This window comes from Alteribacillus sp. JSM 102045 (assembly GCF_041949975.1).
GTDB lineage: Bacteria > Bacillota > Bacilli > Bacillales > Marinococcaceae > Alteribacillus.
This window is the reverse complement of sequence record NZ_JBHFQG010000011.1, coordinates 1-57,671: the sequence shown is the minus strand read 5'-3', so window position 1 is coordinate 57,671 and position 57,671 is coordinate 1. Positions and strand designations below refer to the sequence as shown.

Genomic DNA, 57,671 nt, shown 5'->3' with positions numbered 1-57,671 from the left:
TGCTTTCATAATAACCTCCCTGATATTTTTTTAATCCTTCAGACCATTTGCTTTTCATACATATAACGTTCTGATTTCAAGAGCCGCCGTATTATGTACGATACCTTTACCATGACATTCAATAACATATATCGCAATTCCTGCAAAAAAACCATGTGCAGACATATTCAGCACACGGTTTTTATTTTAATTGGATGAATCTTTCCATTCGTTATGAGAAATCCTATCTTTTAAAGATTGTCTTTTCTCCCAATTTACAGATTCTAAAATAGGTTTCTCTGGATATTTATCCGTATACCCAATGGAAAGGAGCGCAACAGGCTCAATATGCGGCGGTATTTTCAATATATTACGTATATCTTCTTTTTTATAAAAACTAACCCAGCCCAGGGCCAGTCCTTCAGCAAAAGAGGCTAACCACATATTTTGAATAGCGCATGCTGTAGAGAGCATATCCGTTTCGGGGATGGAATTGCGGCCTAACACATGAGCCCCGCCTTTTGTCGGATCACACGTGACGCAAATCGTTAATGGAGCTTCTTTTAATCCTTCAACTTTTAAACGGAGAAACTTTGTCTCTTTTTCTCCTTCATAGTGTATTGCTAAAGCTTTTCTCTCTTTTTCAGCCGCCCATGCTAATCGCTCTTTGACTTCATACGAAGAGACTAGAATAAAATTCCAAGGCTGCATAAATCCAACAGAAGGGGCATGGTGGGCAGCCTCCAATATCCTGTCAATGGCGTCAGATGGGACAGGTTTTGGAAGAAAGCTTCTAACATCTCTTCTATTCAATATCGTTTTGTAAACAGTTTGTTTTTCTTTCTCGTTTAAAAATGTCATTTTTTCACTCCTTAAGGTCCTTACAGCAGCTCTACAGCCATCCACATCCCTAAACTAATGCTATAAATTCCCGTTACAGAACCAAGAATAATATATATTTTTTTCTTAAGAGATGCTTTTATAAAACCCCACGAAAGCAGAAAAGTAATCAGAATAGTCGAGATGAGAAGACCTGATACAAAAAGGGTAAGCTGCAGTAAAGCAGCTGTTAAATTATTAATCCCAGCAGCATTCGTAATAATGGCTAATTGAGTGGGACTCTCCACTCCAATTCCATGAATAATCCCTATGACAAAAGCTCCCACAATACCAGCACCAATGGGGGTTACATTCAAATTAGCATCCTTACTTTTATTAATATACTTTAATGCAAATTCAGACACCATTTTTATTCTGCTTTTATATTCAAAGTCTTTTTTCTGTTGGAAGATGGAATACAGGATCATGCCACCTAAAAGAATAAGCGTAAAACTTACCATCATTTCTATAAACATTTGAGCTTTGGAAGGAAGGTTTGCTCCAAAAATAATTGTTACTAAACCGATAAAAAGTACAATTAATCCATGGCCAAAAGCATACATTACCCCTAATGATACCTGTTTCTTTCGTTTATTCTCTGTTCCAACCATATCTGCAATAGCTGCAACATGGTCACCATCCATTCCGTGTTTCATTCCTATAAAAACGGCTAGAAAGGCAAATGAAATGAACTCCAACAATACTCTCTCCTTATTTATATTATACAATACACAAAATATTTTTTGAGTTAGTAAATACCGTCTACAATCTTTTCCAACGCATCGGGTGCTCGAATCCCTTCCGATGCTTCAGACAGCGGAATTACCGTAAACTGCTCATTTTGCACAGCTTTTAGTTCTTTCATCACCGAATGACTTTTAAGAAATGATATTTTATCTTCAGCGCTTGTGTCTCCGTAATCGATAATTATAATTTCGTCAGGATCTGCTTCGGCGACTTCTTCCCAGCTCACTGTGCCCCAACCTTTTTCCAAATCACCAAAAATATTATCGGCTCTTCCCATTTCAATTATTGTGTTCAAGAAATTCTGCCCCGCTGTGGTAGGGGAGGAATCTCCGCTGTCGTATACAAACACTCGTTTTGTTTCTTCCTGTTTTGGAATGTTATCCTGTATATCTTGTATCTCCGAATGTATTTTTTCTGTTAGTTCTTCAGCCGCTTCTTCTTCTTGAAATATTTCACCTATGTTTTTGATATCTTGAAAAACATCCTGAAGCTGCGGATTTACCATATTTGATGACTCATGGAGATAGGAGTCAATTCCATATTCTTCAAGCCTTTCTCTGCTGCCTGCTGCTTCATCCTGAAATGCGCTTTCCCATCCTCCATAAATAAAGTCGGGTTCTTCTGCAAATATAATTTCTTGAGAAGGATATTGGTCAGAAAGAACCGGTATACTTTCATATGCCGTTTTTAGATCGGGATGAATGGAGTCATCCAAATAAGCAGTACCAACCATCCGATCCTCTAACCCCAAGGCCAGCATTATTTCTGTTACATGCTGATTGAGTGAAATGGCACGATCCGGCGGCTCCTCCAGGATAATTTCTTTCTCCCCATTTAATACTTTTATCTCTTCATTATCGCTTGCTGTTGGTTTTTCCCCTTCCGCCTGACAGGATGCCAAGATAAACAATGTAAGTAAAAATCCAGCTTTTCTCAATAATTCCCCTCCTAGACTACATAATTACTTCTACGCAGCAGCCATATAAAAAATGGTCCCCCGCAAATAGCTGTCACTATACCAACGGGAAGCTCTTCTGGTGCCACGGCTAAACGGGCGGTAATATCTGCGAATACCATAAATACTGCACCGAGCATTGCACTTACCGGCAGCAGCACACGATGATTTGCGCCAACAATCATGCGTGCCATATGAGGTATCATCAAACCAACGAAACCAATCGCACCGCTGAACGCCACCAATACTCCAGTAATCAAAGCTGTAATGATTATGATCAGCGTTTTAAACGTTTCTATTGTTAATCCTAATGACTGCGCCGTTTCGTCACCTGTTACAAGTACATTTAACGATCGAAAGGAGTAATGCAGACAGAAGTAGCCGAAAACTACAATTCCTACTGGCATCCATACATGATTAAAATTGGCACCTGCTAAGCTGCCAAGCATCCAGTAAAGCGCCGTTTGAATCCCTTCTTCCCGCGGATTCATCATAACGAGAAAGCTCGTTAAAGCGCTCAGCATCATCGAAACAGCTACTCCAGACAACAAAAGTCTTGAAACAGACAATCGAAAACGACTTTGAGCTAAAACATAAACGGTTATAACCGTAAGAAGAGCTCCTAAAAAGGCAGCAGCAGAAACAGCGTACGTTCCAAAAAAGGAAAAGGCTCCAGCTAATATAACGAGCGTCGCTCCAACCGAAGCTCCGGAAGATACACCTAATATGTAAGGGTCGGCGAGCGGATTTTTCACAAGAGCCTGAATAGCTACACCAACTATTGCAAGCCCTGCTCCTACAGTTAGAGCTAATATAGTTCTAGGAACACGTAAACTCCAGATAATATGATCATACGCTGACATATCAGCTGAACCATATCCCTGTGCTGCCCTCCATAACACATCAAGCACATCTCTTGCCGGAATGGAAGCCGAACCTAGCATCAATGATGAAATAATAGAAAGTAGCAATAACGCTATCAATCCTGCAAATAAAAAAGGTTTGGATAATTTATTTTTATTTTTATACTTCATCGTTCACAAAAGCAGACAGAGCAGAAACGCTCCCTGCTTCTCCTGTAAACCAGTTTATATTATCGCGAAGACGTACCACTTCTCCCACAATAATAATAGCTGGGTTGCTGAGTTTTGCTTTGTTTACTTCGAAGGGAAGAGACTTTAGAGAAGCTGTCACCGTGCGCTGTCTGCTTGTTGTTCCCCATTCCACTGCTGCAGCAGGAGTATCGGCTGATTTTCCTCCCTCTATTAACCGGAAAGAAATCGTTTCAAGCTGATTCATGCCCATGTAAAATACGAGCGTGTCTATTCCTAATGCAAGAGCACTCCATTGCTCTGTTTCTCTTTCGTTAGGTAAATGGCCGGTCACCATGGCTAATGTGCCGCCAAAAGCACGATGAGTCACTGGAATACCGGCATAAGCTGGTACTGCTATACCCGAACTGATGCCGGGAATGACTTCAAAAGGAATATTTAAAGATGCCAAATAAACTGCCTCTTCTCCTCCACGCCCATATACAAAAGGATCTCCTCCTTTTAAACGGGTGACTACTTTTCCTTCTAAAGCTTTTTCACTTAGTACAGTATTGATTTGCTCTTGGCGCAGTGTATGGTTTTTTGGCAGTTTGCCGCAATAAATCAGCTCCGCTTCTGGTTTAACCTCTTTCAAAGTTTCCTGGTTTACTAGTCTGTCATACACCACAACATCAGCTGCACGAAGGGTTTCTACTGCTTTTATGGTAAGCAGCTTAGGATCGCCAGGTCCAGCTCCTGTTAAATAAACGTATCCTCTGCTCATTTCACTTCCTCCTGAGCCTCTTTCCATTCTGCTGCACACTCGACAAAACGTTTAGTAATGGAAGGATTAGACCCAAAGTGAATGTGCGTATATCCTGCTGTAATGTTGTTTTGAATGAAACCTTCCTGGGCGGATTTTCTCAGTGCTTTAATGCGGTAAGCATCCTCCCACTTACCCTGGGGGGTTGATACCGAATAATGAAATTCATGTCCTTTAGCTGTATCTCCAGCTTTTAAAATGGTCGTGTTTTTTAAAGCAGTAACCTCCCTGTACCCTAACGATGCTAGCTTATTTTTCATTTCAACAATCGCGGGAATCATGCCCAGCATGGGATGTTTGTTTCCATCTGTTGTAATAAGTTCTTCTGACAAATACATGTATCCCCCGCACTCCGCATAGATTGGCAGGCCCTCGTTACCAGCATTTCGAATCGATTCTTTGACACCTTCGCGGGAAGCCAGCTGTTTGGCAAACTCTTCAGGAAAACCACCGCCAATATAGAGTGCATGACTGTTTTCAGGCAATGGTTCTCCGGCTAATGGGCTGAAGTATAATAGATCCGCCCCGTTAGCTTCCAACAGCTCCAGGTTTTCTGGGTAATAAAAGTTAAACGCTGCATCATACGCAACTGCAATGTTTGCTTTTTTATCCGCTTTTTCTTGCTGGATTGGACAAGTCGATAACTCTGGTGCCAAGCCTGCAATTTCCTGTATTTTGTTTAAATCAACCTGTGTTTCCACTATTTTTCCAAGTTGTTCAAAAAAGTGATCCAGTTCTCCGCGCTCAATTGCAGGGATCAGTCCAAGGTGACGCTCTGGAATTGCGGGCACATCTCCCTTTTTTAAATAGCCTACCACTGGAATACCGCATTCTTTTTCAATTGCTTTTTGACAAAGCCTGGCGTGCCCCTCACTTCCTGCTTGATTGACAATAACACCGCCAATATTTACTTCCGGTGATAACAGCTGAAATCCCTTTACAATAGCCGCAGCGCTGCGGGCCATAGCTCCAATGTTGACAACTAAAATAACGGGAGCTTGCAGCAATTTACTAATTTCGGCGGTGCTTCCCATATCAGATTCCGGACTTTTACCGTCATACATTCCCATGACTCCTTCAATCACCGAAATGTCTGCGTCCTTGCTGCCCTGTTGAAAAACACTCTTCATCATTTCTTTTTCTAGCATCCAGCTGTCTAGGTTTCGTGAAGGTCTATTTGTAACAGCAGTATGATAGCTTGGATCAATGTAATCCGGTCCGCACTTAAACCCTTGAACACATAGTCCCAGCTTTTTTAACGCTGCCATTAACCCAATAGAAATGGTTGTCTTCCCCGCACCGCTTCCTGTGCCGGCAATCACAATTCTTGGTTTCACGTTGGTTTGTCTCCCTTCTAGTCAAATTGTTCCTGAACAGCTACTGAAATCGTTACATTTCCAGACTTTTCTTTTTCTAGCAGCAGGGTTTCATTACCAGATGAGAGCACTGCTGCAGGCTCACTAACGCCATAGGCTCCTGTATACTTATATACGACATCAGAAGGATTCTGCATAGGCGCTGTATTTAATATTTCTGGAGAATAATAATCAAAAAACCAGTTATTTTTTTCACATACGTCTAAAAGTCCTTCTTCATCTTTTTTTAAATCAATCGTAATCACTTTTTTAATAGACGATTTACTTAGCTGCAGTTTTCGAAGAGTCCTTGTAATAACTTCTTCTATCTCAGCGGCCTCTGTTCCACGGTTACAGCCGATCCCTATATGTATCACTTTCGGGCGGTAAATAACATGTGTGTCTGGCAGTTTTGCTTTGTCCTTTTCAGAAAGCTCTCTATGAGTGATAACAAGAGCTGCGTTTCCTGTTTCATTCTCAGCTTCATTGATAGAAGGTATAACCTTCATTTGAGAAGGAAGCGGTTTAGAGGATGGCCACCAATTTTTTTCACCTGCTTCCTGTACAATCAAAAGAGGTTCTTCATTTACAACAGCTGCACTTGCCGGAGTAACATGGGTAAAATCCTCAATCGTCCATCCAAACGTCTGGCCGAATATATCAACTGGTATCGTCCCCTGCACATCTGAGGCTGTTGTAATGACTGGCTCGGCATGAAGCTGAGAAGCTAATTGCCTGGTTAAACTATTAGCTCCCCCCAAGTGACCGGAAAGAACACTAATCACAAAATCTCCTTTATCATCAATAACAACTACAGCGGGGTCGATTTTTTTATCTTTTAAAAGCGGGCTGATCATCCGGACAACAGCCCCAAGAGATATAATCATCACAATCCCGTCATACTTTTCGAACCAAGCTAGCAGCTGTTTGCGGACGGAACCTTCAAAAAGAGTAATCCCCTTCTCTTCTTCATCACCCTTTTCAAACTTACTCATGTAGTACACATCCACTTGAGGTGAACCTTTTTGAATCCGGCGAGCTAGTTCAGTGCCATGCTTCGTTATAGCAGCAACAGCTATTTTATTCATGGGCGCTTACACCCTTTCGGTATCCATGGGTAAATGTTTTATCATATAATTTTGATTCATAGGAGCCGTGTTGAATAAGATTTTTATCTGCAGCCTTACTAATAATTACCATTGCTTGTTTTGTAATTCCGTTTGCACGCATATCTTCGTGAAGATTTCCAAGCGTGGTGCGTACGACTTTTTCATCAGGCCAGCTTGCTTTGTACACAACAACGGCAGCATCTTCTGGTGTCCATCCGGCCTCTAGAAACTCACGAACTACTTTTTTTATCAAGGTGGCACTTAAAAATAAAGCAATGCTGCATTGGTGGGCGGCAAGGTCGACAAGCTTCTCTTTATCCGGCATTGGCGTACGTCCTTCCGCTCTTGTTAAGATAACGGTTTGTGTTAATTCCGGTACGGTCAGCTCCAAACCAGCACTTGCTGCAGCGGCAAAAGCTGAGCTCACCCCTGGAACGATTTCAACTTCTACTCCTTCTTCAGCAAGCTTTTTCATTTGTTCTAATATAGCTCCGTAAACAGTTGGATCTCCTGTATGAACCCTTGCAACTTTTTTCCCGCTCTTTGCAGCCTCTACCATCACCTGCACGATTTCTTCTAAAGCCATTCCTGCACTTTTTTGTACAACTGCTTCCTGTTTTATGTTCTGGAATAATTTGGGGTTAACGAGAGAGTCGGTGTAGAGAATAAGATCTGCTTCTTCAATGAGACGTTTCCCTTTCAAGGTAACAAGCTCGGGATCTCCGGGCCCTGCTCCGATGATATAAACCAATGGGCTCATGTCAGCACCTCTTTCTTTTCTTTTCGAACCATCATAAGCGTTAAATATTCGAGTTCTGCTGTTTTTAGTTCCTCTACATTTTTCCAAATCCATTCTTCTTTTGAAGTAACTTTGGTAGCGACAGCAGCTGAGTCACTCAGTCCTAGTTCTTCTAGTAAACTGATCATCATTGGTAGAACCTTAGCCACTTTAATAAATACGATGCCATCGTGCTGAAGGAGAGCTTGCTTCATTTTCTCGCGGTCTTCCGTTGCCGGGACAACAGCTGTCCATTCATCTCCATCAGCCAGCGGCACCATAAGATTGGAAGAAATTGCGGTAATCGATGAAATACCGGGAATAGAAGTGATTTCAACTTCAGGATAGTTTGTTTTCACCGTTTTCCATAAATGAATAAACGTACTGTACAGCATCGGGTCTCCCTCTGTGATAAATGCCACATCTTTTCCTATCTTTACATGTTCAAACAACGTTGCAGCAATATGGTTCCATTCTCTTTCTAATATTTCTTTATCTTTTGTCATTGGAAAGACGAGGCCGATTTTTTCTTTAATAATATGTTCGTAAGGTTCAATAATTTGGTATGCATAGCTTTTCGCACCTTTTCGTTTGCGCGGATACGCTACCACATCTGCTTCTTTTAAGGCGCGGTATGCTTTGATCGTCAGCAGTTCCGGATCTCCAGGGCCAACTCCGGTGCCTATAATTTTTCCGTATTGGCTCATTTTTTCATCTCCTTTTGTTTAGCTGTAATGATATAAACCGGATTCATTCCTTCAAATCTTGTCATATGTAAAATAGGTTTACTGCGTGCCAGGTGAGCCATTGATATTTCCACCTCAAAACCAAGCCTTTTAAAAATATCCTGTGCTTCATATAACGTTTCAATCGTAGCTGCGTTCAGCACTATTCTCCCGTCCGGCTGCAGCTTTTCTGCACATAAGGTCAGCAGCTCGTTCATGCTGCCGCCTGTTCCTCCTAAAAATACTGCATCAGGAGCAGGCCAAGACTCCAGGTACTCAGGAGCTTTTCCATGATAAAAATGAATATCTGCACGGAAGGCGGCAGCATTTTCTTTCGCATACTCGATGTCTGCTTCATTTTTTTCAATCGCGTAAATTTTCCCATTTGTACTTATATGTGCTGCTTCAATTGCAACAGACCCTGTGCATGTTCCTATATCCCACACCGTGCTGTCGTTTTTTAAATTTAAAGCGGCAAGGCTTAATACCCTGACTTCTTTTTTGGTGATCAACCCTTTATTAGGCTTTCGCTGTTTGAATAGATCATCTGAAAAACCAAAAGAAGGCTTTGGCTTTGGCTTCTCTGCTTTTAAAATCACCACATTTAGAGGTTCTGCGTTGTAATGTGCTGCTTCTTCGAGGGAAAACCACTGCACTTTTTCTTTTTCTCCACCAAGATGTTCGGCAATACACATCTTGTATTCGCTCATTTCAAATGTCAGCAGGTATCGGGCAATCGCTGCTGGATTATTTTCATTATCTGTTAACAAGCAAACTTTTTTCTTACCCGCTAATTTTTGGGCCATTCCTTTTAGTGCTCGGCCGTGAACACTAAGAAATTCTGCATCCTGCCAGCTTTCTCGTATCCTTGCAAATGCAAGCTGAAGAGAGCTTAAGGCAGGATATATTGTTACATCCGAAAGCTTTTTGGATAAATAAGAGCCTATACCATAAAAAAGAGGGTCGCCGGAAGCAAGAACAACAGTGTCTTTTCTATCGTTTTCCCAGCTTTCAATTTTCTTTTTTAACCCACCTTCTAGTACTACTTTTTCTCCGTTAAAATCTGGAAAAAAAGAAAGCTGGCGGTGACCGCCTGCTAAACGCTCACAACTATGAATCCAATCATGATAGAGCGGCACAAGACCTTCCTTCCCTTCTTCTCCTACACCAATCACCTTTATTGTCATGCCTCTTTCCCTTCTTTCTCTTCATCCGGTCCTTCATATACAACTCGAGCCAGCAAATCATTTTTCATGGTCATTAAAATAACCTCAACTTCTATGCCTCCGTTTACATGCTCATAACCCGACTTGGCTGCACGTTCGCACAAAAGGTAAAAAAAGTCGTCATATCCTGCTTCTTTCATAACATTGCCAGCTTCTGTTGCTGTATTGGCATTTTCCACCTCTTGTTGTAAATTCTCATCGGCCCCTGCTTCTGCCGCAAGCTCTTTTAGAAAACCAAAGTCGACCGGGGCGCTTTTGGAATGCACCATCATTATTCCCTGGGCCACTTTTGAAAATTTCCCCATCATTCCGACTAGGGTTGCCCGTTTTCGCTTTTTTGCTTTGCACTGTTTTAAGCTGAAACCAACAAAGTCTCCCATTTCGACAAACGCTTCCTCTTTGAATTGAGGAAATAACGTAATCGCATATTTTTCACTGCGGCCGCCGGTGGAAAGAACAATATGGTCGCAATTGCTCTCAGAAGCTACGCTCACAGCTTGAGCAATGCTTGCTTTAAAAGCAGCAGTAGAAAAAGGGACGACTGTTCCGCGCGTGCCAAGAATGGAGATACCTCCTATAATGCCAAGTCTTCCATTCATTGTTTGTTCAGCAATGGTTTCGCCTTCAGGCACGGAAATAATGATCTCTGCTCCTGTGTGTTTGGTCTCTCCCAGTACTTCTTTAGCCATTTCTGTCATCATTTTTCTTGGCACTGGGTTTATCGCGGCTTCTCCCACGGGGACAGGCAGGCCGGTTTTTGTCACCCGCCCTACTCCTTTTCCGCCATCAATGACTAACTCATCACTCCACTTTACTTCTGCTGTAATTTCAGCCAGATGGGTAGCATCAGGGTCGTCGCCGGCATCTTTAATAATGCTTGCTTTCGCTGATTCCGTATCGTATTCGATATCCTTCATATGAAAGGCCACACGCTCTCCAATCGGAAGCGTAATTTCTACTTGCATGATTTTTGCTTGAGAAGCCAGGCTAAGCATTGCAGCTTTAGCTGCAGCTGTAGCATTGGCTCCTGTCGTATACCCGTGACGTAAGTCTTTCGGATCTTTTTTAGGTGCTGATTTTTTCTTCATGAGCCACCTGTTCTTCAGCGATACGGATAAGAGCATTAACAGCAGCGACGGTTACTGGACTGCCGCCCTTTCTCCCCAAATTTGTAATATGGGGAATATCCAATTTAGCAAGCTCTTCTTTTGACTCTTGCGCTGATACAAAACCAACCGGCATTCCAATGACAAGCCCCGGCTTTGCTTCTCCGTTTTTCACAAGACGAATCAGCTCTAAGAGAGCAGTTGGGGCATTTCCAATGGCAAACACGGCGCCGTCCGCTTGCTTGATTGCTTTTCTAGTGGAGACAATTGCTCTGGTCGTATTTAAACGCTTCGCTTCTTCTATTACATCCGGGTCCGATATATATACGTTTACATCTCCCCCGAACTTTTTCAACTTCGGTTTACTGATCCCTGCTTGAATCATCTGAACATCTGCTACAATGCCTTTCCCCGCACGAATCGCGGCAACGCCTGCTCGTACGGCATCAGGGTGGAACTGTACGCTTCTGCCTAATTCAAAATCAGCCGAAGCATGAATAATTCTCTGCACGACGGGATACTGCTCGGCAGTAAAAGAATGCTCTCCAATTTCCTCTGTAATGATTTCAAAGCTTTTTCCTTCAATTTCTGTCGGCTGCACCGTTAAAGGTTTAAATTCTGTAGAAAAATCCATCTACTGTTCCTCCTCGCATATTATAATAAGCCCTCTTTGAAGAGCTTATTTTCTTTTTCCTTAAGGCTGTTTTCACATACTTTGTTGTTGAATACAGCCACAGTTGAAATACACTTCGCTTTCCGCGGGCAACGCTTCAGCCTCCTCGGAATCCGGCCAGTTTACGGCAGAGGATACTTCTCTGACGCGTCAAGGTAACCAGTACTTACGGTATTATTTAGTTGAAGCCGCCAACTCTGTACGTAGGAAAGTACCGGAATACCAGGCATATTACGTGAAAAAATTCGGAGAAGTACCAAAACATCAACACAAATGAGCTCTCGTTCTAACTGCAAGAAAACTAGTGCGTCTGGTGGATGCGCTACTACGCAATCACCAACTATTTTCGCTAGAGAGGGGCGTGAATATATGACGTGAAGCCGTCATAGCATAACCTCTCGTGCCTTCCAGTAATTTACAAATTAATACTGGTCTAGTTTCTTGCGCTCTTTTTTCGCAAAAATGACCTTTGACATCTTCATTTCTCATTAATCTTTTATTGACGTATCACCGCAGGTCTTTATTAGTAAATCTTGTAGATAATGAAGTACTTCCTGGGAATGGTCTGTTACTTTTTCATAAGCCACATCAGGCCGTTTAATTAAAATCACTTCTAAACCGAGCTCTAATGCTGCTGTTACTTTTTCATCGAAAGAACCCTGTTTCCCGCTTTCTTTGGTAACGACTGTATCCACACCAAACTGCTTATACAGAGCTTGATTTAGTTCTTTAGAAAAGGGACCTTGCATAGCCACAATATCCTGCTGAGCGATCCCGAGGTTTTTACATTTTTCCATGTTTTCAGCACGCGGCAGCATTCTGCAGATCATTCTTACCCGTTCATCATTTACAAGTTTGTTCGCAAAAACAGGTAGCGTTTTGCTTCCCGTCGTCAGGAAAATAGTCCCACCTTTTTCTCTAGCTTTCATTGCAGCTTCTTCATAAGAATCAACTTTTTGTACTTTTTCATCGTAAGTATTGATGGAGCTTCTCTCGTAACGAATATATGGGATGCCTGCTTCTTTGGCAGCTTGAATCGCGTGACGGGAAGCTTCTTCTGCAAACGGATGGGAAGCATCAACGACCACGTTTGCCATGTTTTCTTGTAAAACAGCAGCCATTTGCTCTGCTGTTAATCGGCCGACCCTTGCTGAAATACCGCTGCTCTCCAGCTTTACCGCTGCTTCTTCAGTGACTACCGATGCTAACAGGGAATGGCCGTCCTGTTTTATCTTCTCAGCCAGTTCTTTTGCATCACTTGTACCTGCAAGCATAAAAATCATGACTGCTCTCCTTTCAGAGCATGCATTGCTTCTCCACTGTTTTCATCTTGTGATCCATGATGGTGATGAGCATGATCGTGGTCATGATGATGATCTATTCCCATATGTTCTACAGCAAACAACCGGTATTGGCACATATCACAATTTAACTGGGCTTTTCCTTGAAGAGCTTCTTCGGCTCTTTCCTTTAAGATTATTTTTAATCGAGTATGAAAACCAATTGGTTTGGTTATAGAAAAATCTAAATCAGGATATTCGGTTTCAAAGTTAGATAGTTTTTCATCCATTCGATCTACTAAAATACCGCTGAAGAAAAAATATGGAACCATTATTATTTTCTTTACTCCAAGCCGAAAAAGCCGGTTTACTCCCTCTTCTACTGTTGGTTTGGTGACGCCAATATATGAGATGTCCACTAACTGATGCTGTAATCTCTCAGAGAGGAGCCGGGAAAGTTTGAACAATTCACTATTGGCATCTGCATCACTGCTGCCTCTTCCAACGAGCAGTACTGCAGTATCCTCATCTCCTTCCTCTGTTAGACCGGCTTCTTCTGCTAACTTCTCTTGCAAAATATTAACCATTTCCGGATGAACTCCAATAGGTCGTCCGTATGTAAAACGAACGGCTGGATACTTTTCTTTCGCTTCATCGATTGCATGAGGAATATGAATCTTTGAATGCCCTGCTGGGAAAAACATAATAGGAACTAAGGCAACATTATCAGCTCCCCTTTTTACACAAGCATCAATTCCGTCTGATATAGTAGGTGCCGCAAATTCCAGAAAGCCTGTTTCGATGAAAGGAACATTCATGTTTTCTTTTATTTTTTCAACAAACGATAATATATTTTCGTTTCCTTCGTGCTTACGGCTACCGTGACCAATAAAAAGTACAGCGTTCATTAGCTTCCTCCCTCTATTCGCATGGATTATTCACCTTTACGGGCTCTGGTCTTTCAACATATTGGAACCCTTGAATGTTTTGAATACGTTTAAAAAACTTGTGAAAGCGTTCATTTGGCATCCCTTTTTCCCTGTATTCCTCCACCACGTTTACCATTGTCGGTACCAACTGCTCAGGAGGAAGGCCTTCCGCAACCGGCTGGCCTGTATGGGCATTTCTGCCGGTGGTTTTTGCTCCTAAAAACAAATCAAATGCTCCTTTGCGGTAGATAATGCCGATATCATCAGTTACGGCACCATAACAAGCCATTCCACATCCGTTAAACCCTATGTTCATAACCTTGGGAACTTTTAACCCGCCTAATTTTTCTTGTAATTCTTCTGCATAGGGAATGCCGTCTTTTTTCTCTCCATCACAGAAGTCACACGCCTTCACATGAATGACGTCTCCGACCGGGGAAATAAGCCATCCTTCTTGTTCGAGCTTTTTCGTAATCGTTTGAGGCTCGTCCGTTTCTAGAGATACCTGTAAATAATGGCTGGTGGTATAGGAAACTTCGCCCTTCTCTCCAATGACATCAGCTAAAAATGCGAGCTGCTTGGCATTTACTTTTTTGTTCCAAACTCCCGGTGAAACTGCAAATTCAAAAATGGCCGTTTGCTTAAACACTTCAGCATCTATTACTGGCTTTTCAGGTGATTTACCAGAGACCGCCGATAATGCTTCTTCCGCTAACTCTGCTGCATCGATTTTTTTTTGAGGTTTTTCCGATGATGAAGTCTTATCCTCTTTTCCACCATGCATAGCCCAAGGTTCGGCTTCACGCTTAAGACGCTGAGCAGGTTTTAACTCCTGTTTTTCCTCCCCTAATGTGTATTTTCGTTGATATCCGCGCGGGGTAATCATTTTTCCATCATAATAAAAGGTGGAATTATTGCCGATAATGACGGTAGTTAACATCCCAATTTCATATTCAAGCATATGTTCAAGGTCTGTCATGACAATATGCTGTCTTTCCCGAAAGGCACTTTTCACCAGGCCTACTGGAGTTTTGGGATCACGATGTTCTAATAGGATACGCTGCGTTTCTTCTATTTGCCTTGTTCGTTTGCCGCTTTTTGGATTGTAAAGAGAAATAACAAAATCCGCTTTTGCTGCAGCTTCTACTCTTTTCATAATAAGTTCCCAAGGGGTTAAATGGTCACTAAGACTGATCGTACATGCATCGTGCATAACAGGAGCACCCAGAAGGGAAGCACATGAATTTATTGCTGAAACTCCGGGTATAATTTCTACCGATATTCCCTCGTCTTCTTTCCAGCCTTTTTCTATTAATACTTCATATACCAGACCGGCCATTCCATACAAACCAGCGTCTCCACTTGAAATGACTGATACTTTCTTACCGTTTTCTGCCTGTTTAACAGCTTCCTGGGCTCGGCTCACTTCTTCGGTCATCCCCGTGCGCACCAGCTCTTTTCCTTGTATCAAGTGACGTACCAAATCCATATACGTTTTGTATCCAATGACACTATCTGAGTCTATAATTGCTTCTTTTGCCCGGTGAGTCATATGGGCTTCGTCTCCAGGGCCGAAGCCGACAACAAAGATCTTTCCGATTGCCATAGTTATCACCCTTTTCTTTATAGAATAAAAATAAAGCATCTTTAACATTCAAAGAGAATGTTAAAGATGCTTAGATTAAGGTTTCCAACCTCATGTACTAGAGCAGTGAAGACCCACGCACTTTAACACCTCCCTATCCCCCGTAGGTTGAACGGTGTTGATGAAAAAGGCAGGTCTCCTGGCTTCTGGTTTTCCATCTGCTTTACCTTCCCCCTGGTTTATGAGTCCAGGAGTGGTATTAAAAAAAGCAAATAACCCAGTTACAGTGGCGGGACCGCGCCGGTTTTTCACCGGTCTTCCCTTTTAAGAAAACAGTTCATCGGCTGTTTTCACCTTTTCCCTTTTATGCAATTTTTATTGAAGTATGTATAGTATTGTATACGCAATACGTTAGATTAAATTTAAATAATTGTCAATCTATTTTTGCGATGAATAAGCTGTTTCCTTTAATGTCATTTCAAAATATCTTTCTTTTACTTTTAAATTGGTAAATTTATAGTAAAGATCGTTCCATGCCCGATTTTACTTTGAACCGTAATTTTCCCGTTATGCTGCTCAACAATTTTAGAAGTCAGCATCAATCCCAGCCCAATCCCTTTTTCCTTATTGGAATATGCTGGTTCTCCCGAAGTTGACAAATAATCTTCAGAAATCCCAATTCCTTGATCAATCACTTCTTAATATTCATAAAAGAATGACTTTTTAAACCTGACATTTATATAAACTATATGAATGTCTAAAAAAAGGTTCCCATTTAGTATCTTGATATTATTTGTGAAAGCCTCTCTAGGGTCAACAATCCTTTGTTTAGTCCACTTTATATATTTTTACTCAAAAATAAAACCACCAAAAACTTTTTGGTGGTTTGTCGGAGTCTAGAATGGTTCACATATATGATTCGGTGTTATTTTTGTACGTTAGCTGCTTGAGGTCCGCGTTGACCGTCTACAATTTCAAAAGAAACGCTTTGTCCTTCTTCTAAAGTTTTAAACCCTTCGTCTTGAATAGCAGAGAAGTGTACGAATACATCGTCAGCACCTTCACGTTCAATAAATCCAAATCCTTTTTCTGCATTAAACCATTTCACTGTACCTTGTTCCATGTTCCATTTCCTCCTTGTGTGTCTAACACACACAACATGTATTCTTAAAACTTGTTCTACTCTGCGGCAAGACGAAATAGGTTACCCTTTTTCTAACTTAAAGAAGCATGAACAAACTTAAGTAAATTAACTTTACCATCTTTTTCAAATGAACGCAAGAACTTTCACCAAAAAAGATGTTTATCTCAGAATGTGCTGAACGTTAGTGTTATCAAACAGGGGCACTTGCCTCCACTCACCTGTTCGGGAAAGGCGAAGGAGAAGTTTAGCTGATGCATTTGATACAAACCTGATTGGCTCAATCCCTTTCAGCTCTCCTTCCAACGATAAACAAACTTCATCTATACTTAATGAAAATCAAGAAATAAGAAACGTGTGTAAAAAAACAGCAATGGATGTTGATCATTTAGTGATGTCATTATCTACATAAATAACAAAAAAACACCTCCGAGAATGTACTTAATTGATTGTACCATTTCGAAGGTGTTTTATATTGTCCCATTATTTTAGGTTAGTCCACCTATTATATAAGGAGAAACGGCTTTTTTTATGAAGTAAACAATGGTCCTTGAGGTCCAACAGGGATACCAAGCAAATACCAAACAATGATGAGAATAATCCAGAAAATCGCAAAGAAAACTGTATATGGAAATAAAGCAGCGATTAATGTTCCCAATCCTGCCTTTTTGTCGTATTGTTTAGCAAAAGATAATAACAGTACTAAGTACGGAAGCATCGGTGTTATAGGATTAGTGATAGAATCCCCTATACGATACATAACTTGGGTAAACGCCGGATCATAGCCTAAGAACATAAACATCGGTACAAATATAGGAGATAAAATTGCCCATTTAGCTGAAGCACTTCCTATCAGTACATTAATAATCCCTACAAAAAGAATGAAAAAGATAAATAAAGGAATTCCGGTAAATCCTATGTTTTGCAAAAAGTCTGCACCGACAATCGAAACCACCGGTCCGAGGTTACTGGATTCAAAGTAAGCGAGCATTTGAGCCGACACAAAGACCAGTACAATGTAGGGGCCCATAGTACTCATGGATTCTCCTAACATAGAAGCAAAATCTTTAGAGCTTTTTATAGACTTAGAGCCTATTCCATAAACGAGACCTGGTATAAAGAAAAAGATTGTAATGAGAGGAACTACTGCATCCATAAATGGAGATTCTTCTAATAGAGATCCAGTTTCATGATTACGCAGCAGACCTCCTTCAGGAATAATCATCAATAATATGGAACCAATAAATGCAGCAAGAGAAATACCGGCCCATTTTAACCCTTTTTTCTCAAGTTCCGTTATGCCTTCCTCTTTTTCCGCCTGTTCTCCGCTGTAATAGCCGAAATGAGGAATGGTGAATTTATGAGCCACCCAGGTTGAAACAACTAAAAGAAAAATTGCTGATACAGCAATAAAATAATAATTCATAGCAGGGTTCGCACTATATTCTGGATCAACAGTCTGGGCACCTGTTTCTGTAAAACCAGCTGCAAGTGTATCTGTCATGCCTATAAGCAAGTTAGCCGAAAAAGCTCCTGTAGTGGAAGCGTAAGCTACGACCAATCCGATTAACGGATTATAGCCGAACGCCATCAGAACAGTTGCTGCTATAGGTGGTAATACAACTTGTGTTGCATCGGCAGCCACATTCCCTATAATCGCTATAAAGACAATAACAGGAATAATAATTTTTTTTGGAGTAACAGACACGGATCGTTTCATTAACGTGGAAAAGAACCCGCTTCTTTCCGCAAGCCCTACTCCCAGCATCACAACTAGTACAGCTCCAAGAGGAGGGAATTCACTAAAATTCTGCACCATCCCTGTCAGTATTTCTAGAATTCCTTGTCCAGATAATAAATTTTCCACGACAACTTCTTCTTCTGTCACCGGATGAACAGCTGAAACGTTGAAAAGGGATGCGATAAAAGAAGCAAGCAATATTAAAGAAGCCATGATTATAAACAGAACAATAGGATCAGGCAGCCTGTTTCCTGTTGTTTCTATCGTGTGAAGTGTTCGTTGAAAAAATGGTTGTGCCGTTTTTTTGCTCGATTTATTTATCATCTTCTCCTCTACCTCCCTTTCTATTAAACTTCCTTGTTGTCTGTTAGAGATAATGCAGAATACACATGCAGTTTTAAACCGTGTTTCATTGCTTCTTCATTTATATCAAATTTAGGATGATGATGAGGAAAATCCTTTCCTTTATCTGCATCCCCTGCTCCAACCATGACATAACACCCTGGTTTTTCTTGAACAAATGCGGCAAAATCCTCGCCGCCTAGCATTGGATCTATCCATTCCAGGGTATTAGCAGGAAAACGTTCTTCTATAATTTTTGCCACATCATTGGTCATATTTGTATGGTTTTTTACAGAAGCGTACCCATATTCATAATGAACTTTCCCTTGCACATTATGTGCGGCACTTATTCCTTGAACAACTTCTTCGATACGTCTTTTTACTTTGTCTCTTACTATTCCATCCAGCGCCCGTACTGACCCGCCTATAGTCATTTGTGCCGGAATGACGTTATACGCATCCCCACTATGTATACGTGTTACAGAAACGACCGCGTTCTCTAAAGGAGCTACAGATCGAGAGATGATGTGCTGAAGACCACTTACAATTTGAGCTCCTGCTGTTATAGAATCAGCTGTTAGTTCAGGTGTAGAAGCGTGTCCGCCAATCCCTTTAATGGTGATATCAAAAGTATCCGAGTAAGAAGTTATGGCTCCTTCTTTAATTCCAATTTTTCCAAATGGAATGGTGGTCATAAGATGAAGTCCAAATACATTGTCCACTCCTTCTAATACATTTGCTTCCACCATTTCTCTTGCTCCTCCAGGAGGTACTTCTTCTGCATGCTGAAATAAAAAGACAATTTCCCCTTCTATCTCTTCTTTTAAACTGCACAATATCTTTGCAGCTCCTAGCAGCATGGCCGTGTGCCCATCATGAGCACAAGCATGCATTACTCCAGCATTTTTAGAAGAATAGGGAAGACCTGTTTCTTCTTGGATAGGAAGCCCGTCCATATCCGCACGTAAAGCCAGTGTTTTTCCTGGTTTGTCCCCTTTTAAACGTGCCATTACACTAGTTTTCGTTGGTCTTGTTATTTCTAGAGGACCAAATGAATGTAACGTTTCATAAACAAATTCTGAAGTCTTTACTTCCTGAAAGGATAATTCGGGGTGTTGATGTAAGTATCTCCGCCAATCGATAACTTGTTCATACATTTCTTCAATAGATGTATCTACGTCTGCCTTTGTTAACAAAAAACCAATCCTCCCTATAAACGAATAATTTGCGACATTTTCGCTAAATCAATTATAAGATATATTATAATTTTTTCAACAATTAAAATTTTACATATGAAAAAATGAAAAAAAGCCTCCTAATTTAATAGGAAGCCATGAATGAAAAGTACATTCCATCTTTTTTATGTATGGGTTTTAATCTTTTACTTCTCTTCTGAACGAATAAACTTTATTTGGACGCCCTTTACTATGGTTTTTTTTTTCTCCAATGAAATAAATTAACCCGGCTCGCTGCAATTCTGAAAGAATCCTCTGAGCGTTACGATTACTCATATCCAATTCAAGTGCAATATCTTTGGCTGTAAAGACAGACCAGTCTTTTTGAACGGCACACGATTTTACTTTTTCATACATTTGAGCACTAATATTTATTGTCTTTAATTTTTCTAACATAGAAGAATCCGTCACCAAGGAGTCATAATTGATTTCTTTTCCTTTAGGATGATATTCGATGGTTTCCCCATCTTCCATGGTTACTATAATTGTTCCCTCCTTTACTTTCTTGGAACGCTGTACAGCGATTCTTGCATTAAATTCAGCTCTCATTGCTGAGTCTCCAAATCCGATTCCGCCCACTACGGCTCGTTTCCATTCTCTTATAAGTGATTGCAAAGTTTGCTGCAGCATATTCATTTTTTGTTCTAATTCTCCGCGTGAGCTAAAAATCATATACCTCCCATTTCCTGCATTTAACAATGATCCATTAAGCTTACGGCTCAAAAAGAGAAGAGATTCGTTCATTTTCAAATCAGCAATTTGAAGGTCAAAAGACATGGCTTCTTTTCCTGGCGTGAATTCTAACTCACCTATTTCAACAAAACAGACTGCAATTTGAGCATTCTGATAATACTCTGTTTTTGCTTTTTCCACTATGGATTGAAGCGTTTGTTTTGTCTCGAGTACTGTTGTCGTAATCCAGGTAGAAGGAATGCCTTCTTTTTGCAGCAGATCTCTCACTTGAGGGTAGCAGGTTAATACTCCTTCAGTATTGTTGTCACTCCATAACTTTTTATGATAGTTATAGACCTGCTTAAAATCAGCTTCAGCTGGAAATGTTTTAATGTGAAATTTTTCAGGGGTGATGTCTAGCTGATCTATAGATGCTTTAGCGATGTTTGCTTCCTCAGGCACATCCATACTAATTTTTTTTGGCATTTCTTTTTGTTGCAGCACGAGGTTAATTAATGATTTATAAATTCCGTTTTCTAGAAAAAGGATTCCATAAATATTTTCAGCGCTTCCTAATGTCTTCTCTGCAATGGCGTATGGAATTGGCCCTGAACATAACCATGCATCAACGTTATCCTGATGTTCCCGCACAATATCAGCAGTCTCGCCATGCTGCTCATATGAAAAAGAAATGTATGCTAATTCGTCTTTAAATTCTTCTGCTACGTCCAATATTCGCCGCACTGACAAGTCAGGACCAACAATTCCAACTTTAAACATTTTTTTCCACTCTCCGTTTCTCTCTATCTCCTTCTATCATACGAAAAATGGAGGTTATTGTCATTTTTCGCTCTACATATTGAGAAAAGTTAACGACAAAGCTAACTCATTAATTTGCTGCTTACTGGCCCAAAGAATAAAGTAATTGTATGTCTCCCCTTGTATATCAACCGGAGAAGGATATCTTACTATTAATGCTGCCTGGTCAGCCATTTCAGGAGGTTGGTCTCTAGAGGGAAAGATAAAACACGCTTCTTGAGACTGAATGTTTGTCTCTAAAATTTGAGGTTGTGTGCCGTAAGGAAGTAAAGCATGAAAAGCTTCATTTCTGCAGAGTTCTTCCAAGTTGGGGCCTGCAGAAATAGCCGCAATTTGAAAAAAGCCATCTTCCCCCTCGTAACGATCCGGACTCACTTCAAGCCAATTAAATGGATATTCAAAAGTTACTTTAAATACTTCATTATAATATGTTTTTCTTGGCGGACTAATTGAAAGCGGAGACCACTGAAGAGAAGTAATCCTTATACCGGCTATTAGCTGGATAGGTACTGGGTGAGTAAGGTCCAGATACCACATTTCCCCAGCAAACATTTGCTCAGCACGACACCCGGAAAGGTAAGCTATTTTTTCACTGTCAGGGGACCAAGTTACTGGTGTTGCAAAACAATCGGAAACCGCGCAGGTACGATCGTTTTCTCCCCTTCTTCCTGCCGTTCGGATAAGAGAAAAGTTTCCTCTTTCTGAAAAAGCAGTGGCACTGTACCCTATTCTCGAAGCATCTGGAGACCATTTGGGGTAGTAATTTTTAGCTAATGGTCCTCCTCTAACTTCAAATATTTCACCAGAAGCCAAATCTATACTATAAATAATAGATATACTAACCCCAGGAGAAGTATACAACGCAAAACGTCCATCGGGTGATAACTGGACATTATGAAGCGGAAATTCCTGATTTTGCGTAATTTGTTGTTTATTTGTTCCATCCGTTCTCATGCGGAATAACTGGCTGATACCTGTTTCATCAGGAGCCTGGAAAAGAATTTCCTCCCCGCTTGGAAAAAACTGCACATCGGTTGCACCAGGTTCTGAAAAACTTTTGGCCTGATGAGATGTAACATTATATAATATAATTTGATTGAGTTTTACATAAGCAAGTCTTTGACTATCTGGAGACCAATGCAAAGTAAAAAGGGCTTCTTCTTCAAACTGATCTATCAAGGCAGCCTCTTCACTTCCCAGGTGAAGCACACAAATAATTCTATTTTGGCCCGCAAAAGCAATGCGAGTGCTATCAGGAGACCAGTTAGGTTGACTAAAAGCGGCTCCTAATCCCTTTGTTACCTGTATATGTCCGCCGTTACGTAATACATATAACCAGATATCGTAAGTGCCGCTTCGATCAGACGTATAAGCTATTAATCCATCTGTTCCTGGAGGTGCGTAAGGAATGTTTAATCGCATTCCAGGAAAAATTTCAAAAGATGGTAACTGGTTGACCTGTCTAATTATTTCAGGGCAGCTGTGCCCTGCTGTAAGTACATTAAACCTTCGAGCTATCTGGAAAAGAGTTTCTCCCGGCTGTACAACATAATAAGAAACCCCAGCCGGAATAAACAGTAATTGATCAGGAGATATAAAATAAGGTGCTTGTAATCTATTAGCTTCAATAACAACAGACATGGGCACACCGTATAATTGTGAGATTTTATATACAGAGTCACCAGCTTTCACTCTATAAGAGGTAACTCCTGGCGGAATCGACAGCTGCTGTCCTGGGAAAATCGTATAAGGCACTACTAAATTGTTTGCAGCTATAACTGATACCACGGGAAGTTCCCACCTTTTAGCAATAGTAAACAACGTATCCCCTGGGCGGACCGTATAAAAGCGCTGCAATCGTTTTTCTTCCAAAAAATCACCCCCTGCCTAAACATATTCATATAGGCAAGAGGTGATTCTTGCCTCCTCAGAACTTTTAATTCCTTATCGTATCCCTTCTTCTTATTTTTTTATCCAATTGGTAAAGTGCTTCTCATTCACTTCAATCTGTTATACTTTTATTTCCACTCTGTTATACTTTATTCCAGTTTTTTAAAAAATGTTCTATCTATTTCTATTAGTAAGGATTGTTATTGGAAAAGACTTCTATAAAGCCATTTTTCATTATTGGCAGTATTACAGTTCAATCTTAAAACTTAAAAACATAACCCTTGATTAAAAGTTAAAATTTACCTTTTATTAAAGACTTTATGCCTGTATAACCTTAAATTTATAGGTATAAAATAGCGGTTATTTAGCACCTTATTTAAAGTTTTTTGAAAAAAATGATTATACTGAACTTTATAATACCGCTTTCATCCCCTTTGTTAACTGGGTTTTCGCCACTCAAGCAAAAAAATTAACTTTTTGGGCAAGGTTTGTTAAGGTTAATAACAAGCTTTAAAACTAATACAGAAAAAAATAACTATTAGTACAGTAAGAAAAATATATTCAAGTGGAGGTTTTTATGTTAACCAATAGTGTCAAAACATTGAGTCAAAAGAACGTTTTGTTAAATGGGGAATGGAAAGAAAACAAAGATGGAAAACGTATCACCTTGTCCTCCCCATCTACAGCGGAAGAAATCGGCAGCATCCCTGCGCTTTCAGAAAATGAAGTAGATAAAGCAGTAGAATCTGCAAATACTGCACAAAAAGAGTGGAAAAATACAGCCCTTCATGAAAGAAAACAATTACTTTACCACTGGGCAGACAATCTTGTAGATAATAAAGAAGAAATTGGCTATATGATTATGCAAGAAGTAGCCAAGAAAAAATCCTCTGCTATTGATGAGGTCGTTCGCACAGCAGATCTTATTCGTCATACGGCAGAAGAAGGCTGCCGCATCACAGGCGACCTTCTTACCGGTGATAGTTATAATGGTGGATCACCTAGTAAAATAGCACAGGTAAATCGTGTACCATTAGGTGTGGTTCTTGCTATTGCTCCTTTTAATTACCCTGTAAACCTTTCTGCATCCAAAATCGCACCAGCTCTTATGATGGGCAACGGTGTAGTCTTTAAACCGGCAACCCAAGGTTCACTAAGTGGAATTATGATGATTGAACAGCTTGAAAAAGCAGGATTACCTGCAGGACTTGTTAACATTACTACAGGAAGGGGCTCTGAAATCGGTGATGCTCTTGTGACACATCCTGGCATCAATCAAATTTCCTTTACGGGGGGCTCGGAAACAGGAATAAGAATGGCTCAAAAAGCCAGCATGGTTCCGATGGTACTTGAGCTTGGCGGTAAAGATCCTGCCATTGTTCTTGAAGATGCTGACCTTGATAAAACAGCAAAAGAAATCACTGCCGGGGCGTTTTCTTATTCCGGACAGCGCTGCACAGCAATAAAAAGAGTGCTTGTAAAAGAAGAGGCTGCGGATGAACTAGTCGGGAAAATAAGAGAAAAAGCAGAAGAATTAAAGATCGGGCAGCCAGAAGAAAATGCAGATATTACTCCTCTCATCAATGAAAAAAGTGCAGATTATGTACAAGGACTGATTGATGACGCGATTGACAAAGGTGCAAAGGTTATTACTGGTGATGACAAAAATGGTAGCCTTCTTGCTCCTACTTTATTAGATGAAGTCACTTCTAAAATGCGTATCGCTTGGGAAGAACCGTTCGGTCCAGTCCTCCCGGTAATTAGGGTTAAAACAAAAGAGGAAGCTATTGAAATTGCTAACAAATCAGAATACGGTTTGCAGGCGAGCGTATTTACACAAGATATAGACTCGGCCCATCAAATTGCGGATCAATTAGAAGTGGGCAGTGTACAACTGAACGGAAAAACATCCCGAGGTCCTGATCACTTCCCATTCCTTGGGGTAAAACAATCAGGACAAGGAGTTCAGGGCGTACGCTATAGTCTTCTTTCTTTAAGTCGCGAAAAAGTTAAAGTTTTTAACGGATAATTGTTCAACTCATAAGTATAAACTAAGCCCCCGTTCCGTAATCCGGAACGGGGGCTGCTTTTAACTTTTGTTATTCAATGACACGAACGGCTAAAGTATAGTATTTCTTCCAATACTCTGTGAATCCAGTATAATCTACTCCTTTACTGCGTGTAGCATGAAGCAGTGTGTTTTCATTGATAAAAATGGCTACATGGTTAATGACTTCGTCTTCATTTGTATCAAAAAAAACTAAATCACCTGTTTCAAGCTCTTCTCTTTCTATTTTGGTACCAGTATGAAATTGACTGCGTGATGTTCTCGGCAAGGTTATGCCTATTTCCCCATAAACCCTTTGAGTAAAAGATGAACAATCAAAAAACTCTGTGCTAGAAGAATCCGCTCCAAAGAGATATTCTGCCCCCTGATACAATTCTCCATTGCTATTAAATCTCGTATTTCTTCACTTAAATCTTCAGTATGTAAAAATGTGTCTCTAGACATTATACCTTCTGAACGAGCATGAAGCTTTTTATGTGTGCGGTCGAGAACCGCTGCCATCTGAGCTCTTGTAATATTAGCAGAAGGCTGAAATTCTCCGTTGTTGTTCCCTGTCTGAGAAGATGACTAGCAGAATGGAGCCATCTAATCTATCAATCTAGCTTTTTAGCTAAATCTATTATAAAGGGTTTATAGATATAATAACCTAATGTATAGAAATATTTTCTAAAATACAGTGACAAAAGAGTGATTAATCAGGAAAAAAACAAACGGAGCATAGGAAACCCCTGCTCCGTTTGATTCATTAGTAATATATTTTTTTGTTATAAACTGGCTTTTTTCTTTAACGGAATAGCTTTTGATTTTCGTCTATTGTCTTCTGTCTTGAAACTTACTCTTTTTAAAGCCTTAGTAATTGGCAGCACAGCAGCCATGGTAAAAATCATCCCAGGAACAGCTCCTATAATCAAAGGCCACGCATTAACCTGTAATGTTTCTGCTAGCCCTATCCGAGCCGTCAAAGAACCAATTGGACCTGCTATTAACAATACTGGAGCAGATGGACCAAGAATAGAAACAATGAGACCGACCGTCAGCCGAAAAATCATTGAAATTTCTACATTAATAATCGTGTGTAATCCCAATAGGAAAAGAACAGTGCTAGACAGCATCCCTGCTATCATGTAGCGCCAAAAACCAAATACTGCCACAATAGCCACGGCTATCGGCGCCGAAAGTTGAAACTCTGAACCTGGGATTGGAGAAGGAATTTTAATCATGCCTGTAACAGCGATAAAACAGGCCAACATGCTTATTTTAGTCATCTCAAAGGTTTTGTTCTGAATCAAAAAGGCACCCTCTCGTTTTTATTTTTGATTAACGAAGAAAGTTTTACATGTTTTTTAAACAGTGCTGCCATATCATTTTTATTGAGTACGTTTTCTGTCCACGGCACCACTCCAAGTACAGGTACTCCAGCAAATTTTTCAATGAGTTCTGGATTGGTTTTAGAAGCTAAATCTTTCTCTTTTTCTCTTAATCCATTAACAATTACCCCTGCAACCTCTATACCTGCACGTCGCGCATATTCTACAGTCAGAACAGTGTGATTGACCGTCCCCAAACCAGGTTTGGCCACCACTAAAACAGGAAAGCCTATTTCTTTTGCAACGTCACTGACTAAGCAATCTTCTCCATAAGGAACAGTGATTCCGCCAGCCCCTTCTGCAATGAAAAATTGGTGATCTGCTTGAATATCTCTCCATTTTTTAGTGATGTCTTCTAACTTTATTGAAACACCTGCTCGTTTTGCTCCTAGATAAGGTGCAAGAGCCTCTTCGAAAACAAAAGGAGTGATTTTTTGAAGGGGATTGTTATCTTCGGCCATATGTTTTAAAAGAAAGGTATCGCTTTTTGGATCCTCTCTTTTTATACCGCTTAACATCGGTTTAAAGACTCCAATGTCTATTCCTTCTTGATGCAAAGCCGCTGCAATTCCTGAAGCAACAAACGTTTTACCTATGTCTGTATCATTTCCTGTAATGAAAATACCATCTGTCATTTATAACATCCCCATTTTTCTGCCTGTTGTATAAAAAGCCTGGCAAACTTGTTGAATTTGGGCTTCTGTATGAGAAGCCATTATCGTCAGTCTAATTCTGCTTTTTCCCTGAGGCACAGTTGGCGGCCGTATTGCTGGTGCAAACACACCTTCTCTTTCAAGGTGATTGGAAAACGCTGCAGCCTGTTGTGCTTCCCCTATCAACACAGGTAAGATTGGAGTAGGCTGCTCCATAATATGAAAACCAGTATCATCAAGCTGCTTTTGAAGTTTTTTTATATTGGATCTTAGAGATTCAATTAACGACTTTTCCTCTTCAATAATATCTATTGATTTTATGGTAGCTGCTATCGTTCCCGGCGGCAGAGCCGTTTGAAAAATAAAGGAACGTGCTTTATTCCGAAGCAGCTCTATGAGTGTATGAGAACCAGCAGCAAAACCACCCTCGGTACCAATTGCTTTACTAAACGTTCCAATTGTAATATCCACACGAACATTAAAGTGTTCTGTACTTCCTCTGCCGTTTTCTCCTAAAATGCCAGTAGCATGTGCATCATCTACGATAATAAAGGCGTTATATTTATCGGCTAATTCTTTGATCTCAGGCAATGGGGCAAGATTTCCATCCATGCTGAATACACTGTCTGTCACAATAAATCTCCTTTGGCTCTCTCGCGCCTGCTTCAGCTTTCTCTCCAAATCATTCATATCCACATGCCTGTAAATCATTGTTTTTGCTTTACTTAGCCGGCAGCCGTCAATAAGACTAGCATGATTTAATTCATCACTTAAAATAATATCGCCGTCCTGAGCTAAAGCAGAAATAACGCCAATATTGGCAAGATAACCACTGGAAAACACAATAGCCGCTTCTTCTTTTTTAAAGCAAGCGATGCGCTTTTCTAATTGTTCGTGCCACATGGAATTGCCAGTAGTTAGCCTTGAACCTGTGCTTCCTACTCCATACTGTTTCATCGTCTTCGATGCTTCCGTTATAAGTCGTTGATCTGCTGCTAATCCTAAATAGTTATTAGATGAAACCATCAGCATTTCTTTGCCTTCAATCTCAACGGCAGAAGAAGGAACACTTTCGCTTGTCCGTAAAGTTCGATATAGTCCTCTTTTCTTAAGTTCATTAATTTGTTGATCGGCCCAACTATACGCCGGTTTGATCAAGACGCTGCACCTCCTCCTTTGTTACCGCCTCAATTGCTTCCTTCATAATGGCAGTCATTTCCTGAAGCTCAAATGTAGTACTTACTAATGGCGGCATAAATACTGCTACATCTCCCATTGGCCTTGTTAATAAGCCTAACTCTCTCATTTTCAAAGACGATTTGTAGCCTACTCTGCTCTCAAAAGGAAAAGGTTCTTTCGTATTTTTATCCAGTACCAATTCAATACCGCACATAAACCCAAGCTGACGAACATCTCCTACATGATCGAGTTCCTTTATATTTTGGAGTAATTCCTTTAAAAAATCTGATTTATCAGCAACCTGCTCAACTATTTGATCTTTTTCAAATAATCGAAGGTTTTCTAGTGCCACAGCACAGCCAAGCTGATTACCCGTATAGGAATGGCCGTGAAAAAATGTTTTTAAATTTTCGTAGTCATCATAGAAGGCTTCATAAATTCTTTCTGTAGTAAAGGTCACTGCCACTGGCAAATACCCGCCTGTAAGTCCTTTGCCCGCTGCCATTAAATCCGGTTCCACTTCTTCATGTTCACATGCAAACATTTTTCCTGTCCGGCCGAAGCCCGTTGCCACTTCATCTACAATCATTAACACATCATATTTATTGCAAAGTTTACGAACTCCCGATAAAAACCCTTCAGGCATAACAATCATTCCGCCTGCTCCTTGCACCATTGATTCAATGGTCAGTCCTGCAATGCTTTCATGATTCTCAGCTAAAATGGATTCCAAATTTTCTAAACATTCTTCCCTGCACTGAACGGGATCTTCATTTGGATGACGGTATACATTAGGAACAGGCGTGTGAATATTTTCAAACATTAAGGGTCCGTAAATATTGTGAAATATATCGATCGATCCTACACTCACTGCTCCAATTGTATCTCCGTGATAGCCATTTTTTACTGAAATAAATTTTTGTTTTTTTGTTTTTCCAATATTCTGCCAGTATTGAAAAGCCATTTTAACAGCAATTTCTACAGCTTCGGCACCGCTGTCTGAATAAAATACTCTCGTTAAAGCGGGGGGTGCAATTGCAGCCAGCTTTTCAGCTAGCTCCGTTGCAGGAACATTGGTCATTCCTAGTAAAGTAGAGTGGGCAATTTTATCTAATTGAGAAATAATAGCATTATCTAATTCTTTTTTGCGGTGGCCATGAACATTTAACCAAACCGAAGAAAAAGCATCATAATATTCTTTTCCGTTTGTATCTTTTACCTTTATCCCGTCACCACTTTCAATAATAAGCGGATTTTCATCATAGTCTTTCATTTGTGTAAATGGCAGCCATAAGTGCTTCTTACTTTTTTCTAATAGGTTCATTTTTCTTCTCCTCCATTTCTGATCATAAAAGGTTGCTTTTCTAAATACTGAATATAGGAATCCATTGCTTGAAGAGAGTCTATAAATATGAGCCGCCCGCCATGTTCATCGCCTTTTTCTTTCATTTTGGTAATTCGTTCATATCCTCTTTTTGGGCTTGCTACATAGCCCGTTATGTAATTTGGATCATCGCTCCAGCAAATTTCGGCAATAGTTGCAGGGTGGCTGCATACTTTTGTAGCTAATGTTAATGCTTCTTTCATACGAACATTTTCAGCGGTATTATTGGCTACACACCAATTTTTATAATCTGATTGTCTCCAATCGAGCTGAGAAACACGTACACCTTTATCTTTTCTGTTATCCAGCCGCTCTCCTGTATTTGCATCAATAATTATAGCTCCGCGAACGTGGAAATTGTTAACTAATATACCCAGTGCTTTATTTATCACTTCATAAGTCAACCCGCATTGGCACAAAAGAACTTCAGCCGTTCTTTTTCCTTCTAAAGGATCCTTCACATTACAAGTTGAAACAAAAAGCGGTTCCCCGCGGCAAACAGGGAATTTTACATCTTCAATCACAAGATTAAAAAAATCTGGTTTTCCTCGTTGATGAGAAAATGCTTTTTTAAGAAGGTCCCCTGTTATTTGTTCCATCTCTGTTTCATATGCAAGGCGCTCTCCCCCGGAAATATGTTTTCCCCCTTTCTCATGAGCACCTCCAGCCGCTGCTCTCATACGAATGCTGTATAGTTTTTCATTTATCACCAGCGACCACCTTTCAACTATATTTTTATTGTTAACCATTTTTATTTTATAGTTAACATTTATTTTCGTCAAATGATTATGATATTTTTGTAAGAATTACGGTAATTGAAATTTTAAAGAGAGGGAATAAAAAGGGCCGTCCTCAACGATTGGGACAGCCTTAATTTTTTATTGCTGCAGCTTTTGTTCTACTTGTTCACAAACTTCATTTGAATTAAAACCATGGGCGTTGATTACAGATCCATCAAGAGTTGTATTTTGAATATTCATCATGTTTTGGTCCTGACCGGTAATAACACAGCAATCACAGCGATTTGCGTCAGATTCCTGCCTTAGCGTCACTACCTCATGTCCTTGTTCTTGTAATTGCTGTTGAACATCAGTAAGGGATTCTTCCACTCCAATTCGAGCCATTTCTTCCATCTACCTCCTTGTAGTGTTGTCACCCTTAATATGTTCTTATCATTTAATTTCATACGTTTTCCTTATATTCTCTTATTTACATTAAAATTATATTCTAAAAGGAGCCAATTTTGCGGAAATTCCCAGCCAAGTACCCAGTAATAAAATCCTCGTAAATTAAATTCTTTAATGAGATCAAACTTAGCTTGAATGCTTCTTGCATCTTCAAACCATACTTCGTGCTCTCGTCCTTCTTCATCGTAATACCTAAAAAATGGAGACTGAGCTTCTTCATCATATTCTATAGCTGCATTATATTTAAGGGCTAACTGAATGGCTTGTTGATGATCGATAGACTCGGCTTGTGTCTCTCCTTCTACGTAAGGCAAAGTCCAGTCATACCCGTACAACGGAATACCCATCATAATTTTATCCCTGGGCATGACAGAAACGGCATATTCAATAACTCGTCTTACTTCATTAATTGGAGCGACTGCCATAGGAGGACCTCCTGTCCATCCCCATTCATACGTCATAAGAAATACAAAGTCTGCGAATTCCCCATGAGCTGCAAAATCATGCCCTTCATATAACACGCCCGGCATGCCTGGTTCGACTTGAGGAGCAAGAGCGCTTGATAAGAAATATCCCTTTTCATCTAGTCGTTCTTTGGCTTTTCTCATTAAATTGTTATAACGCTCTTTATTTTCGGCTCCTAAATACTCCAAATCAAAGTCCAACCCTAAATATCCTTTTTCATCCATAATAGCAATCGCTTCATCGAGAAGTTTGTTCTGCAGGTCGTCACTAGCTAAAACAGTAGTAGCAAGCTCTGTACTGAACCCTCCGTCTTCAATGTTTGTAATCACCATTAACGGTACAATCTTATTTTCATAAGCAGTATTAATAATTGCTTGATCATCTATAGGAGTGAGAGTTCCATCATAGTTCATTTGATAGCTGAACACTTGTAAAAACGTTAAATGTTCACCGATATCATTGACTACTGCCGGTGAGTCTTCCCCTGTTATTTCGAGATCAATATAAGCTCCAACATCTACCGATGGTTTTTGTCTGAATTCATTTAAAATATGCAGCGGATAGCCTGTTGGAATATATTGTGGAAAAGGCAGTCTATTACTTCTCAATATATGTTCTACAGGTATTTTATAGCGTTGACTAACATGCCAAACGTTTTCTCCCGGCTGGACCCAATGAATACGCCCTTCAAGCGGAATAACAAGCGCTTGACCTACTACTAACTGGTCAGGGTTAGGAAGCTGGTTTGCCTCTGCAATCGTGTCATAAGGAACGTTATACATTTGAGCGATGACCCATAGGGATTCACCAGGTGCAACTACATGTATTTGCACAGACTCGTCCTCCAATAAATTTTTCTTCTTATATTAACCGTATTTATTTAACAGAAAATAAATAACCAGTTTTAGGAGAAAAAAATTAGAGGGCAGGTTTGTTTAAATCGTTATGAATTTTTTTATTTTATTATATGAATATTCGCCAATACCGCTTACAAGGATTAATTCTTCTTTGGTCTTAAACGGGCCGTTTTCTTCTCGAAACTCTATCACCATTTCTGCTATGACAGGGCTTACATGAGGAAGTTTTGCTAGTTCCTTTTTTGAAGCAGTATTAATGTTTATCGGTTTAGAAAGGTCATTGGTTTTCTCATCTGACATATAAACTCTTGGTACCGGAGTCGGGAAGCTTCTTCCTTTTCCATTCCATGGTTTTTTTGAAGTATAAATATTTTCCATATCTAAAGAAACTATAATATGACTGGAATTTTCAGTTGTATAAATATCGGCTCCAGTGTTTCTTAAACGATTTACTACCCCGACGTTTGGATGGCCGAATGCATTACTTTTATCATAAGGAATAATAGCTATCTCAGGATCTACTTTTTGTATAAATAAGTCCCCGGTGGAAGTGGCAGACCCATGATGAGCTACTTTAATAATGTCTGCTTCAACGTCATATTTATTCATCATTTCCTTTTCATTTACGACGGTTGCGTCGCCTGTGAGTAATACAGCGGTATCACCATAAGTGATATGAAGAACAATAGAAGAATCATTGCGCACATCATTATCTGAATAGCTATTTAGCACCTTTACTCTGTTTGCCAGGTTTGTGTTTAACATTTCTCCTTCTTCCGCTACAAAAAAGTTAATATTCTTCTCTTTAACTATATTCCTATACTTTTTATACGTTTTTGTATTGTGTTCTCTTCCGCTGTCTAATACATTTTCAACTTCTACCTTTTTTAATACTTCTACTAGACCACCTATATGGTCTATATCCGGATGTGTCGCTACAACCCATTCCAATTTTTCAATGCCTGCATTTTTTAGATAACGTACAATTTCTTTACCATGATCCGGTTGCCCTCCATCTATTAACATAGCTGCACCGGTATCAGAAACTACCAATGTACTGTCTCCCTGCCCTACGTCTAAAAAATGAAAATCAAGCGTTGCATGAGATTCTTTAAAAAGGGTAAGTTCATTGTCGTCTTCAAACCTGACCGTTTTGTTTTTTAACGCCAAAACCTGCGCTTCATCAGAAAACACTAAAGCAGTCCCAGGTAAAAGTATCGAAGACAGTATCATAAGCGATAACATATAACGGAGCCTTTTCATTCTCATCCCCCCGTCTTTTTACTATGCCTCAGTGTTAAGGGGATTATGAGAAAAAGAATAGTGTGAATTGTAAAAGGAACACATTGTCCTTTAATATAGAATTGTTGGAAAAGCTCAGGAAGGATGTTTTATATGGATAAGAAAAATATGGAAGACAAAATTATTAAAAGCTACCAACAGGATGAAAAAATGATGATTTTGGTTTTTGCCCAATGGTGTATAAATCATGATCTCGATCCGCATGATCTGTATTTCCAAGCCTATCCCGGGCAGGAAAACACTCCTGCTTTAGAGCAAGCTATTGATTTGACAGTTCCAAAAGAGGAATCTGAAGATATAGCAGATGATACTTTACTTGAAGTGCTCTCTTTATTTGGCAACGCTGAGCTTGCTCATGTTGTATCTAAGGAAATGAATAAACAATAATCATACGACTCGATTATGTATCTCACGCCACTGCTCTCTGGAATGCTTCACCGGCTAAAACGCTGACATTTGCCAGGTGGAAGAAAATGAATAGTGATGAAAGAAAAGCGGCTCTTTATGACATTACAAAGAAATATTTAGAGGATACACTTTGTGCGCTTCATTTTAATATTGCACACGAATAAAACTTTACCGTTTTTCCTCATCGATCGTTCCTCTTGCTACTCATCAGGATGTCGAATGGGATTATCTTTCCCCTTTTATCTCCATCTATAAAGAAATTGGAGACCTGGCTAAGCAGCATGGCATTCGAACAAGCTTTCACCCTAACCAATTTGCACTTTTCACAAGCGATAAGCCACATGTTACCACCAATGCCATAAAAGATATGAAGTATCATTATCGTTTGCTTGATGCCATGAATTTATCTAAAGAAGCAAGTATTAATATTTATGTCGGTGGAGCTTATGGTGACAAAAAATCTTCTGTTGACCGCTTTCATACCAACCCGCAGCAGCTTCCCCTTTATATAAAAAAACAAATGACATTAGAAATTGATGATAAAACCTATACAGGCTTCTGAGGTATTAGATATTTGTGAAAAGGAAAAGAACCCATGTATGTTTGATTACCATCACTATAAGGCAAACCGCCACCCATCAGAAAAGCTTGAAACCATTTTACCTCGCATGTTTAAGACGTGGGAACATACTCCGCATCCCCCAAAAATTCATGTTTCTTCTCCAAAATCAGAAGCGCAGAAGCGGCCTATAAAAGTCATGCGGTTTATGTGGACCTTGATTTTATTCTAGCTCAATGCGGTCAATCGGTAGATATGATGGTAGAAGCGAAACAAAAAGATAAAGCAGACAGGAGATGTTTTAGACTATCATCACTATCACAGCAATTCTCATGATTTTAGGAATTTTGAAAGGTTCAGCCCGCATTAAACTAGGCGGCAAAAAAGGTACTACTTTTGATCTGCAAGCAGGAGACGTTCTCGTTCTTCCGGCAGGTACCGGCCACAAAAAAATGAGCTCTAGCTTTGACTTTCGAATCACTGGCGCCTACCCGAACGGGATGAATTACAATCTTAAAACAGAAGATCCACAGGAAAGACCAAAAGCTTTGGAAGAGATTAAAAAAGTTCCTCTGCCTGAATATGATCCAGTATATGGGAAAGACGGACCTTTAATAAAAGAGTGGACCAACGAAAAATGAGAAGGGATGCCCCTTCTCACCACTTGTATTATAGGACTCTTTTAAATTTTTCAATAAAGCGATTTGGATATTCAGGAGACAACGTACTAATCTCATCAAGTTCTTAAAGTGCTCCTCGCTTAGCTGCCAGCCAACAGATTTCATATTTTCTTCAAATTGCTCGAAGGTTCTTGATATTGGAGAGGTAATGCCTTCTTTTATTAGAAGCCAGTTTAGTGCCACCTGAGCTGGTGTTTTTTTAATTTCATCTGCTATCTTTTTTACTTTTTCAAGTATAATGAAGTTTCTCTCCAGTGCTTTATTCTCCCAATAATATTCGCCTGGACCTGCCGTAACCAGCCGCCATTCTTCATCTGGCTTATGGGGTGAATCGTATTTTCCTGTTAAAAATCCGCCTCCAAGCGGAGCCCAAGGCAAAATTCCTATCCCTTCCTCTTTACATAAAGAGAGCATTTCCCTATCCATTTCCCGATGCAGCAAGCTGTATTGAGGCTGAATCGTAATGAATTTAGCAAAATTTTTCTTTTCACTAATAGATAAAGATTTCATTAACTACCAAGCTAAAAAATTAGAACAACCTATATATCTAACTTTTCCAGAAGTAATTAAGTCATCAAGAGTCCGCAGTGTTTCTTCAATAGGAGTGGGTGATCCCAAACATGCAGCTGATATAGATCTATGTAATCTGTTTTCAAACGCTCGAGACTTTGTTCGACGCCTTCCATAATACGTTTACGTGAATAACCGGCATCATTAGGGTTTTCCCCTACTTTCATTCGAACTTTTGGAGCCAGCACTACTTCAGAACGCCTATCTTGAATGGCCTGTCCAACTATTTCTTCTGATTTTCCCCCAACATATACATCGGCTGTGTCTATAAAATTGCCCCCGTTATCTAAAAATTGATGAATCATTCGGACTGCATCTTTTTCAGACGTTCCTTTTCCAAAAGTCATTGTTCCTAAACAAAGCTCTGAAACAATGATTCCGCTGTTTCCTAACTTTTTATACCTCAACTTTGTGTCTCCTTTTCTTAGCTGAATAACGTTTCTAATTGTAACAGCTTTTTAACCAATAACATAATACTTTTACATTTAGGAAAGGATTTCATATAGAATGCCTTAACAAGGGTTACTTAATCTCCCTTAATAGCAACGTAGCCATGTTTAAAAAATAATTTAGACAGGCAAAGTTAACTCATGTTTTTTTAATAAATGTTAGAGGTGAAAAGTATGAAAGCAGTCACATATCAAGGCATACTAGACATCAAAAGAGGCGCCTTCAGCTGGCGCCTTCATTTTATTGTAAAGTGGATTTATCCATATAACCGTCATTTTCTTTAATTATCTTTACTGCTTCCCCTATTTAATTTTCATCTATTTCAAATTGCAGTATATGATTCAGCTGACTGACTTTATGGTTAGCTGCTTCTCTTAAATGAGCTCCTTTTTCATCATCGTCATTTTGAATTTTTAACGGTTCTGGTACAATTCCTGCTGCACCACCTGTTGTCCCTGTCGTATTCAATGGGACAAGTACAGAAAAATCAGTATCCTCTGGAATCGTATCTGCCAATACATGATCTGCTTTCAATTTTTGCAGTTTAATTTTCACGCTTTCGGCATCATTTTCACTGAAAAAATAAGCCTGAATATTATTTTTGCTCACTCTCAATCACATCCTTTCTTTCTTAGCCCTTTATTTAACGTGGAACTTTTAGTAAAAGTATACCCTCTTCCACTGTTTTATTAACTAAAAAAACAGGCCACCGGACTGTTTTAAAACTGATAAAAAAAAGATGAATGACCCCCTGCCCCATCCTGCTCTTTCCTATACCGTATAACGTTTTTTTCTTAACGGCTTGCTCTTGTAAAAATAATTGAATGTCTTTTTTTGTAATTCTGCGTCCCTATTTAAGAAATTACCCATAAAAAAAGGCTGAAAATTCAAGAATCTTGAATCCCCAACCTGTTTAAAAAGCTTTGAGTATATATTTAAACTTTTTGGTCTGGCTGTTTTTCTATATTTTCCATTTTTTCTTCTGTTTGCTGCCCCATTCCTTTTAAAAAAGACAGTAATAATGTTAGGGCGCGGTTTACTTCTGGGTCCTTTAAGGAACGTGCTAATTCTAAATAGCCAGTCTTTTTCTCCGTATCAGTATTTTCTGCTACTCGGGACATTCCAGCGTTCACCTTCAATAACAAGGGTTCGAGCTGTTTAACATTAATAAGGCCAAATGTGCCCAGCATTAAAAGTAAATTCCTCATAGCATTTGTGTTTTCAGGTTTATTGACTGCTTCTACTAAAACATGAAGCACTTGATCTCCTTCACTAATTAAACCATTAAGCATAGAAAGGAGCCCTTTTTCTTCAGCATGATGGATTATGTCCACCGTTTGCAGAATGGCATCCTTGTTTTCTATTAATGCATTTTCAATTTCTTTAAGATCTTGTTCTCGTTTTTCCTCTTCACTTACTTCTACTTTTTTTATTTTTTCAATTGCTTTTGCCATTTTTAACTCTCCTTTTCACCAGATCACCTGGGAAATCATATTCTTCACGTTCCCACTTTTTATGGACTTGAACGCCTATTTGTGGCTGCGGATTTCCATAACGATGATTTATTGTAGGAAGCGGAGAGTCTCCAGTTTCCTGTAATTTTTCCATTTTTACTTTCACTTCTTTATAAGCAGGAGTATCTGTATCTTTATCTGCATAACTGCTTGTTAAACGATTCACAGCTGCTTCATTATTATCATTCAATGGTATATAAACTTCTTTTCCGCTCACCCTGTCGGTTATAAGACATTCAATTTTTACAGAGCCATAAGGAGATTGCAGCCTTACCAGCGTTCCGTCTGTGAGATCTCTTTCCTTTGCAAGCTCTGGAGAGACTTCTACAAACGCTTTGGGCACTTTGCTTTTTATTCCTTTTGATTGATAAGTCATATTTCCTTCATGGAAGTGCTCAAGTAAACGGCCATTGTTGACATGAAGATCATACTGCTCATCATAATGGACAGACTCAGTCCAATCTACGGGATAAAACTGTGCTTTTCCATCTTCAAAAGGGAAATCCTCCAGAAATAGTATTGGAGTATCTTTTCCATCGGGAGCCACCGGCCATTGCAAACTATCATATCCTTCCAGCCGTTCATACGCAACACCAGTAAAAATATCTGCTAATCCCGCAGCTTCTTCCATAATTTCACTTGGATGTGTATAATTCCAATCGGCTCCGAGAGCATTAGCTACATCTCTTATGATTTCCCAATCCGGTTTAGAATCACCAAGCGGGTCTAATGCTTTGTAAATGCGCTGGATTCTTCGTTCTGTATTTGTAAACGTACCATCTTTTTCAAGACTAGGACTAGCCGGAAGCACAACATCTGCAAATTTTGCTGTTTGGCTCAAAAACACATCTTGTACGACAAAAAACTCAAGTTTTTCAAATCCCTCCTGAACATAGTTAATATTCGAATCCACCACACCCATGTCTTCACCTTTTAAATACATGGACTTCAGCTTTCCTTCATGAATTGCATCTACCATTTCATGATTATTCATACCATCATCGGTTGGAAGCGGGACTCCCCATGCTTCTTTATACTTTTTCCGCACTTTTTCATCAGCTACAAATTCGTAGCCCGGCATTCGATCCGGCATGCTTCCAAAATCACTTGCTCCCTGGACATTATTATGACCTCTAAGCGGGTAAGCCCCTGCTCCTGGACGTCGATAATTTCCAGTAGCAAGCAGTAAATTTGAAATCGCAGTGCTTGTATCACTTCCGCCAACATGCTGCGTCACACCCATGGCCCATAATATCGCCGTCGTTTTAGCCTCATGAATCATTTCCGCTATTTTTATTAGAGTTTCTTTATTAACTCCCGTGGCCTCCTCGGCGTAATCAAGGGTAAATTTTTCTAAAGACTTCACGTAGACTTCCCGGCCGTTCACGTTGTTTTGAATAAAATTCTCATCTGCCCATCCTTGATCAATCATATACTTTGTAACCGCAGAAAGCCAAATCAGATCTGTACCTGAGTTAGGACTAATAAATAAATCCGACTTGTCTGCCATTTCGTGCTTGCGCAAATCGGCTACAATTAGTTTTTGGCCACGAAGCTTATGGGAGCTTTTCACCCTAGTTGCAAGAACAGGGTGAGATTCGGCTGTATTTGAACCTACTGTGATTACAAGCTCAGCCATTTCTATATCCTTAATGGAACCAGCATCGCCTCCGTGGCCAACCGTACGGAACAACCCGGCAGTTGCAGGGGACTGGCAGTATCTCGAACAATTATCGATATTGTTTGTTCCTATTACCGCACGTCCTAATTTTTGCATAAGATATGATTCTTCATTAGTACATTTAGATGAACTAATAAAACTTAAAGCATTGGCGCCGTCTCTTTCTTTAATCTCGGTAAACTTGTCTTTAATTAGACTTAAGGCCTCTTCCCACGTTGCTTCGTGAAATTCTTCCCCGCGCCTGATAAGTGGCTTTGTAAGACGCTCTTCACTGTTTACATAATCCCATCCGAATTTGCCTTTTATGCACGTTGAAATGCTGTTAGCTGGAGCCTCTATTTGCGGATCAACTTTTAAAATGTCTCTTCCTTTTGTCCATACGTCAAAACTGCAGCCTACCCCGCAATACGTACAAACGGTTTTCGTTTTATTAATGCGGTTTTCTCTCATAGATGCTTCCATATCTGAAAGTGCCAAAATAGAGCCGTACCCTGTTTCGACGTCTTTTGTAATTTCTATCATTGGACGCAGTGTTTCTTGATCAATACCCGTCATGTAACCGGCTTCTCCTACCATGGATTTTTCCATTAGAGCGTTACAAGGACAAACGGTAGAGCAGTGCCCGCAAGAAACACAGGATGACTCATTGATAGGGACATCATTATCCCAAATGACCCGCGGCCGTTCTCTTTCCCAGTCTATCGTCAAGGTTTCCGTAACTTGTACGTCTTGACAAGCCTCTACACATCGTCCGCACAAAATACATTGGTCCGGGTCATACCGGTAAAATGGGTTTGAGTCGTCAATTTCATATGGTTTGAACTCGAATGGGATGTTCTGATGACTAAGTTTCATATCTCTAACGGTGTTATGTATTTCACATCCCCCGTTATTATAGTCACAAACCGTACAATATAATTCATGGTTATAAAGGATTCTATCCATTGCTATTACTTGGGCTTCTCTAACATGAGAAGAAGTGGTATTAATAAGATCGCCATCTTTTATTTTTGTTGAACAAGACCTCACCATCTCGCCGTTCACTTCAACTATACAAGTATCGCACGTTTCGATTGGCCCCAGGCTTGGATGATAGCAAACATTTGGAACTTCTTCATTGTTATCGGAAAGCAGTTGAAGAATCGATTGATCAGCCCGTCCCTTTTTCTCTTCATTATTCACTTTTACTGTAACTTTTTCAGACAAAAAAGACTCCCCCTTTCCGAAGATTAAAAATAATTTATTTATCCAACTTTTAGTGGTATTTCCCGTTGGCAATTCTTGCTAAACTTTCGTTTTTTTCATTTTTATGCATCAAAAAACAGGCAATAGCTAGCTTTACTGCCTGTTTTTCTATTTAATCTACTGACATTTCTAGTTCTTCCACTCTTTTTCAACGTAATTTTGATCCTTCTGAGCATGAAATGTTTCTGCTTTTTCAAGCATTACAGCAGTATTGTACTCAGGGATATGAGCATGGTTTTCATATACTCCTTTTGGCAGTAGAATATTTCCTTCCGGCCAATATACAGCAATGTTTCCAGAGGAGATTTCTTCGAATTTGGCTGTACCTTGATATGTCCCCAGCCGGTTATATAGGACAACTGCTTCTCCTTCTTTTATCCGTAATTTTTCAGCATCTTTCCTATTCATTAAAACGGCATTTCTATCCGCCGCATTGAAAGGATCTTTTTCACTGTATACCATCGAATTAAATTGTTTACCTCGTCTGGAGGTGACATAAAACTTCCCTTCTGCCAGACGATGTTCAGGAATATCAATACAAAAGAGCTGTCCTTTTCCGTCTGGAGTCTCGCACTCCCCATTTTCACAAAGCCTTGCTCCTCCCCATTGAAAGATATCACCTTTTTCTTTTAAATGATGAATTCCATTATATTTAGGTTTTGCTTTTGCGATTTCTTCTCTTATTTGTTGTGCGCTGTAAAACTCTATTAAATGGCTACTATCCGGATAAACCTTTGAAGCTAAATCAACATAAATTTCCCATTCAGTACGAGCTTCTTCGATTCTGGGGCCTTTTATTTCAGGGCTGAAATATACCATTCATTCGGTGCTAGTCGATGTACCGCCGCCAGGCTGCTCATACCCCTTGTCATAGCAGGTAATACAATCACTTCTTCTTTTGCATCAGCTAGCGTGGAAGTATTAAGAATAATATCTTGATGTACACGTATATCTACGTTTTCCAGCGCCTTCTGAATAAAATCCGGATCTGGCATAGTTTCTAAGAAGTTTCCGCCGCTTGTATAAAATAATTTCAGTTTACGGTCGTGATTTTCCGGGAGCAATCCATTTTCTATGGTTTGTCCGACAGTATCTCCCTGCCATCTTAGCACCTCAAATCCCCAAATCTTTTCTATTCTTTCTGCGTTTTCTTCGGTAAAATCTCCTCCAGGCAGCACGAATGGATCGGCCCCCATCTCTCCAGAACCTTGGACGCCGCTATGACCGCGAATAGGCATTACTCCACAATGTTCTCTTCCAATAAACCCACGAAGCAGAGCAAGGTTGGCTACTTGAGAAATATTATCCGTGGCAAAACGGTGCTGCGTAAGCCCCATACTCCAAATAAATACTCCAGATTCCGAATGTGCAAGCAGTTCCGCTAATTCATACATTCGTTCCTTAGAAAGACCGGATGACTGTTCAAGCTCATGCCATTTTTGATTAGCTATATGTTGTTTTAACGCTTTAAATCCACTGGTATGAGATTGAACAAAATGACGATTGATCGCAGATCCCGGCTTCTTTTCTTCCATTTCAAACCAATGCTTCATGATTCCGTTCATAAAGGCGATATCACCGCCGATGTTTACTTGATACACATCATCTACTATGTTTGTTCCAAATACTGCACTTTCAGGAATAGACGGAATCCAATATTTTTCCATCGCAGGTTCTCGATATGGTTAATCATTATAATCTTAGTACCAGCTTTTTGGGCAGCATACATGTACTTTGTTGAAACTGGTTGATTGTTTGCTGCGACGCTCCCCAAAATACTAAAACATCACTTCCAATCCAGTCTTTATAACTGCAGCTAGAAGGGATCTTTTTAAAGCAGTTTTGCTTGGAGAATGACAAATACGAGAAGCATTATCAATATTATTTGTTCCTAAGAAACGCGCCGTTTTCGCTGCTGTATAATATACTTCATTTGTTATTCCTCTTGCCGTTAAATAAAACGCCAATTGTTTAGGATCAATGTTTCTTATTTTATTCGCAATTCGATCAAGTGCTTCCTCCCATGTAATTCTTGTAAACTTATTCTCTCCATTCTTACGTGATAGTGGGAAGGAATACGCCCAAGTTTACGAAGTTGCGAACTGTTTAGCGTTTTTAATTTTTCAACATCCTCCAGCCATACAGTGGATCTATGGCCGGTGCGGTGTTTAGCCGCAGAACATTTAACCTGGTTGTACACAGATGCGGACCAGATAAAGTCTGGTCGTGAACCCAGCCACTCCGAGCACACAGCCATCACAGACCCCCTGCGTCGGGATACGATAGGCATATAACGCATTATCTTTATTTTTCCATGCTGCTTTCACTGTATCCCGAATATGATGCGGTTTGATCTTCCCCAGGCCCATTGGAGTTTTTCCTGCCCTTAATTTCGGCGAAGGTTTTTTATCCAATTTAATAGGACCGCTATGTTTAGTCTTTCCCATAAAATTTCACCTGGTTATTATATAAATAAAAAACCACCGCTTTTCTTATGCCAAATTAAGAAAAAACGGTGTTAAGTCTTTAGCAGGGACGCTGCCAAGTGCCAAACCTACTTCTTAGGTAAAAATTTTTCTTCAATATTTTCATCGAATACAAAAATAGACATGCCAAAATCTCTTTCGATATCAATATCAACAAATAGATCGACAAATTTACATTGCAGAAATTCTTCCATTTCTACTGGGTGATTTTGACGGTACATTTCTTTTACCATTTCTGTTCGTGCTTCTCTTAACATTTGTTTTCCATCATCTGCATTCGCGATAAATTTTTCCACAGGGGACAAATTACCTTCCAATTCGCAAATAGCCCAATTCTTGCAAAAGGTCGTATTAATTTTGCTTGGCCCTTTTCCCATATGCTTTTTACGAAAAGCTCGAACTAAATTACTGAACTCTGCTTCGTGTTTATCCATGTTCATTGCCAATCCTTTTTATATTTAATAAAACTTCCAAGGCATATTTTAGATTTGCCTCTATTTTCTAAAAATAGCTTAATAGCAAGGAGGCAAATTGTCAACTTGCTATTCTATCCTTTTGCTGATGTTTTAATTGTTTAATATCCAGCCGAATGAAAAGAGAGATAGTAAATGCCACGATTACCAACCCACCGAATATATATAAGGTCATTGCATAACTTTCTGTGGTTTGTCTTATCCACGCTGCAACATTTGGTCCTACCAGACCAGCCGCTGCCCAAGCTGTTAAAATATAGCCATGAATCGCTCCTAATTGTTTGGTCCCAAATAAATCTCCGATGTAAGCTGGAATGGAGGCAAACCCGCCGCCATAACAAGTCATAATTAAAAACAACAAAACTTGAAATAATAGCGCTTGAGTGATATCAGGCAATATAAAATAGGTAGCTATTTGCATGGTGAAAAAGGCGGTATATACATTCGGCCTTCCTATATAGTCAGATATAGAAGCCCAGGCTATACGGCCTGCGCCATTAAAAAAGCCCATAACCCCTACCATCGTGGCTGCAGCTGCTGCTGATAAGCCGGCGATTTCCTGTCCCATAGGAGAAGCAACCGCCAATATGGCAATGCCGCATGTAACATTGATAAATAACATAAGCCATAAATACCAAAACCTTCTCGTTTTAACCGCTTGGTTGGCAGTTAACTCCGAAAGGTCCAAATTTTTCTTTTTCTCTTCTTTTTCCTTGCCTTCCATAAACCCTTTTGGAGGCTTTTCCAAATAAAGAGCTGATGGAATCATAACAATTAAAAATATTGTGCCTAGAATAAAGAAAGCACCTGCTATACCCACAGATTCGATTAATGCTCCTTTTACGGGGCTGTATATAGTGGCAGAAAAGCCAAATCCCATAATAGCAAGTCCAGTAGCTAGTCCTCTTCTATCTGGAAACCACTTTACAAGTGTTGATACTGGAGTAATATAACCTACTCCAAGACCTATTCCTCCTAGTACACCGTAAGTCACATAAAGCATCCATAAAGATTCTAACGTTACTGCTACACCAGAACCGAGTATTCCGGTTCCAAAAAAGCCAGCAGCAACTATTCCGGAAACCCGAGGTCCGTATTTTTCTACAAAATGACCTAAGAAAGCCGCTGATAACCCCAAAAATAAAATAGCAAGACTAAACGTAAAAGAAACAAGCCCAATGTCCCATCCGAACTCTTCAATAAGCGGATTAGTAAATACGCTCCATGCATATACCGAACCGATGGAAATATGTATTCCAACGGCTGCGAGCGCAATCAGCCAGCGGTTTTTTGTTGCTTGCATTTTTTCACTCCTTTTTTGAAATCGCTTTTTCCTCTTTTTCCCCAAAAAGTTGGACAAAAAAACGCCATAATTTTCTTACAAATAGGTCATTTCTATTGCAGTAAATTACGACGTTTTAGAAACAAGCAGGTACGCTGCTATCAAACCAAAGTAATCGCTTTCATTTCTGCAGCAATTAAAACCGAAGACAGGATCGCTATCTCGTATCTAAATGTTACAGTTTTATGAATTCTATTAAACTATACCCTGTTTTTGATATTTTTTCAATAATTTTTATATGGTTTCCATAAATATATATTCCCTGCTTTCGTTCCAGGGTTGTAAGTTTAAAAATGTTTAGTTTATACTTTCATTGTTAAGGATTTATTAAATGGATTGGTTAACAGTATAAATAAACTATCATCATATTCTGCTGTCAAACCATGTTTTTTAATTATTATTGTTAGGAAATGAGGGAAAGCTTTGGAGCAGCACATAAGTGTTAAAAAAACAATTACGGCCTACCGTGACGGTGAATTTTATAGGGAAGAGGACAACATTGTATCTGAAGTGCCCCTTACGATCTTTGTTAACAAGAAAGAATTCGCGACAATGGTCTGTTCACCACTGCACTATAAAGAGATGGTAGTTGGTTTTCTTGCTTCTGAAGGTGTCATTTTGTTTAAAAGTGATATACATTCAATTGAAATTGACGAGGATAAAGGTTTTGCATACGTGCAGCTAAATAAAAAGCTCCAAAAAGATCATTCATTTTACTCTAAACGCGTCATTGGTTCCTGCTGCGGCAAAAGCCGGCAGTTTTATTTCCAAAATGATTCTGTCACAGCCAAGATATCCATGAGCACTGCCTCTGTAACCGCAGAACAGTGTCTTCATCTAATGGGCCAAATGCAGAGAAACAGCCATGTCTTTAAAAAGACAGGCGGAGTACACAATGCAGCCATATGCACTCCACACCATATTATTGTGGACCGGGCTGATATTGGAAGACATAATGCACTTGATAAACTGTATGGCCACTGCCTGCTTAATAATATCTCTGTAAAAGATAAAATCTTAGTTTTCAGCGGCCGATTATCATCAGAAGTACTGACAAAATCTTCCAAAATTGGAATTGGACTCGTATTATCTAAATCGGCTCCAACTGACTTAGCAATAAAATTGGCTGAAGACTTAAACATCACAGCAGTTGGTTTTATACGAGGGTCTTCATTTAATGTTTATTCTCATAGTTACAGAATTACTCAAAATAAGAAAGGAGAAATATCAAATGAGTTCATGCAGCATTGATCATTCGAAAGAATCCGTTCTTGAAAAACTTGAAAGTCAAAAACCGTATCTTCCATCATCTATTTATCAATCTTGCAGCAACCTGTTATTAAAAGAGCCTTCTCAACATATTTTAAACGAGTTATTTCATCTGTTAAAAAAATATGATTTAAAAGATGAAGCCGAACAGCAGGACCGGGATAAAAAAATAAAAGCTTTGGTTGAATAACAACTTCCTCTCTGCCTTACTGGCAGAGAGGAAGTTTCTTTCCTTCGAAAATACGTCTTATTAAAGGAGATAAAGGTAATGAATATAATAGGTATTGTACTAGCTGGAGGGCAGTCTTCACGCTACGGAAAACCAAAAATGTTTGAACAATACAATGGTCTTTCTTTTTATGAACACAGTATTCATGCATTTAAAGCCGGCGGGATTGATAATATATATATTCTTACCAATAATCAGCTGGCTCCTTATTTTAACAAAGACAAAGCAAGCATTTTAGTAGAAGATAAGATGCATCAAGGCCCGCTTTATGCATTGTATTTCACTTTTCAAAGTGTTCCTCACTATATCGATTGGGTGTTCGTTCTTCCTGCTGACACGCCGTTTGTTTCATCAGCATTTGTCGCATCTGCTTTAACACAGTCTGAAGAGAGTTTTGCTTCATTTGATGCTTTTATACCTGTAAACGGAAACAAGCAGCAGCCCCTCCATGGAATCTATCACCGGAACTGCCTTCCAGTGATAAAAGACTTGTTGAATAAAAATAAAAAAAATATGTACTCGTTTATTCAGTCTATTTCAGCATGTTTTCTTACTTATCCAGTAGACCAAAAAGATTTTTTAAATGTAAACCGAAAAGAAGATTGGCCTTCCTAGTTTTCCTTTTCATATAAATGCTTTTCAAGAAGGTATTTAATATTTTCAGGGATTGGCTCACTCTTTTGCTTTTCAAAATTAAAGTTAACATAAGTAGCTCTCCCTTTTGCACATACCTGTCCTCGTTGATGTATTTCCTCATACACCTCGAAGCTTGAATTTCCTACTTCATAGATCCAGGTTTTTACTTGAACCGGTTCCCCGTAGTACAATTGACCAACGAAGTCAACATTCATTTTAATAATGACACATTTCCAATCTTCAAATGATAGACTGGGTGTAAACAGCTTAAATATTTCATCCCGTCCAGACTCAAACCATATCGGAATGACAGTATTGTTGATATGGCCTGCACCATCGGTTTCTGAAACTCGCGGATCTATTAATTTTTCAAACATACGCAGCCTCCCATTTTTTAATTATTTTGGTGTAATTTGGATAATTCCATAATCATGGCACCCATCCTCTGATTAGTTGGTGATAATAGACGCTTTACCCCTTCCTCTTTTAGAACTTCCGCTGTAACTTTCCCGACCGCTGCAGCCACCGTTTGATTTTCAAATATAGAAACAAGCTCCTCCTTAAACCCTTGCTGTTTTGCATATTGAAACAAAGAGTGTACCTGCAGCTGAGTTGTAAAACATACTGCGTCTAATTCATTGCGGCGTAATTCTTCTGTGATCAATTTCAGGGTATCTTCTTCTGGGGGAATATGCTGATAAGGTAAAATTTCTGTGACGGAAGTCGCGTCTTTATTTTTTAAAAAGTCAACTAATCGAGGAGCTTTCACCCCATGCAGCTGCACCATAACATTTTTATTTTTGAAATCTTTGTTCTTCATGGCATTTATTAACCCTTCAGTCGTGCCGTCATCGTCTCTTGCTTCAGGAGCCACACCTATTTTTTTCAGCGTATTGTGCGTTTTGTACCCCCTGGCTGCAATTTTTTCATCCTTTAATAACTTTTCAAAGTCGTTTTTTCTATTTAAATGTTCAGAAAGATTAAGCAATGTTTCTGTTCCAATGCCTGTAGTGAATATTAACCAATCTGGTTTATCATCGAGCACCTTTAGAAATTCGTTTTCTATTTCATTATCTGCTAAAAAAGTTGTTCCTTGTAATGGACGGACTACCGCTTTTCCTCCTTGCTTTTCTACCAAAGCACTCATTTCTTCTGTTTTTCTAGAAGCAGCAATCGCAACTGTTTTACCAACAAGTCCTTTACTCATTTTGTTTCTCTCCTTTCCCATACGTTATTATAAATTATATCAATCTATCACTAATCATGCATTTCAGTTTCTTTTGTCCTTACAAAAAACAGGCAGAATCAACTGCCTGTTCAACGTATGGAAGATCAAGATTCTGCCGGCTTCTTTTTTATGAAGAAGCTAAGAACAAACCCAACGAATCCAAAAATAAATGCTGCCCAAAAGGACATATTTACTCCATGTATCATTGCTTCTGCATTCATATTAGGCCCCTCTCCTAATGCAGCAGTTGTCATAACGGTTACCAAAAGGGCCGTTCCGATAGAACCGGACACTTGTCTCATCGTGTTATTTACCGCTGTCCCGTGAGGAATTAAATGCTTTGGAAGCTGATTTAACCCAGCAGTTGTCACCGGCATCATGACCATAGCAATTCCTGCCATTCGAAGAAGATACATGACTGTCATATAAGTAAAAGAAGTGGTTGTCGTAAGGTCAGTATACATAATGTTAGAAATCGTCATCAAAGCAAGTCCTGCAAGAGATAATTTTCTTGCTCCTATCTTATCGAAAATCCTGCCTGAAATCGGCGACATAATTCCCATTAGTACAGCCCCCGGCAGCATCATTAATCCGGACTCTGTAGCGGAAAAGTCGCGCATGTCCTGCATATAAATAGGAAGTATCGTAGCTCCGCCAATCATTGACATGAACACTAACATACCAATACCGGTAGTTAACGTAAAAACTTTGTATTTAAATACTCTAAGCTCTAAAATAGGCTGTGATAATTGAAACTGTCTTATCGCGAAAAACAGGAGGCATATGGCACCAACTGTCATGGTCAATATAACCGGCATACTTGACCAGCCTATATTCCCAGCACTGCTGAATCCATATAAAATTCCTCCAAAACCCAGGGTGGATAAAATAATAGAAATACTATCTACTTTTGGATAATGCTGTTTTGTTACGTTTTTCAATACAAAATAAGCAAAAATAATATCTAATATGGCTATAGGAAATACAATATAAAATAGTGTGCGCCAGTGAAAATGGTCCACCATAAATCCAGAAAGCGTCGGTCCGATTGCCGGAGCAAAGGATATCACCAATCCGATTAACCCCATAGCTGTACCTCTCTTCTCTATTGGAAAGATGAGGAGCACAATGGTTTGCATGAGAGGCATCATTACACCTGCTGCACTTGCTTGAATAATTCTTCCTGCCATTAATATGGGAAAGGACGGCGTAATGGCACAAATAAGTGTCCCTAAAGCAAAAGTAATGATTGCTGTAAGAAAAAGTTTTCGTGTTGTAAAAGTTTCTACTAAAAAAGCGGTAATTGGTATCATAATACCATTAACAAGCATAAATATCGTTGTCAGCCATTGAGCGGTATTTGCTGTTATTTTTAAATCTTCCATAATAGGAGGAAGAGCGGTAGCTAACAATGTTTGGTTTAAGATCGCGACAAAAGCTCCAATTAAAAGTACTGCCATAATCGGCACTTTTTTTATTTCTTTTGGTACAGTTTCATTGTTATTTAAATCGGTCATACTAAACGCCTTCTTTTCCTATGATTTCACTTTTTTGCCTCAGAAATATATCGTTCCAATGTTAAAAGACTATCTTCGAGGTTAGTATTTTCTTTTATATGAGTTATAAGAGCTTTTATTAACAGCTTTCTCGGATGCTGCTGCTGAAACTCATTTTCAATCAAATCCACAGCTTGCAGCATTTCTTTTTCTATATCTGACTGTAAAGATGAACGCTGGATATGATTTTTTATTTTTTGTAAATGCTCCTGTCGTTCCTCTTCTCCCGTCATTATTTCTGGTTCAAGCGCCATCTTTTCGTATTCTTTCATAATATCTTTCGTTAAGATTGGATCGAACCCTTCTGAATGATTCACTAATACTTCTATACGTGAAACCATCTTTCTAGCAGCATTTTCTGTTTTTACCACATGCTTTGTTTCATCCATTAATCCTATATATTCTTTCATCGCTCCTTGCAAAAATAAAACAAGATCCCATAAATGATCTTGAATGTTCTTTCCATAGACTTCCATCAGCCATTCTTTATGCCAGTTCATCATCGCCGCTTTTGTTTTTTTCATAAGCGGCATAATCGTTTTGTGGTCCTGTACCGGCACCACCTTATGAATTAAAAGAAAGAATACTCTATTTTTATATAGAGCTTCTAACTCCAGAGCTATTTTTTTTATTAATTGTTCTTTAGGTGATAACGACTCATCCAAGTGAACATTTTTTGCTCGAAGCAGCATGTGCTGATGATTGTAACGAAAAACTTCAATTAACAAATCTTCTTTAGAACGGAAGAATTTATAAAAGGTTCCTTTGGCTATCCCACAAGATGAAGTAATAGCTTGAACAGACGTAGAAAAATAGCCTTTCTCGGAAAATTGCTGCATAGCTGCCAGTATGATTCTCTCTTTTTTATTCATGTCTATATATACCGCCCTCGTGACCACATAGTCATTTTAGAACTAATTAGTTTTATTTGACTATTATATTCTATATTGGTCTAGGAAGCTTGTCAAAATATTGTTTCTGAAGGTATATATGTTATGATTATTATAGTTTATTGAAAAGGATGTATGTGAATGATTACTTGCCAAAATGTCGGGCTGAGATATGGAGACAAAAAATTATTTGAAGATGTAAATATTAAATTTACACCCGGAAATTGTTATGGTTTGATAGGTGCAAATGGAGCCGGAAAATCAACCTTTCTAAAAATCCTTTCAGGTGAAATTGACTCTCAATCCGGCCATGTTCATATAGATAAAGGTCAGCGTGTCGCTGTATTAAAACAGGATCACTTTGCTTACGAAGATAAACGTGTATTAGATGTGGTTATTATGGGTTTCTCCCGTCTGTATGAAGTCATGCAGGAAAAAGATGCGATTTACATGAAGCCTGATTTTTCAGATGAAGACGGGATGAAAGCAGCAGAGTTAGAAGCAGAATTTGCAGAAATGAATGGATATGAGGCTGAAACGGAAGCAGCGCAGCTTTTAAGAGGGCTTGGAGTACCAGAAGAGCTTCACGAAAAAACGATGGCTGAACTCACTGGTTCTGAAAAAGTAAAAGTACTTCTTGCTCAAGCGCTTTTTGGAAATCCTGATATATTGTTAATGGACGAACCGACCAACCACCTTGATATTGAAGCCGTTCAATGGCTGGAAGAATTCTTAATCAACTTTGAAAACACAGTAATTGTCGTCTCCCACGACCGCCACTTTTTAAATAAAGTCTGCACCCATATTGCTGATCTCGATTTTGGGAAGATTGAGCTTTATGTAGGAAATTATGATTTCTGGTACGAATCCAGCCAGCTAGCACAAAAGATGGCTAAAGAATCAAACCGGAAGAAAGAAGAGCAGATTAAAGAATTAAAAGAATTTATCGCAAGGTTTAGTGCAAATGCCTCTAAATCAAAACAAGCTACTTCAAGAAAAAAAACATTAGAGAAAATAACATTAGACGATATAAAGCCTTCATCTCGCCGCTACCCATTCGTTCAATTTAAACCTAATCGTGACCTTGGTAAAGATCTGCTTACTGTTGAAGGTCTCACCAAAACAATTGACGGAGTAAATGTGCTTGATAACGTGAACTTTGTCTTAAACAGTGGAGATAAAGTAGCTTTTGTAGGCGATCATGAAATTGCAAAAACGACATTGTTTAAAGTATTGACCGGTGAAATGGAGCCCGACAGCGGTTCGTATAAATGGGGGTTAACTACCTCACAAGCATATTTCCCTAAAGATAACTCTGCTTATTTTGAAGGAGTCGATTTAAACTTAGTGGAATGGTTAAGACAGTACTCTCCAGATGACCAAACGGAAACATTTATTCGAGGCTTTCTCGGAAGGATGCTCTTCTCTGGAGAAGAAGTTTTTAAAAAAGCAAACGTGTTATCAGGAGGAGAAAAGGTCCGCTGCATGCTGTCTAAAATGATGTTAAGCGGAGCAAATGTATTAATTTTAGATGAACCAACAAACCATTTAGATCTAGAATCCATCACCGCATTAAATAACGGCTTAATAGATTTCAAAGGATCTGTCCTGTTTTCTTCCCATGACCATGAATTTATTCAGACGATTGCAAACAGAATTATCGAATTCACTCCGGATGGCTTTATTGATAAACAAACGACGTATGATGAATATATCGAAGATCAAAAGATGCAAAAGAAATAAAAAAAGAGGCTGTTCCTGCTCATAAGCAGTGCAGCCTCTTTTTTATTCCTGCAGATTTTCTAAAAAAGTGTGTACATCATCTACTGGCACAGCTAAACCAATTGATTCTTGTTTTGGATGATCAATTGACTTTTTTGCATAAACGACTCCAGTTACTTCTCCTTTTTCGCTAATCACCGGACTGCCACTGTTCCCCCGATATATGGGTGCTGAGATACCAACAGCATTTTCTCTTGTTGTCTCTTCGCTTAAAATATTTCCTTCATTGGCTATTTTGGTAAAGGAAAGCGGATTTCCTATAACATAAATGTGGTCGTCTTCTAAAGATACATCATTTTTGAGCGGCAGCGCTTCAAAATTTTCTTCCTCTTCTATTTCTACAAGAGCAAGATCCTTCTCTGCGTCACTTCCTACCAGCTTCCCTTCAAATATTTCTCCATCCTCTGTACTGATTCCAATCGAATCCTGCTGTTCAATGACATGATGATTCGTTAAAATAAGCCCTTTACTATCTATAAAAAAGCCCGTGCCTTTGGAGCGGCCGAATCTTCCTTCCCCTTGAATAGTAACAACTGCTTCTTTCCATTCTTGAATGTTTTCATCCTGAGAAAGCCGGTATGAAGTTTTTAAAAACTCGATAGCATCAAGACGAAACGTATCAAATAACATGGCTGAAACTTGAAAGACAAGCATCAGTGCTAATAAGACAGCAATGATACGTATCCCCCGTCTTTTTTTCTTTTTCTTTTTTATCTCCTCTGGTTTTCGCTGAGGTTCTTCTTCTAATACTTCTTTAAATTCTTCATATGAAATTTCTTCGTACTTTTCATCATATAATTCATCAAGCTTATCTTTATATTTATCTGCCATGAAAAAGAAACTCCTTTAAGACTTTAACAAATATCGCTGTTCATTTTAACTATACTATATAAAGAAGAACGTTTGGGAACAGACTTTCCATCATTGTTTTGTAGGAGGTTTCATCTGTGCAGCTGCGGTCTATTCGGAATTTTATTAAACGTATAAGAGAAAACAAAATATTCGATGTTTCTGCCCAGCTCGGTTATTACTTCTTAATGGCTATGTTTCCATTATTGCTCTTTATATTAAGTATTATCAGTTTTTTGCCTGTTTCAAGCAGTGATGTCCTGAGATTTATTTCGCCTTATATCCCTCCTGGTACTCTTAATATTATAACTTTTAATATTAATACAATTATAGATGTTCAGCGATTTGACACTCTTTCTTTTAGTACGATTGGTACTGTTTGGCTTTCTTTGTTGGGTACATTTGCTATTATACGAGCCATTAATCATGCTTACCGTTTAACAAATCCCCCGCTTCATAAAATGTTTATTATTGGTTTTGGTCTCATGCTTTCTATTCTGTTAGCTATTATCATATCACTATTGCTTCCTATATATGGAAGGCCTGTGGGATCTTTTTTATTTTCTCTTGTTGGTTGGGACGCCTTTTTCATGTATGTATGGGAGTGGGTTCGCTGGGGTGTAAGTTTCGTTGTCATCGGGTTTGTTCTTTTATACATTTATCTTACTGTTCCTAACAGAACTATTTCACTAAAAGAAGCTTATCCAGGAGCTGTGTTTGCTCTTTTGAGCTGGCAGGCAGGCTCCCTTGGCTTTTTCTTTTATGTAGAAAATAATGATTACTCCGTCATTTACGGCAGTCTCGGTAACATCATAGTATTAATGGTCTGGTTTTACATTTCCGGATTTTCTATTTTAGCCGGCGGTGAATTAAATGCCATGATTGCCCAAAAAGGAAAAAACAGATGGTAAAGTGCCATTAAGTATATTAGAAAAATTTCAATTATAACAATAAGTATTTTCATATAATATCAAAAAGAGACAAAGTATGTATACACTGTCCACTGTGATAATACACAATGATGCCTGTTCCACTTCGTCCTTCCCTTTTATTACAACAGCGCACAAAAAGTCATCTGCCCTTTTGTAAGCAGATGACTTACACTTACTTAAGTTCAGCCAATGGCAATGTTTTATCCATTTCTTTTAAATTTGATCTAATAACAGATAATTTTTACCCCAGTCTGCTTTTTTAAAATCAAAGAAACTGTATCCAATACAGTAACATTAGGTTCCAAATGTATGATAGTTTAACACAATATCAAACGTATCATTTCCAATCCTTATTTCTGCAAGCTCCTCTCTTCCTCCACTTTAATAATACGGTCAATAATATTTTTACTTTTCAGCTCTTTTGCTTTTCGAATAACCTTTGTAAAAGCGGAATGATAACGAATTTTTGAGTTCGGGGAATTTTGGGGGCTCCGAGGTTTCTTCTCTGTCTTTAGTTAATCTGCTTAATCGATAAAACAAATTCACTCCCATCAACCTTTATGTGCTTTTATGTAAGTATAGAGATCTATTTTTGAAAGATCCAGGCTGTCACAGCTTGTAGATTCTCGAATTCAACTGCCAAGTCTCATTATAATAAAAAACTCCAAAGCAGCATCTTTATAGATTTTTCTGCTTTGGAGGTGGGCTTTACAGCTCCTCAAAATAATCTTTTTTATACCCGCCGATTTTGCCAGTATTGTCGATAACAAAATAAAATTCTTCCGTTTCATTTTTTACCTCATAAGCTTTACCTGGGGTAAGTACACGGTCTACTTTATATTTTTTCGCGTTAGCATGCACACATTTTAACTGTTTTATCGTTTTAGAATCTGTCCACGTTTTATGTATCATACTCAACCTCCTTTATTTTTACAAGTAGAGGATAATTAGAGTTAATTCGGCTCCGTTTTACATAACATAATCTCTGATATCCTGCCTATCATTCAAAAGCATATCAACAACAAGACAGCTTAGCAACATCTTTATACACAAAAATAACCAGCTCCTCCTAAGGAAAAGCTGGCTGCTACTTGAAATTTAAACAAACATACCGGCAATTGCCGCACTGAGCAGAGATGCCAGCGCACCAGCTGCAACTGCTCGAAGGCCGAGCTGTGCTAATTCTTTTCTTCGTTCCGGGATGAGCGCACCAATACCTCCAAGGATAATGGCCATAGAGGAAAGATTCGCAAATCCGCACAAAGCAAATGTAATAATTACTTGTGATTTTTCAGAAAAGCTTTCCATTTCTGGTGCAAATGAAGCATAAGCTACAAACTCGTTTACTACAAGCTTTTGACCAATAAAACTACCTGCTTGCAAAGCTTCAACCCAAGGGACACCAATCATGAAGGCTATTGGAGCAAAAATAAATCCTAATATAAGTTCAAGAGTCAAGTTCTCTGCACCAAACCAGCCCCCAATTAAACCTAATAACGAATTGATAACCGCGATTAAACCGATAAATGCAAGAAGCATAGCGCCCACATTTAAAGCTAACTGCAGACCGGTAGATGCTCCCCTTGCTGCGGCATCAATAACATTTTGAGATTCCTTATCTTTTTCGATTTTTATTTCATCACTTGTGGTTGATACTTCTGTTTCCGGCATCATCATTTTTGCCATGATTAAGCCGGCAGGAGCTGCCATAAAACTTGCAGCAAGCAGGTAGTTTAATGGAATACCAAGCCCTGCATAACCAAATAATACAGACCCAGCAACAGAAGCAAGCCCCCCAGTCATAACAGTGAACAATTCAGATTTTGTCATTTTGGCCAAATATGGACGAACAACAAGCGGAGCTTCCGTTTGACCAACAAAAATATTTGCTGCAGCAGACATTGACTCTGCTTTACTGGTTCCTAGAATAAAGGAAAGAAAACCACCAATAATCTTTACAATCCACTGCATAACACCGATGTAATACAATACAGCAATTAAAGAAGAAAAGAAAATAATAACCGGAAGTACTTGAAACGCAAAGACGTTTACTACACCTTCTAATTCAAGTAAATCCCCAAACAGGAAAAGTATACCTTCATTAGCATTGTCTATAATACTTTGCACCCCTACGGTTAACTGTTGAAGGGCAGCTCTTCCTGTTTCCCAATATAATACAATAAATGCAAATAATACCTGAAAAGCAAGGCCGCCTAAGATTGTTCGAGGATTAATCGACTTTTTCCTTGCAGATAACAGAAAAGCAAGAAACAGCACAAATATAATCCCCATCAAGCCCCATAAGAAATTCATCAATCCACCACCACTTTCAAAATTTTCCTTGTTGAAAACGCTTCCTACCCCGTAATAGAGGGACATTTGATACTTTATCAAAGAAAAACTAAAAAGTAAACGGAAATTTAAAATATGTGTAGCAAGAAATCTGCCAGCCTTCATTATAATTTTTTACTAATTCCATTGTTTTACCATAAGAACTTTGCGTTTTTTTAATAATTTCTGCATTTTTTAAATCTTAATATTTTTCAAAGTTCCAAAGAACAAAAGCGCAAGCGCCCCGGTCAGCCTCAACAGGTAAATGTTCTCCAGTCACTAAAGACGCTCTTTGCCTTTAATGACTGGAGGTTATTTAACCCCGAGAGGCTGGGCGCTGAAGCTAGACCCGGATCAAACAAACAATATGGAGATAGTTATCCACAGCTTGTAAAAACATAATTTCCTCACTAGCGTTGCAGGAAAATAAAATAAAAATGTCAAGCGAAATAACACATTTCTAATATTGTCAATATTGTGAATTATAACTACAAAATGCATAAAAAAACCTTATAATTAGAGAGTGGTAGTCCAGTCCAAATCTCTAACTATAAGGAGATAGCATGGACAATCATACCACAAAAACTGTATTTAAGAAATACATTCATCCATTAGGTATGCGTCAAGTTTTTCTCGACATGGTTATAACACCACTATTTTTAGCACTCTATTTTTGTACGCTTTAAAACCAGCTACCGCGCTTCGCTTGGTGGCCTCCACTTTTTCGGAACCTTCTTTCGAAGCTTCCGAAAAAATGGAGGTATCATTGAAAGCTTTTCATTAACTTTCCCATGGCGGTGGAATGGGCGGTGTACAGAGCCACAGATCCTTCTTTTACCCCAATGGAAGGATGCGTAGGCTGGCGCAAATGCTCTGTCATGCGCACGATCTTTCTGAGTTCTCGCTGCTGCCTTGTACTTCTAGGTTGATGCTTAAGATAAGCTTCCCGAAGCGTTTGATTGCATATCCCTTGCTTGATTTTTACCATGGATTCACCGCCCTTAGCACTCCAATGCATGCCTCTTTTTTTCATTCGAAAGGAGACATGACGCTGATTGGATTCCATGGCTCCCAGGCTC

The 57,671-nt window shown here is 39.2% G+C and carries 52 protein-coding genes, 6 pseudogenes and 1 riboswitch (1 of these 59 running past the window's edge); of the genes and pseudogenes, 11 read left to right on the top strand and 47 right to left on the bottom strand.

What is annotated here, in order from left to right; translation table 11 throughout:
* From ACE1TI_RS09680 to ACE1TI_RS09620, 13 genes are all read right to left on the bottom strand, one after another.
* Window positions 1-9: the 5' end (the start) of a zinc-binding dehydrogenase gene (locus tag ACE1TI_RS09680; RefSeq protein ID WP_375007377.1), read on the bottom strand. The gene continues 990 nt to the left of window position 1, outside the view; only the first 9 of its 999 coding nucleotides appear in the window; it begins with the start codon at window positions 7-9; its stop codon lies beyond the left edge, outside the window.
* 177 nt (window positions 10-186) lie between these two features.
* Entirely contained in the window at window positions 187-840 is a 654-nt protein-coding gene (gene bluB, locus ACE1TI_RS09675; protein ID WP_375007376.1) for a 5,6-dimethylbenzimidazole synthase, read from the bottom strand.
* Window positions 841-860: 20 nt separating this feature from the next.
* On the bottom strand, window positions 861-1,559 hold the full coding sequence (locus ACE1TI_RS09670) for a High-affinity nickel-transporter (RefSeq protein WP_375007375.1): 699 nt from the start codon (window positions 1,557-1,559) through the stop codon (window positions 861-863).
* A 47-nt stretch (window positions 1,560-1,606) separates the two neighbouring features.
* Window positions 1,607-2,542 carry an ABC transporter substrate-binding protein gene (locus tag ACE1TI_RS09665; protein ID WP_375007374.1) on the bottom strand — a complete coding sequence of 312 codons (936 nt, stop codon included), beginning with the start codon at window positions 2,540-2,542 and terminating at the stop codon, window positions 1,607-1,609.
* Window positions 2,543-2,553: 11 nt separating this feature from the next.
* Window positions 2,554-3,531, bottom strand: coding sequence for a FecCD family ABC transporter permease (locus ACE1TI_RS09660; protein WP_375007373.1), 978 nt, complete (start codon window positions 3,529-3,531; stop codon window positions 2,554-2,556).
* Window positions 3,532-3,583: 52 nt separating this feature from the next.
* Window positions 3,584-4,375, bottom strand: a complete 792-nt coding sequence (gene cobA / locus ACE1TI_RS09655) for a uroporphyrinogen-III C-methyltransferase (protein ID WP_375007372.1) — start codon at window positions 4,373-4,375, stop codon at window positions 3,584-3,586.
* Entirely contained in the window at window positions 4,372-5,751 is a 1,380-nt protein-coding gene (locus ACE1TI_RS09650; RefSeq protein WP_375007371.1) for a cobyrinic acid a,c-diamide synthase CobB, read from the bottom strand. The genes cobA and ACE1TI_RS09650 overlap by 4 nt, the downstream gene beginning before the upstream one ends.
* A 17-nt stretch (window positions 5,752-5,768) precedes the next feature.
* Window positions 5,769-6,857: a cobalt-precorrin 5A hydrolase gene (locus ACE1TI_RS09645; RefSeq protein WP_375007370.1), complete on the bottom strand. Its 1,089-nt coding sequence runs from the start codon at window positions 6,855-6,857 to the stop codon at window positions 5,769-5,771.
* A complete protein-coding gene (gene cobM / locus ACE1TI_RS09640; protein ID WP_375007369.1) occupies window positions 6,850-7,638 on the bottom strand; it encodes a precorrin-4 C(11)-methyltransferase in 789 nt (262 codons plus the stop codon). Before cobM ends, ACE1TI_RS09645 begins: the two co-directional genes overlap by 8 nt.
* Window positions 7,635-8,363, bottom strand: coding sequence for a precorrin-2 C(20)-methyltransferase (cobI, locus tag ACE1TI_RS09635; RefSeq protein WP_375007368.1), 729 nt, complete (start codon window positions 8,361-8,363; stop codon window positions 7,635-7,637). Before cobI ends, cobM begins: the two co-directional genes overlap by 4 nt.
* Complete coding sequence (gene cbiE / locus ACE1TI_RS09630) at window positions 8,360-9,568, bottom strand: precorrin-6y C5,15-methyltransferase (decarboxylating) subunit CbiE (RefSeq protein WP_375007367.1); 1,209 nt, start codon at window positions 9,566-9,568, stop codon at window positions 8,360-8,362. Before cbiE ends, cobI begins: the two co-directional genes overlap by 4 nt.
* Complete coding sequence (locus ACE1TI_RS09625) at window positions 9,565-10,695, bottom strand: cobalt-precorrin-5B (C(1))-methyltransferase (protein ID WP_375007366.1); 1,131 nt, start codon at window positions 10,693-10,695, stop codon at window positions 9,565-9,567. Before ACE1TI_RS09625 ends, cbiE begins: the two co-directional genes overlap by 4 nt.
* Window positions 10,673-11,347, bottom strand: coding sequence for a precorrin-8X methylmutase (locus ACE1TI_RS09620; RefSeq protein ID WP_375007365.1), 675 nt, complete (start codon window positions 11,345-11,347; stop codon window positions 10,673-10,675). The genes ACE1TI_RS09625 and ACE1TI_RS09620 overlap by 23 nt, the downstream gene beginning before the upstream one ends.
* Before the next feature lie 124 nt (window positions 11,348-11,471).
* Here ACE1TI_RS09620 and ACE1TI_RS09615 point away from each other — a divergent pair.
* Window positions 11,472-11,759, top strand: a pseudogene (locus ACE1TI_RS09615) (transposase); the annotation flags it as partial.
* Window positions 11,760-11,874: 115 nt separating this feature from the next.
* Here the strand turns inward: ACE1TI_RS09615 and cobK are convergent.
* From cobK to ACE1TI_RS09570, 9 genes are all read right to left on the bottom strand, one after another.
* The gene (gene cobK / locus ACE1TI_RS09610) at window positions 11,875-12,669 is read right to left on the bottom strand and encodes a precorrin-6A reductase (RefSeq protein ID WP_375007364.1); all 795 of its coding nucleotides are present in this window, start codon (window positions 12,667-12,669) and stop codon (window positions 11,875-11,877) included.
* Window positions 12,666-13,574, bottom strand: coding sequence for a sirohydrochlorin chelatase (locus ACE1TI_RS09605; protein WP_375007363.1), 909 nt, complete (start codon window positions 13,572-13,574; stop codon window positions 12,666-12,668). The genes cobK and ACE1TI_RS09605 overlap by 4 nt, the downstream gene beginning before the upstream one ends.
* A gap of 13 nt (window positions 13,575-13,587) precedes the next feature.
* Window positions 13,588-15,201 carry a precorrin-3B C(17)-methyltransferase gene (gene cobJ, locus ACE1TI_RS09600; RefSeq protein ID WP_375007362.1) on the bottom strand — a complete coding sequence of 538 codons (1,614 nt, stop codon included), beginning with the start codon at window positions 15,199-15,201 and terminating at the stop codon, window positions 13,588-13,590.
* Between the two features lie 151 nt (window positions 15,202-15,352).
* Window positions 15,353-15,553, bottom strand: a riboswitch (cobalamin riboswitch).
* A 127-nt stretch (window positions 15,554-15,680) separates the two neighbouring features.
* Window positions 15,681-15,875, bottom strand: a complete 195-nt coding sequence (locus tag ACE1TI_RS09595; protein WP_375007361.1) for an ATP-binding protein — start codon at window positions 15,873-15,875, stop codon at window positions 15,681-15,683.
* 230 nt (window positions 15,876-16,105) lie between these two features.
* The gene (locus ACE1TI_RS09590; RefSeq protein ID WP_375007360.1) at window positions 16,106-16,303 is read right to left on the bottom strand and encodes a cold-shock protein; all 198 of its coding nucleotides are present in this window, start codon (window positions 16,301-16,303) and stop codon (window positions 16,106-16,108) included.
* A gap of 547 nt (window positions 16,304-16,850) precedes the next feature.
* Window positions 16,851-18,386 carry an AbgT family transporter gene (locus ACE1TI_RS09585; protein WP_375007359.1) on the bottom strand — a complete coding sequence of 512 codons (1,536 nt, stop codon included), beginning with the start codon at window positions 18,384-18,386 and terminating at the stop codon, window positions 16,851-16,853.
* A gap of 23 nt (window positions 18,387-18,409) precedes the next feature.
* The gene (locus ACE1TI_RS09580) at window positions 18,410-19,600 is read right to left on the bottom strand and encodes an amidohydrolase (protein ID WP_375007358.1); all 1,191 of its coding nucleotides are present in this window, start codon (window positions 19,598-19,600) and stop codon (window positions 18,410-18,412) included.
* 177 nt (window positions 19,601-19,777) lie between these two features.
* Window positions 19,778-21,091 (bottom strand): hypothetical protein, encoded by a 1,314-nt coding sequence (locus ACE1TI_RS09575; protein ID WP_375007357.1) that lies wholly within the window; start codon window positions 21,089-21,091, stop codon window positions 19,778-19,780.
* Window positions 21,092-21,163: 72 nt separating this feature from the next.
* Window positions 21,164-23,002 (bottom strand): LysM peptidoglycan-binding domain-containing protein, encoded by a 1,839-nt coding sequence (locus tag ACE1TI_RS09570; protein WP_375007356.1) that lies wholly within the window; start codon window positions 23,000-23,002, stop codon window positions 21,164-21,166.
* A 595-nt stretch (window positions 23,003-23,597) separates the two neighbouring features.
* On the opposite strand from ACE1TI_RS09570, the gene ACE1TI_RS09565 reads away from it, so the two are divergent.
* Complete coding sequence (locus tag ACE1TI_RS09565) at window positions 23,598-25,049, top strand: NADP-dependent glyceraldehyde-3-phosphate dehydrogenase (RefSeq protein WP_375007355.1); 1,452 nt, start codon at window positions 23,598-23,600, stop codon at window positions 25,047-25,049.
* A 70-nt stretch (window positions 25,050-25,119) separates the two neighbouring features.
* Here the strand turns inward: ACE1TI_RS09565 and ACE1TI_RS09560 are convergent, their stop codons facing one another.
* From ACE1TI_RS09560 to ACE1TI_RS09515, 10 genes and pseudogenes are all read right to left on the bottom strand, one after another.
* On the bottom strand, window positions 25,120-25,461 hold the full coding sequence (locus tag ACE1TI_RS09560; protein WP_375007354.1) for a C40 family peptidase: 342 nt from the start codon (window positions 25,459-25,461) through the stop codon (window positions 25,120-25,122).
* Window positions 25,365-25,640, bottom strand: a pseudogene (locus tag ACE1TI_RS09555) (S-layer homology domain-containing protein); the annotation flags it as partial. The pseudogene ACE1TI_RS09555 and the gene ACE1TI_RS09560, both read right to left, overlap by 97 nt.
* A gap of 212 nt (window positions 25,641-25,852) precedes the next feature.
* Entirely contained in the window at window positions 25,853-26,377 is a 525-nt protein-coding gene (locus tag ACE1TI_RS09550; protein WP_375007353.1) for a hypothetical protein, read from the bottom strand.
* Complete coding sequence (gene bioD, locus ACE1TI_RS09545) at window positions 26,374-27,090, bottom strand: dethiobiotin synthase (RefSeq protein WP_375007352.1); 717 nt, start codon at window positions 27,088-27,090, stop codon at window positions 26,374-26,376. Before bioD ends, ACE1TI_RS09550 begins: the two co-directional genes overlap by 4 nt.
* Window positions 27,091-28,266: an 8-amino-7-oxononanoate synthase gene (bioF, locus tag ACE1TI_RS09540; protein ID WP_375007351.1), complete on the bottom strand. Its 1,176-nt coding sequence runs from the start codon at window positions 28,264-28,266 to the stop codon at window positions 27,091-27,093. It abuts the gene before it with no gap.
* Window positions 28,247-29,611: an adenosylmethionine--8-amino-7-oxononanoate transaminase gene (gene bioA, locus ACE1TI_RS09535; RefSeq protein ID WP_375007350.1), complete on the bottom strand. Its 1,365-nt coding sequence runs from the start codon at window positions 29,609-29,611 to the stop codon at window positions 28,247-28,249. The genes bioF and bioA overlap by 20 nt, the downstream gene beginning before the upstream one ends.
* Window positions 29,608-30,381: a 6-carboxyhexanoate--CoA ligase gene (locus ACE1TI_RS09530; RefSeq protein ID WP_375007349.1), complete on the bottom strand. Its 774-nt coding sequence runs from the start codon at window positions 30,379-30,381 to the stop codon at window positions 29,608-29,610. The genes bioA and ACE1TI_RS09530 overlap by 4 nt, the downstream gene beginning before the upstream one ends.
* Window positions 30,382-30,549: 168 nt before the next feature.
* Entirely contained in the window at window positions 30,550-30,795 is a 246-nt protein-coding gene (locus ACE1TI_RS09525) for a YkuS family protein (protein ID WP_375007427.1), read from the bottom strand.
* A 71-nt stretch (window positions 30,796-30,866) separates the two neighbouring features.
* A complete protein-coding gene (locus ACE1TI_RS09520) occupies window positions 30,867-32,156 on the bottom strand; it encodes a glycosyl hydrolase family 18 protein (RefSeq protein ID WP_375007348.1) in 1,290 nt (429 codons plus the stop codon).
* Between the two features lie 102 nt (window positions 32,157-32,258).
* Window positions 32,259-33,443 carry an MBL fold metallo-hydrolase gene (locus ACE1TI_RS09515; RefSeq protein WP_375007347.1) on the bottom strand — a complete coding sequence of 395 codons (1,185 nt, stop codon included), beginning with the start codon at window positions 33,441-33,443 and terminating at the stop codon, window positions 32,259-32,261.
* 132 nt (window positions 33,444-33,575) lie between these two features.
* Here ACE1TI_RS09515 and ACE1TI_RS09510 point away from each other — a divergent pair, with 132 nt between their 5' ends.
* The 4 genes and pseudogenes from ACE1TI_RS09510 (at window position 33,576) to ACE1TI_RS09495 (ending at window position 35,090) form a co-directional block, all read left to right on the top strand.
* Window positions 33,576-33,869: a hypothetical protein gene (locus ACE1TI_RS09510; RefSeq protein ID WP_375007346.1), complete on the top strand. Its 294-nt coding sequence runs from the start codon at window positions 33,576-33,578 to the stop codon at window positions 33,867-33,869.
* Window positions 33,866-34,452 (top strand): annotated as a pseudogene (gene uvsE, locus ACE1TI_RS09505) (UV DNA damage repair endonuclease UvsE). Before ACE1TI_RS09510 ends, uvsE begins: the two are co-directional and overlap by 4 nt.
* Window positions 34,427-34,681, top strand: a complete 255-nt coding sequence (locus ACE1TI_RS09500) for a hypothetical protein (protein WP_375007345.1) — start codon at window positions 34,427-34,429, stop codon at window positions 34,679-34,681. The pseudogene uvsE and the gene ACE1TI_RS09500 overlap by 26 nt, the downstream one beginning before the upstream one ends.
* 100 nt (window positions 34,682-34,781) lie before the next feature.
* Entirely contained in the window at window positions 34,782-35,090 is a 309-nt protein-coding gene (locus tag ACE1TI_RS09495; RefSeq protein WP_375007344.1) for a hypothetical protein, read from the top strand.
* Here ACE1TI_RS09495 and ACE1TI_RS09490 read toward each other — a convergent pair.
* From ACE1TI_RS09490 to ACE1TI_RS09460, 7 genes and pseudogenes are all read right to left on the bottom strand, one after another.
* Window positions 35,061-36,004, bottom strand: a pseudogene (locus ACE1TI_RS09490) (aldo/keto reductase). The gene ACE1TI_RS09495 and the pseudogene ACE1TI_RS09490 overlap by 30 nt on opposite strands.
* 451 nt (window positions 36,005-36,455) lie before the next feature.
* Window positions 36,456-36,758, bottom strand: coding sequence for a hypothetical protein (locus ACE1TI_RS09485; RefSeq protein ID WP_375007343.1), 303 nt, complete (start codon window positions 36,756-36,758; stop codon window positions 36,456-36,458).
* Between the two features lie 326 nt (window positions 36,759-37,084).
* Window positions 37,085-37,603: a helical membrane plugin domain-containing protein gene (locus tag ACE1TI_RS09480; RefSeq protein WP_375007342.1), complete on the bottom strand. Its 519-nt coding sequence runs from the start codon at window positions 37,601-37,603 to the stop codon at window positions 37,085-37,087.
* Window positions 37,587-40,550: a formate dehydrogenase subunit alpha gene (gene fdhF, locus ACE1TI_RS09475; RefSeq protein ID WP_375007341.1), complete on the bottom strand. Its 2,964-nt coding sequence runs from the start codon at window positions 40,548-40,550 to the stop codon at window positions 37,587-37,589. Before fdhF ends, ACE1TI_RS09480 begins: the two co-directional genes overlap by 17 nt.
* Window positions 40,551-40,701: 151 nt before the next feature.
* Window positions 40,702-43,036, bottom strand: a pseudogene (locus ACE1TI_RS09470) (FdhF/YdeP family oxidoreductase).
* A gap of 107 nt (window positions 43,037-43,143) precedes the next feature.
* Window positions 43,144-43,509, bottom strand: a complete 366-nt coding sequence (locus tag ACE1TI_RS09465; protein ID WP_375007340.1) for a Na-translocating system protein MpsC family protein — start codon at window positions 43,507-43,509, stop codon at window positions 43,144-43,146.
* 100 nt (window positions 43,510-43,609) lie between these two features.
* Window positions 43,610-44,851, bottom strand: coding sequence for an L-lactate MFS transporter (locus ACE1TI_RS09460; RefSeq protein WP_375007339.1), 1,242 nt, complete (start codon window positions 44,849-44,851; stop codon window positions 43,610-43,612).
* 462 nt (window positions 44,852-45,313) lie between these two features.
* Here ACE1TI_RS09460 and fdhD point away from each other — a divergent pair, with 462 nt between their 5' ends.
* The 3 genes from fdhD to mobA all read left to right on the top strand — a co-directional run bounded on the left by fdhD (window position 45,314) and on the right by mobA (window position 47,003).
* Window positions 45,314-46,141, top strand: coding sequence for a formate dehydrogenase accessory sulfurtransferase FdhD (gene fdhD, locus ACE1TI_RS09455; protein WP_375007338.1), 828 nt, complete (start codon window positions 45,314-45,316; stop codon window positions 46,139-46,141).
* Window positions 46,122-46,349 carry a hypothetical protein gene (locus ACE1TI_RS09450; RefSeq protein ID WP_375007337.1) on the top strand — a complete coding sequence of 76 codons (228 nt, stop codon included), beginning with the start codon at window positions 46,122-46,124 and terminating at the stop codon, window positions 46,347-46,349. The genes fdhD and ACE1TI_RS09450 overlap by 20 nt, the downstream gene beginning before the upstream one ends.
* 78 nt (window positions 46,350-46,427) lie before the next feature.
* Window positions 46,428-47,003, top strand: a complete 576-nt coding sequence (gene mobA / locus ACE1TI_RS09445; protein WP_375007336.1) for a molybdenum cofactor guanylyltransferase — start codon at window positions 46,428-46,430, stop codon at window positions 47,001-47,003.
* Here the strand turns inward: mobA and ACE1TI_RS09440 are convergent.
* From ACE1TI_RS09440 to ACE1TI_RS09425, 4 genes are all read right to left on the bottom strand, one after another.
* The gene (locus tag ACE1TI_RS09440) at window positions 47,000-47,401 is read right to left on the bottom strand and encodes an acyl-CoA thioesterase (RefSeq protein ID WP_375007335.1); all 402 of its coding nucleotides are present in this window, start codon (window positions 47,399-47,401) and stop codon (window positions 47,000-47,002) included. The two genes, mobA and ACE1TI_RS09440, sit on opposite strands and share 4 nt — an antisense overlap.
* Window positions 47,402-47,418: 17 nt before the next feature.
* Window positions 47,419-48,231 (bottom strand): uroporphyrinogen-III synthase, encoded by an 813-nt coding sequence (locus ACE1TI_RS09435; RefSeq protein WP_375007334.1) that lies wholly within the window; start codon window positions 48,229-48,231, stop codon window positions 47,419-47,421.
* A gap of 125 nt (window positions 48,232-48,356) precedes the next feature.
* Window positions 48,357-49,769, bottom strand: coding sequence for an MDR family MFS transporter (locus ACE1TI_RS09430; protein WP_375007333.1), 1,413 nt, complete (start codon window positions 49,767-49,769; stop codon window positions 48,357-48,359).
* 26 nt (window positions 49,770-49,795) lie between these two features.
* Complete coding sequence (locus ACE1TI_RS09425) at window positions 49,796-50,680, bottom strand: TetR/AcrR family transcriptional regulator (RefSeq protein WP_375007332.1); 885 nt, start codon at window positions 50,678-50,680, stop codon at window positions 49,796-49,798.
* Window positions 50,681-50,839: 159 nt separating this feature from the next.
* On the opposite strand from ACE1TI_RS09425, the gene ACE1TI_RS09420 reads away from it, so the two are divergent.
* The gene (locus ACE1TI_RS09420; protein ID WP_375007331.1) at window positions 50,840-52,441 is read left to right on the top strand and encodes an ABC-F family ATP-binding cassette domain-containing protein; all 1,602 of its coding nucleotides are present in this window, start codon (window positions 50,840-50,842) and stop codon (window positions 52,439-52,441) included.
* Between the two features lie 42 nt (window positions 52,442-52,483).
* Here ACE1TI_RS09420 and ACE1TI_RS09415 read toward each other — a convergent pair whose 3' ends face one another.
* A complete protein-coding gene (locus ACE1TI_RS09415) occupies window positions 52,484-53,311 on the bottom strand; it encodes a S1C family serine protease (protein WP_375007330.1) in 828 nt (275 codons plus the stop codon).
* 116 nt (window positions 53,312-53,427) lie between these two features.
* On the opposite strand from ACE1TI_RS09415, the gene ACE1TI_RS09410 reads away from it, so the two are divergent.
* Window positions 53,428-54,240, top strand: a complete 813-nt coding sequence (locus ACE1TI_RS09410; RefSeq protein ID WP_375007329.1) for a YihY/virulence factor BrkB family protein — start codon at window positions 53,428-53,430, stop codon at window positions 54,238-54,240.
* 729 nt (window positions 54,241-54,969) lie between these two features.
* On the opposite strand, the gene ACE1TI_RS09405 is transcribed toward ACE1TI_RS09410, so the two are convergent.
* The 3 genes and pseudogenes from ACE1TI_RS09405 to ACE1TI_RS09395 all read right to left on the bottom strand — a co-directional run.
* On the bottom strand, window positions 54,970-55,173 hold the full coding sequence (locus ACE1TI_RS09405; protein ID WP_375007328.1) for a DUF6501 family protein: 204 nt from the start codon (window positions 55,171-55,173) through the stop codon (window positions 54,970-54,972).
* Between the two features lie 186 nt (window positions 55,174-55,359).
* Complete coding sequence (locus ACE1TI_RS09400) at window positions 55,360-56,574, bottom strand: NupC/NupG family nucleoside CNT transporter (protein ID WP_375007327.1); 1,215 nt, start codon at window positions 56,572-56,574, stop codon at window positions 55,360-55,362.
* 781 nt (window positions 56,575-57,355) lie between these two features.
* Window positions 57,356-57,671 (bottom strand): annotated as a pseudogene (locus ACE1TI_RS09395) (ISLre2 family transposase); the annotation flags it as partial.

Excerpts from the sequence above, each read along its gene's own strand:
- ACE1TI_RS09510 (WP_375007346.1), top strand. The coding sequence starts at position 33,576 with ATGGATAAGAAAAATATGGAAGACAAAATTATTAAAAGCTACCAACAG.
- ACE1TI_RS09575 (WP_375007357.1), bottom strand. The coding sequence starts at position 21,091 with ATGTTTAAAGTTGGAATTGTTGGTCCTGACTTGTCAGTGCGGCGAATA.
- ACE1TI_RS09480 (WP_375007342.1), bottom strand. The coding sequence starts at position 37,603 with ATGGCAAAAGCAATTGAAAAAATAAAAAAAGTAGAAGTAAGTGAAGAG.
- bluB (WP_375007376.1), bottom strand. The coding sequence starts at position 840 with ATGACATTTTTAAACGAGAAAGAAAAACAAACTGTTTACAAAACGATA.
- cobA (WP_375007372.1), bottom strand. The coding sequence starts at position 4,375 with ATGAGCAGAGGATACGTTTATTTAACAGGAGCTGGACCTGGCGATCCT.
- bioA (WP_375007350.1), bottom strand. The coding sequence starts at position 29,611 with ATGAACCTATTAGAAAAAAGTAAGAAGCACTTATGGCTGCCATTTACA.
- ACE1TI_RS09430 (WP_375007333.1), bottom strand. The coding sequence starts at position 49,769 with ATGACCGATTTAAATAACAATGAAACTGTACCAAAAGAAATAAAAAAA.
- ACE1TI_RS09425 (WP_375007332.1), bottom strand. The coding sequence starts at position 50,680 with ATGAATAAAAAAGAGAGAATCATACTGGCAGCTATGCAGCAATTTTCC.
- ACE1TI_RS09440 (WP_375007335.1), bottom strand. The coding sequence starts at position 47,401 with ATGTTTGAAAAATTAATAGATCCGCGAGTTTCAGAAACCGATGGTGCA.
- ACE1TI_RS09465 (WP_375007340.1), bottom strand. The coding sequence starts at position 43,509 with ATGGATAAACACGAAGCAGAGTTCAGTAATTTAGTTCGAGCTTTTCGT.
- ACE1TI_RS09585 (WP_375007359.1), bottom strand. The coding sequence starts at position 18,386 with ATGATAAATAAATCGAGCAAAAAAACGGCACAACCATTTTTTCAACGA.
- cobK (WP_375007364.1), bottom strand. The coding sequence starts at position 12,669 with ATGATTTTTATGCTTGCAGGTACAAGTGATGCAAAAGAACTGGCTGAG.
- cbiE (WP_375007367.1), bottom strand. The coding sequence starts at position 9,568 with ATGACAATAAAGGTGATTGGTGTAGGAGAAGAAGGGAAGGAAGGTCTT.
- ACE1TI_RS09500 (WP_375007345.1), top strand. The coding sequence starts at position 34,427 with ATGATAAAACCTATACAGGCTTCTGAGGTATTAGATATTTGTGAAAAG.
- ACE1TI_RS09450 (WP_375007337.1), top strand. The coding sequence starts at position 46,122 with ATGAGTTCATGCAGCATTGATCATTCGAAAGAATCCGTTCTTGAAAAA.
- ACE1TI_RS09605 (WP_375007363.1), bottom strand. The coding sequence starts at position 13,574 with ATGAACGCTGTACTTTTTATTGGTCACGGTAGCCGTAAGCACGAAGGA.
- ACE1TI_RS09525 (WP_375007427.1), bottom strand. The coding sequence starts at position 30,795 with ATGGCTCGAATTGGAGTGGAAGAATCCCTTACTGATGTTCAACAGCAA.
- ACE1TI_RS09400 (WP_375007327.1), bottom strand. The coding sequence starts at position 56,574 with ATGAATTTCTTATGGGGCTTGATGGGGATTATATTTGTGCTGTTTCTT.
- cobJ (WP_375007362.1), bottom strand. The coding sequence starts at position 15,201 with ATGGCAATCGGAAAGATCTTTGTTGTCGGCTTCGGCCCTGGAGACGAA.
- ACE1TI_RS09645 (WP_375007370.1), bottom strand. The coding sequence starts at position 6,857 with ATGAATAAAATAGCTGTTGCTGCTATAACGAAGCATGGCACTGAACTA.
- ACE1TI_RS09565 (WP_375007355.1), top strand. The coding sequence starts at position 23,598 with ATGTTAACCAATAGTGTCAAAACATTGAGTCAAAAGAACGTTTTGTTA.
- ACE1TI_RS09460 (WP_375007339.1), bottom strand. The coding sequence starts at position 44,851 with ATGCAAGCAACAAAAAACCGCTGGCTGATTGCGCTCGCAGCCGTTGGA.
- ACE1TI_RS09515 (WP_375007347.1), bottom strand. The coding sequence starts at position 33,443 with ATGAAAAGGCTCCGTTATATGTTATCGCTTATGATACTGTCTTCGATA.
- ACE1TI_RS09435 (WP_375007334.1), bottom strand. The coding sequence starts at position 48,231 with ATGAGTAAAGGACTTGTTGGTAAAACAGTTGCGATTGCTGCTTCTAGA.
- ACE1TI_RS09420 (WP_375007331.1), top strand. The coding sequence starts at position 50,840 with ATGATTACTTGCCAAAATGTCGGGCTGAGATATGGAGACAAAAAATTA.
- ACE1TI_RS09620 (WP_375007365.1), bottom strand. The coding sequence starts at position 11,347 with ATGGATTTTTCTACAGAATTTAAACCTTTAACGGTGCAGCCGACAGAA.
- mobA (WP_375007336.1), top strand. The coding sequence starts at position 46,428 with ATGAATATAATAGGTATTGTACTAGCTGGAGGGCAGTCTTCACGCTAC.
- ACE1TI_RS09495 (WP_375007344.1), top strand. The coding sequence starts at position 34,782 with ATGATTTTAGGAATTTTGAAAGGTTCAGCCCGCATTAAACTAGGCGGC.
- ACE1TI_RS09405 (WP_375007328.1), bottom strand. The coding sequence starts at position 55,173 with ATGATACATAAAACGTGGACAGATTCTAAAACGATAAAACAGTTAAAA.
- ACE1TI_RS09625 (WP_375007366.1), bottom strand. The coding sequence starts at position 10,695 with ATGAAGAAAAAATCAGCACCTAAAAAAGATCCGAAAGACTTACGTCAC.
- ACE1TI_RS09415 (WP_375007330.1), bottom strand. The coding sequence starts at position 53,311 with ATGGCAGATAAATATAAAGATAAGCTTGATGAATTATATGATGAAAAG.
- cobM (WP_375007369.1), bottom strand. The coding sequence starts at position 7,638 with ATGAGCCCATTGGTTTATATCATCGGAGCAGGGCCCGGAGATCCCGAG.
- bioD (WP_375007352.1), bottom strand. The coding sequence starts at position 27,090 with ATGACAGATGGTATTTTCATTACAGGAAATGATACAGACATAGGTAAA.
- ACE1TI_RS09590 (WP_375007360.1), bottom strand. The coding sequence starts at position 16,303 with ATGGAACAAGGTACAGTGAAATGGTTTAATGCAGAAAAAGGATTTGGA.
- cobI (WP_375007368.1), bottom strand. The coding sequence starts at position 8,363 with ATGAGCCAATACGGAAAAATTATAGGCACCGGAGTTGGCCCTGGAGAT.